At 37.5% G+C, this 43,215-nt stretch carries 34 protein-coding genes and 1 tRNA gene; 14 read left to right on the top strand and 21 right to left on the bottom strand.

What is annotated here, in order from left to right:
- Window positions 1–173: 173 nt before the first annotated feature.
- Window positions 174–812, bottom strand: a complete 639-nt coding sequence (locus CXF74_RS11880; RefSeq protein ID WP_269800771.1) for an immunoglobulin-like domain-containing protein — start codon at window positions 810–812, stop codon at window positions 174–176.
- 23 nt (window positions 813–835) lie between these two features.
- Window positions 836–970 carry a hypothetical protein gene (locus CXF74_RS22870; protein ID WP_269800770.1) on the bottom strand — a complete coding sequence of 45 codons (135 nt, stop codon included), beginning with the start codon at window positions 968–970 and terminating at the stop codon, window positions 836–838.
- A 1,040-nt stretch (window positions 971–2,010) separates the two neighbouring features.
- Here CXF74_RS22870 and CXF74_RS11875 point away from each other — a divergent pair.
- The gene (locus tag CXF74_RS11875) at window positions 2,011–2,679 is read left to right on the top strand and encodes a hypothetical protein (RefSeq protein ID WP_101082661.1); all 669 of its coding nucleotides are present in this window, start codon (window positions 2,011–2,013) and stop codon (window positions 2,677–2,679) included.
- A 311-nt stretch (window positions 2,680–2,990) separates the two neighbouring features.
- Here the strand turns inward: CXF74_RS11875 and CXF74_RS11870 are convergent, their stop codons facing one another.
- The 18 genes from CXF74_RS11870 to tagH form a co-directional block, all read right to left on the bottom strand.
- A complete protein-coding gene (locus CXF74_RS11870) occupies window positions 2,991–3,929 on the bottom strand; it encodes a hypothetical protein (protein WP_157822396.1) in 939 nt (312 codons plus the stop codon).
- Between the two features lie 67 nt (window positions 3,930–3,996).
- The gene (locus CXF74_RS11865; protein ID WP_101082659.1) at window positions 3,997–6,408 is read right to left on the bottom strand and encodes a hypothetical protein; all 2,412 of its coding nucleotides are present in this window, start codon (window positions 6,406–6,408) and stop codon (window positions 3,997–3,999) included.
- A gap of 21 nt (window positions 6,409–6,429) precedes the next feature.
- A complete protein-coding gene (locus CXF74_RS11860; RefSeq protein ID WP_157822395.1) occupies window positions 6,430–7,758 on the bottom strand; it encodes a DUF4123 domain-containing protein in 1,329 nt (442 codons plus the stop codon).
- Window positions 7,739–8,524: a hypothetical protein gene (locus tag CXF74_RS11855; RefSeq protein WP_101082657.1), complete on the bottom strand. Its 786-nt coding sequence runs from the start codon at window positions 8,522–8,524 to the stop codon at window positions 7,739–7,741. Before CXF74_RS11855 ends, CXF74_RS11860 begins: the two co-directional genes overlap by 20 nt.
- Before the next feature lie 174 nt (window positions 8,525–8,698).
- Window positions 8,699–9,250, bottom strand: a complete 552-nt coding sequence (locus CXF74_RS11850) for a YopT-type cysteine protease domain-containing protein (RefSeq protein WP_101082656.1) — start codon at window positions 9,248–9,250, stop codon at window positions 8,699–8,701.
- Window positions 9,251–9,623: 373 nt separating this feature from the next.
- Entirely contained in the window at window positions 9,624–10,649 is a 1,026-nt protein-coding gene (locus CXF74_RS11840; protein ID WP_101082654.1) for an AgmX/PglI C-terminal domain-containing protein, read from the bottom strand.
- Window positions 10,650–10,654: 5 nt separating this feature from the next.
- Window positions 10,655–11,161: an ExbD/TolR family protein gene (locus CXF74_RS11835; protein ID WP_101082653.1), complete on the bottom strand. Its 507-nt coding sequence runs from the start codon at window positions 11,159–11,161 to the stop codon at window positions 10,655–10,657.
- A gap of 2 nt (window positions 11,162–11,163) precedes the next feature.
- The gene (locus CXF74_RS11830; protein ID WP_101082652.1) at window positions 11,164–11,700 is read right to left on the bottom strand and encodes an ExbD/TolR family protein; all 537 of its coding nucleotides are present in this window, start codon (window positions 11,698–11,700) and stop codon (window positions 11,164–11,166) included.
- A gap of 3 nt (window positions 11,701–11,703) precedes the next feature.
- Window positions 11,704–12,321 carry a MotA/TolQ/ExbB proton channel family protein gene (locus CXF74_RS11825; protein ID WP_101082651.1) on the bottom strand — a complete coding sequence of 206 codons (618 nt, stop codon included), beginning with the start codon at window positions 12,319–12,321 and terminating at the stop codon, window positions 11,704–11,706.
- Window positions 12,322–12,365: 44 nt separating this feature from the next.
- The gene (locus CXF74_RS11820; RefSeq protein ID WP_101082650.1) at window positions 12,366–12,632 is read right to left on the bottom strand and encodes a hypothetical protein; all 267 of its coding nucleotides are present in this window, start codon (window positions 12,630–12,632) and stop codon (window positions 12,366–12,368) included.
- Between the two features lie 2 nt (window positions 12,633–12,634).
- Complete coding sequence (locus CXF74_RS11815) at window positions 12,635–15,451, bottom strand: bifunctional serine/threonine-protein kinase/formylglycine-generating enzyme family protein (RefSeq protein ID WP_101082649.1); 2,817 nt, start codon at window positions 15,449–15,451, stop codon at window positions 12,635–12,637.
- A gap of 24 nt (window positions 15,452–15,475) precedes the next feature.
- Window positions 15,476–16,231 (bottom strand): PP2C family protein-serine/threonine phosphatase, encoded by a 756-nt coding sequence (locus CXF74_RS11810; protein ID WP_198552843.1) that lies wholly within the window; start codon window positions 16,229–16,231, stop codon window positions 15,476–15,478.
- A 14-nt stretch (window positions 16,232–16,245) separates the two neighbouring features.
- Window positions 16,246–16,971, bottom strand: coding sequence for a type VI secretion system-associated protein TagF (gene tagF / locus CXF74_RS11805; protein ID WP_157822394.1), 726 nt, complete (start codon window positions 16,969–16,971; stop codon window positions 16,246–16,248).
- A complete protein-coding gene (gene tssM / locus CXF74_RS11800) occupies window positions 16,971–20,507 on the bottom strand; it encodes a type VI secretion system membrane subunit TssM (RefSeq protein WP_101082646.1) in 3,537 nt (1,178 codons plus the stop codon). The genes tagF and tssM overlap by 1 nt, the downstream gene beginning before the upstream one ends.
- A 23-nt stretch (window positions 20,508–20,530) precedes the next feature.
- The gene (icmH, locus tag CXF74_RS11795) at window positions 20,531–21,439 is read right to left on the bottom strand and encodes a type IVB secretion system protein IcmH/DotU (RefSeq protein ID WP_198552842.1); all 909 of its coding nucleotides are present in this window, start codon (window positions 21,437–21,439) and stop codon (window positions 20,531–20,533) included.
- A 27-nt stretch (window positions 21,440–21,466) separates the two neighbouring features.
- Window positions 21,467–22,801 carry a type VI secretion system baseplate subunit TssK gene (tssK, locus tag CXF74_RS11790; protein WP_101082645.1) on the bottom strand — a complete coding sequence of 445 codons (1,335 nt, stop codon included), beginning with the start codon at window positions 22,799–22,801 and terminating at the stop codon, window positions 21,467–21,469.
- A gap of 84 nt (window positions 22,802–22,885) precedes the next feature.
- Window positions 22,886–23,380 carry a type VI secretion system lipoprotein TssJ gene (tssJ, locus tag CXF74_RS11785; RefSeq protein WP_101082644.1) on the bottom strand — a complete coding sequence of 165 codons (495 nt, stop codon included), beginning with the start codon at window positions 23,378–23,380 and terminating at the stop codon, window positions 22,886–22,888.
- Between the two features lie 15 nt (window positions 23,381–23,395).
- Complete coding sequence (gene tagH, locus CXF74_RS11780; RefSeq protein ID WP_101082643.1) at window positions 23,396–25,333, bottom strand: type VI secretion system-associated FHA domain protein TagH; 1,938 nt, start codon at window positions 25,331–25,333, stop codon at window positions 23,396–23,398.
- Window positions 25,334–26,121: 788 nt separating this feature from the next.
- Between tagH and tssA the strand changes: the two genes are divergently transcribed.
- The 13 genes from tssA (at window position 26,122) to CXF74_RS11715 (ending at window position 42,756) form a co-directional block, all read left to right on the top strand.
- The gene (gene tssA, locus CXF74_RS11775) at window positions 26,122–27,240 is read left to right on the top strand and encodes a type VI secretion system protein TssA (RefSeq protein ID WP_101082642.1); all 1,119 of its coding nucleotides are present in this window, start codon (window positions 26,122–26,124) and stop codon (window positions 27,238–27,240) included.
- Window positions 27,241–27,305: 65 nt separating this feature from the next.
- Window positions 27,306–27,827, top strand: coding sequence for a type VI secretion system contractile sheath small subunit (gene tssB, locus CXF74_RS11770; RefSeq protein ID WP_101082641.1), 522 nt, complete (start codon window positions 27,306–27,308; stop codon window positions 27,825–27,827).
- Window positions 27,827–29,317 carry a type VI secretion system contractile sheath large subunit gene (tssC, locus tag CXF74_RS11765; protein WP_101082640.1) on the top strand — a complete coding sequence of 497 codons (1,491 nt, stop codon included), beginning with the start codon at window positions 27,827–27,829 and terminating at the stop codon, window positions 29,315–29,317. Before tssB ends, tssC (CXF74_RS11765) begins: the two co-directional genes overlap by 1 nt.
- 216 nt (window positions 29,318–29,533) lie before the next feature.
- On the top strand, window positions 29,534–31,018 hold the full coding sequence (gene tssC, locus CXF74_RS11760; protein WP_157822393.1) for a type VI secretion system contractile sheath large subunit: 1,485 nt from the start codon (window positions 29,534–29,536) through the stop codon (window positions 31,016–31,018).
- A 2-nt stretch (window positions 31,019–31,020) separates the two neighbouring features.
- Window positions 31,021–31,509, top strand: a complete 489-nt coding sequence (tssE, locus tag CXF74_RS11755; RefSeq protein ID WP_101082638.1) for a type VI secretion system baseplate subunit TssE — start codon at window positions 31,021–31,023, stop codon at window positions 31,507–31,509.
- 2 nt (window positions 31,510–31,511) lie between these two features.
- On the top strand, window positions 31,512–33,347 hold the full coding sequence (gene tssF / locus CXF74_RS11750; RefSeq protein ID WP_101082637.1) for a type VI secretion system baseplate subunit TssF: 1,836 nt from the start codon (window positions 31,512–31,514) through the stop codon (window positions 33,345–33,347).
- Complete coding sequence (tssG, locus tag CXF74_RS11745; RefSeq protein WP_101082636.1) at window positions 33,311–34,396, top strand: type VI secretion system baseplate subunit TssG; 1,086 nt, start codon at window positions 33,311–33,313, stop codon at window positions 34,394–34,396. Before tssF ends, tssG begins: the two co-directional genes overlap by 37 nt.
- A gap of 83 nt (window positions 34,397–34,479) precedes the next feature.
- The gene (locus CXF74_RS11740) at window positions 34,480–34,836 is read left to right on the top strand and encodes a hypothetical protein (protein WP_157822392.1); all 357 of its coding nucleotides are present in this window, start codon (window positions 34,480–34,482) and stop codon (window positions 34,834–34,836) included.
- 48 nt (window positions 34,837–34,884) lie between these two features.
- Window positions 34,885–37,584 (top strand): type VI secretion system ATPase TssH, encoded by a 2,700-nt coding sequence (gene tssH, locus CXF74_RS11735; RefSeq protein ID WP_101082634.1) that lies wholly within the window; start codon window positions 34,885–34,887, stop codon window positions 37,582–37,584.
- Between the two features lie 122 nt (window positions 37,585–37,706).
- Window positions 37,707–39,101: a tetratricopeptide repeat protein gene (locus CXF74_RS11730; RefSeq protein ID WP_101082633.1), complete on the top strand. Its 1,395-nt coding sequence runs from the start codon at window positions 37,707–37,709 to the stop codon at window positions 39,099–39,101.
- Window positions 39,098–41,917 carry a tetratricopeptide repeat protein gene (locus CXF74_RS11725; protein WP_101082632.1) on the top strand — a complete coding sequence of 940 codons (2,820 nt, stop codon included), beginning with the start codon at window positions 39,098–39,100 and terminating at the stop codon, window positions 41,915–41,917. Before CXF74_RS11730 ends, CXF74_RS11725 begins: the two co-directional genes overlap by 4 nt.
- Complete coding sequence (locus CXF74_RS11720; RefSeq protein ID WP_101082631.1) at window positions 41,904–42,500, top strand: tetratricopeptide repeat protein; 597 nt, start codon at window positions 41,904–41,906, stop codon at window positions 42,498–42,500. Before CXF74_RS11725 ends, CXF74_RS11720 begins: the two co-directional genes overlap by 14 nt.
- A gap of 1 nt (window position 42,501) precedes the next feature.
- The gene (locus tag CXF74_RS11715) at window positions 42,502–42,756 is read left to right on the top strand and encodes a hypothetical protein (protein WP_101082630.1); all 255 of its coding nucleotides are present in this window, start codon (window positions 42,502–42,504) and stop codon (window positions 42,754–42,756) included.
- Window positions 42,757–42,970: 214 nt separating this feature from the next.
- Here the strand turns inward: CXF74_RS11715 and CXF74_RS11710 are convergent.
- Window positions 42,971–43,047 (bottom strand) — tRNA-Met (locus CXF74_RS11710).
- Window positions 43,048–43,215 lie beyond the last annotated feature (168 nt).

Below are 43,215 nucleotides of genomic sequence, written 5' to 3'. Positions count from 1 at the left end.
ACCGATGAATTTTACCAATCGCGTACTTTCAACTTCATCGCTCTTTTCAGTCTCATTTGATTTGTTATGAATGCGTTCAAAAACAGAGGTATATTCCGATTTATCAACACTTGATGCCATCTTAGCAACAAACAAAAAGCAGGACACCCAAACCTTAAAACTAATGAAAACAATTAGTTACTAAGGTAAAGTCTTTGGGTGTCCCCGATTGGTGCCGCGGTTGTTTGGTTGCTATCAACACTGTCATCGCCCCAATCGACGCGGTAGTTATAACCCTCTGCTGTAAATGCTGGGTTAAGAGGCAACTGAATGGTTTTTTGTTCCGGTGTAATTAACCAAGTGATAATAAATGGTTTTTGCTCTGCCACATTCACCGTGCGTTGCGCCGTTGTTTCATGACCGGCGACATCGGTAACTGTATAAGTTAATAGATAACTGCCTGGCACAGTGGTGTCTACCAGCCCAGAGGGCGCATTTACTGTGATATCGCCATCGACGTTATCGGTTGCAATCGCGCCTAGTTCAATATACTCATCCGCCCATTGCGTTAGATTGATAGTGCTTTCACCATTTAACGTTATCACCGGCGCGGTTAAATCCACGACTGTTACTTCACGCGTTGATGTTGCTTCATTACCTGCTTTGTCTTTTGCACTGTAAGAAATAATGTAATCACCCAGTGCATTTTCATTAACAGAGCCATCCGTTAACACAGAAACCACACCATCAACCGCATCAAGTGCTGTGGCACCTGAATCAATGTAAGTTTCGCCATGAGCAAGCGTCAACGGATTCGCTCCTTTGAGGGTAATAACGGGCGCAGTGGCGTCTTCATCTACGACAGGAGGTGTGGTGTTGAGTCACCATCAGAGCCACCGCTAGAACCACCACAGGCGCTAAGCGCGGTTAAACTCACGAGCATGACTGCCAGTGGTGCATTAGGCATAAAAGAGAAAGGTAAGCGTTTCATAAAACATCCCTGTGAAAAATTAGAATTTAAAGCGTTATTTATATATTTTTGTTTAAACAACCCAAACAGCTCATAAACAAAAAGACAAAAATCAGTAGTTCAAATTTATCAGATATCAAGCGCAAATGACATTAAAATAACTTAAAATGCACAACATTTACACTACAGCCATTGATTCATCATAAAAAGCAAGAAACCAACCCCATTAATTTCAAAAACCTAAGGCTACAGTGCATTTTTAGTTGATAAATAACTACACTTAAATAACGTGACATATATTTATATGTCACAACAAAAAACATTCGGTTAGCAAAAAAAATCATCAAAAAAATAGGATTCAAAGGACTAAAAAACTAAGTAACAAAAACCTAAAAGCAATTAACAACGAAGGTACTAAGGACGCGAATAAAAGAAAGCGGAAAGTTCAAAAGCTTACTTAATTGGGGGGGGGGCTTGGTTGTTGAAGGGTTCTTCGTGAACTCGGTGTAACGAAGTGGCTTCGTGGTTGTATTGCTAGCTGTCAGCTGTTCGCTATCGGCCATCAGCAAGGTCAAAAACGATTAACCACGAAGGACACAAGAACAAAGTTCAAAAGCTTACTTAATTGGGGGGTTGATTGTTGAGGGTTTCTTCGTGACCTCTTTGTAACGAAGTAGCTTCATGGTTGTATTGCTAGTTGTCAGCTGTTCGATATCGGCTATCAGTAAGCCCCAAAACAAGTTCAAAAGTTTATTTAATTGGAAGTGGTTGATTGTTGAGGGTTTCTTCGTGACCTCTGTGTAACGAAGTGGCTTCGTGGTAATTTTGTTTAAGGATTTACGAGGGGATTTTTTTGGTGGTTTAGTTTTCAATAAACCAAACAACGTCAAAAGTGATTAAGTCATTATTTCCCCAAAAATCCGAAGCCATTAACACACACAACACCTATTGATGCGTAAGTGTTATTTTTGTGATAAATATGTAAAGAAAAACAATTTAAATGTTTATAATCCACTTTTAAATAACAAACACTAACACTACAAACTGGAGTTCAACAAACAATGATACAAATCCTCTACGAAAATGGACACGAAGAGCGTTGCCGAAATTTAGCAAGCGTAACAGCCAACGCTTCAGTTGGCGCAGCTAGTGGACCAGCGCTAGACAAAAAAATTCAAAAAATAACCACCCTTTGCTTTTGGGGTCACGGCACATCAGGTAAATTTTGTAGCATGGTGCCAGCCAATTTCATTGCTAAAGTAAAAGAGTGGAAAAAGTGGAATCCGAGCATTACGACAGTAGAAATTATTACTTGTAACTCAAGACATGGTGGCGTTGCAGTGAGCACTAAAAAGCCACCACCCGAAAGTGAAATGCCTTGGGTTCACTCTTATACAGACAGAATTAAACCTGAACTCAGGAAGCTTGGTATTACATTAAAGGCGCTGCCCATTGGCTTAGGGTCACGTGGTATTGAAAATCGCTGGTCGATCTTAAAATGGAGTCCATCGACTAAAACGTGGTTATATGTAACAGCTGGCGGTGGTAACGATACTGATGGAATGTGGGAAGGCGTATTCGACGTTGAACAGCATGATGTGTTTAAACGAACTAAGAGTTTTGTAAACGCAGGTAATGCCGTTAAAGCAAGTAATGGTTTGCGTAAATACACGCTTAACTTTGGCTCTGTCAGCCAGCTACGTAGCTCTTTAGTGACTCTGGCACGATAAGAATAGCCAGAGACTCTCAATTTAAAAATCCATAATATCAAACAATATTATGGATTTTTTGTTGGCATCCCAAAACAATGAAAACGAGCAAAAACTGATGTACGAGATGTAAGGAGATTCACCTCTTTATTCCACTGCTTACCTGCATCCTCAGCAACCCCTACTAACCATTAACTCGTACCGACAAATAATGATTTTCTGTGTATTTATCTTCATCGCCAAAAAGCACGACGAAGACAACGAGAGATGATAGTTAGCCTAATACCGATTTATCTCGGCGCACCGAGCATCCAGATTTTCTTTCCCAGGAATTAACGAGAAATTATCCATTTTCCATCTTTTTTGTAGAACCAGATTGGGTATTTTGAATAAAGAGAATGCTCCTCGTTAACAAACCTAATCATGGCAGAAGTGCCTAGACGTATTAACCCTTTATCATCACTGACTGTGGGTCTAGCATATTTTGATTCATTTAATTTTAGTTCCGAGGACTTATCATTAAAATCATCTTGTAATGACTTTTTCAGCATTTCATTATAGGTGCCTTCTGGATAATAAAGTGCGATATCATATTCACTATTACGTTCTTCAAACAGCGGTAATATTTTATTAAAATCTTGTGTTTTTAATGTAGCAATAACCTTTTCATGCTCTTGGTAAAGTGGTGTTAATAGATTCTTTTTATAGTATTCACCGTTTTTAACAAAATCCTCCCAAACATCAGGAAAATCTAACTTATCGGCTTTAAAAAAACCCCATACTGGGAATGGGGTATCAAGCTCAATATCTTGATATATCCAGAGAGCATCGTCTTCAACTTTTGAGGATTCCGCTACTGCAGCTTGAATTATTACATCCCCACTTTCACTGGCTATCAAGTCATTAGCAGAATCTAAACGTAATTTGGGCATGCTGGTTTGTATTGCATCAGAGACTTGTTTATTTTTAAAAAATTCAGCAGCGTTAAATGTGATTTGACCAACCATTTTTTTCTTACTTTCTGACGCGCCATCTTGATTAACATAGAGGGTAATTGTGACCCTACCAGTACCAAAATCACCTCTCTCATAGGGGTAAACCTGTATACCTATACGGTTAATACCCGTGCGCATGTATTGATTAACGGGTTGCTCAAAATTAAGCGCGTTACCTTCAAAATTATCTTCTAATAATATGCCATTGATTTTAGCCTCATAAAGAGCGCCACTTGCTTCGATACGGTAAGTGAAGTACGGTTTTTTAGTGAGCATAGAGTCCTCTGCTTGTGAATAAGTAGTCAATATAAGGGTTAAAATTATTGCGTTTATCAACGCAAATTTAGGAGTTAAAATAGTCATTTAAAGGTACCGGTTCAGGTGTTTTAGGTGTACGACCAGGTTCAATTAAGACCCATTGGTTTTTATAGTTTTTTTGTGAGTTGTTTTGTTGAGTTGTTGTGTCTCTATCTTGGCTAGATACAGGGCGCCTTCTACGACTATATTCAGTATCATTTTGCTCATCATTATCCTTACTACCGACACCAAATGATTTATAAGAAGCAGTTAAAATAGCTAAACCATTCCATTCAAAAGCACCTTCTACTTTGGGCACCCCATTTTCACCAGTGATGTTCAGCTTGTATTCGAGTTTGGCAGCACCAATATCTTTTGCACTACCCATCGCTATCATTAAACCGGCTTCAAAGGTGACAGCCCATGCTTTGCCTTTAACATAAACTTTGCCCTCAAGTTGCATTTCAAGGCTTGCCCCCGTCATGCCACTAAAGGCACTAACTTCAGGGTTTGTATCAGGTGATGCTGGTAATACTGCTGGATTATTACCTAAGTTAAGCGCATCGTTTGTATGCGTCCATTTACCTTCGGCAGAGATATTAGCGCCCACGTTTAATACTAACGCAATGCCCCCTTCTAAGTAATATTTTCTGTTTTCAATGTCTTCTCTTGTCACTTCGCTATTTTCAGGCAATAAGCCCTCTATAATCGGAGCAATATACTCGACAAAGGCAATGCCTGCTGCGCCAACACCTGGTATTAAAGCGTTAACACCTATTTTAATTAATGCGCTTAACATGTCTACTTTACCAAGCACCCCAATAAGTGGGTCAAGCTTTACCGTGACCGCGCTCGCATGACCAAGGGTATTAGTGCCAAGCTCTTCGCAGTTTTCATACGCTATAGCAAAGGCAATTTTAGGGTAGTTAATATCAATACTGCCCGTTGGACTAACACTGCGGTTGGCGGCGGCTATTTGACCTTGGGTATTTTCTGGTGGAGCATTATTTTCAAGTAGCCCATTTACATCGTAAGAATCTTCAAAGATGTTACTACCGATATTTCTACCACAGCAAATTTTAATAATGTCGAAAATAAACAAAAATAGGTTTAACGCTTTTCTAAGCTTAGGAACTAAATCGTTTGGCTGTAAAAATTCAAGCTGTTGTGACAGATTAATACTATCGACACTGCCTTTTAAGTCAAAGGCGAATACCCAGTTACCGTACTCTACCGTCCGATGCCCTTCATTGTAATTTGCTATTACATCAACGGCTTCAGGGTTATCTTCCCAACCCGGTAATGTAGTTATTTCTTTCGTTGGTTTATAGCTTATTGCCACACCTATTTCAGCTTTTATCTTAGGGTACGCAGCTACTTGACTTACAAGTGAGTAACTACCATCACATCCTTCAGATTCTATTGTATACATTGTCGATTCACGCTTTTCAGGCATAAAAATATTTTTAAATAAATAATCCCAATTGAAAAACGTTGTGGGTGGATCAGGGCAAAATGCTTGAAAATTCAGTGGGCTTCCAGATGTGCCTGGCATAGCAATATTAATAGGGCCTTGCTCAATTTTGAGCACCGGACAATATTGGTTGTTATTTGTTCGAACAAGTTTTTTTTCGTCCGCAGAGGCTGCCGCTTGTGATTCTTTTCCTTTTTCACATAGGCCAGTAATAGCAACTGAAATAACAGAGACAGGCGGTTCAATGAGTTTTTTATCAACAGCAGCTTTGCTTAAACTGATCACATGCAGAGTTTGAACGCTACCATTAAGCTCTGTTGCCATTTGATACTTTCGATTTCCGTTATTGCTCTTTATAGCTAGTTGTGTTGCTTTACATTTTAGTGGACAGGCTTCTTTTATATCATCAGCTACTTTAGCATCTCTGGTTTGAGCTGCCGATTTTGCATTTTCTGCCGACTCTTTCGCCTCAGCTAAGTCGTTTTCCCGTTTAGCTAATACGGCTTGCTCTTGTTCTATATTTTCAGCTTGTATGGCTACTTTTTCAGGATTTTGTTCGTCATAATCTTCTAAACGTTTAAGTCTATCTTCACTTCTATTCTTACTATCTTCTAGCGTATCAATATTTTGTTGGTGAAGCATTTGTTCATCAGAGTGAGCTACCTTGAGCTTTTCTTGTTCAGTATGAGTTTCTTCTTTTAGCTGATAGGTATCTTTCTTTAACTCTATAGTTTCTTCTCTAGCATCATTAACCGCTTGTTTTTTTTCTTCTTTTTCTACCTTCAAGCTGTCATCAAACGTTACTCGTTCTTTCCATGATGGTTTTTCAGCATCTAATACTGTTTTTTCCGCTAACAGATCTTCGTAGGCAAGCTCTTGCGTTTCAATGAGTCCTTCATTTGCTTGAATCTTCTGAATGTTACCAGTAATTTTCTGCTCATGAGCAACAATGCGCTCAGCAGGAGATAGGTTACTTAAAGTCATAGTAGATTCCAATAAATCCGTTTAAGCGCTTTGTTTATGCGGCTGTTGAGCTGATAGGTGAAACAATATAGCTGATGGTGACAATGCTTCCTTTTGCGTCTCAGATAATATTGCCCAGTTTTCTTTTGGGAAATTCTCCCCATAACGCATGGCAATATCTAACCATATATCTAACGCCATTTCGTCGGTTAAACCTACATTAATACATTGTTTTCCAACCCGAAACATCCAGCTTTTTAATGCCTTGTCGTCTTCAAATCTTAAGTCAAATAAAGGAACTCCAACACCTAGCACTTTCTTATGATGTTTCTGATAAAAACGTTCAAGATGTAACAGGTTAACTTTATCGAGTTCTTTAACGACAGCTTGGTGTTCTTGATCGAGTAATTCAAGTGACTTTTCTTCGATTAAGGTAGCTTTGGTACTCGGGAAAAGGCTTTCTGCCATAATAGCTTGCAACCAAGGTGCATCTTTTACTGACTCACCTTGTATTATGGCTACATTCAGATAACGGCATATATCAAGTTCAGTGATAAATCCAAAATCTTGCGCGTGTTTTACATTTGTATTCACCCAGCTATTAAGTAACTCTTGTTCAATAAGAGAGGTTGTTTGCGGGGCAAAATAAGTGCTTAGGTGTAATTCCATTTCAGTAATAAAGCGCTTAAAACGTACCGCTTTAAAAGCACTGATTTGTTGCTTGCTAATTTCTAATAAACCGGGCTTTACTGTTTGATTTTTTATTGCAGTGATATTCAGCAGATTAATATTTACATCAACAACACCTTGCTCTGTGCGTCTATAACGATGTATGACACCGTTATCTTGCCCCTCTAGAATAAAGTCAGTAATAGGCCCAAAGACTTTATTCGCTTCAGAAGTGTCACATGCAGAAAGATAAATACGTAAAACACGTGGATCATAATATCTAAAATAGAGATTTTTGCCTTCGGGGCTTTTCACCATGGCAATTTTTCGGCAGTTTTGTCGAACATTGATTAATGTTGCGGGTGAATAAGTAATGGCAAAGATACCCCAGTTGTTACCCCAACCTTTTTTTAATATCTCAATCGTTTGTGGATGATTAAACTCTAATCGAACAATATAGGGGGCAGCAATGCTCATTTGATAGGTAAGCTTACCATCAATAAGACAAGAAGACTTCAGTTCACCTTGGCGGATGATACGTTCAATTTGTTTATCACGTGCACCACCAAGAATGGCATAAACAGTAGGTGTTTTTCCTTGCTCATTTTTTTGCCAAAGTTGTTGCTGTAGTTCAGATACTTCAGCATCGCTTAATGTGTTTTTATTCATTTTCTCTATCTCGTTATGCTGCGCTTTTCGCATTTTCACACTCCTCACAGAATGGAGTACCATCTTCTGCAGCTTTCATTAATGCTTCAGCATCACCATTATCTGACCTATCGTTTGATACAGGGGCTGCTTTATCATGATTGGACGGCGCAACAGGAGCGGGTTCATTCAACGTCATTGCCTGTTCGACAAATTCCGTTTTTGAAACAGGCTTGCGCACAGGCGGTAAAACAGAAACAACAAGTTCACCATCAATCAATGCTGAAACAAGTGCTTCGGACGGTGGTTTAGGACTGTTGACATTGTTCGCTTTGAGCAATTGAGAAATGGCATCATCATCGAGGGATAGTTTTTGTATAAATAGTTCTGCTTCAGTCTTACTTCTAATCTGTTTTATGTCGTTACCATTACCCAGCAATAAACTCGCAGCTGGCTGTAGTTGATATCCACGACCAAAACTGTCTTTAACCCGTGTTTGATTTGATTGTTGCTGAAGTAACTGTACGTCTGCCGTCTTATAGACCTCGACAAAGCCCTGTACCAACACTTCTGCTACATAGTGTTCAATACTTAAACTTGGGTTTGTGTTTTGCCATCTTTGTAGGCTAAAAAATGAATTCGAAGAGGCGATATTTTGCCACAGACCCAAAGGGGCTTGCAGGCTTGTTACAAACTGATAACTGGCTTGGGTGTTATAAAAAGTCTCCGGCTGAATAGCTAGATTGTGACGTCCTTGATTGCGTAGGCAAATTATATAAAACTGCCCCGCTCTGTCTTTAACTACTTGAGAAGTAAACATCTATTTCGCCACAATCCTTTGCAAAAAAATCTTTGATTAGTATTTAATCATATCGAACAATTCATCTAAAATATACGTTTTCATTGTTATTTTGACATTTTAAATGGCACTTATTGACGTTTAACACTCAAGCAATCGAGTTCGGACTCGAACTATTTTTTAATATAATAGATGCTATCGGTAAAATTTTAAAAATGCGGCTGTTTGATTAGTAATAGTTAAATAATCTTGCATAAATAAAACAAATTTTAGTGTGTCAGGAAACTTAAACTGACCATAATTAGGGTCAAAAAAGTTGACTACTTTTCCTGATATTTCTGCTGCGACAGCATGACCGTTTACAGCAATAAATACGTATTTTGAAGGGCCTTTAACAATCCATTTAGGCATTCCAGTGTTGCTCACTGTCACTTTCGCACTGCCTTTATTAAGCCCCAATGTATTGGCTACATTGTCAATGCCTTGATGGCCGCCTAAACAGTTATTAGCTCCCAGCTGTGAGGCACGTTCAGCATACTTAAACAATGGCTCTGCATAGCGTTTTTCAAATACGTTTTGAGTTAACCCTGATTTACGAGAAGATAACCACATCAATGATAGACCACCGCAAACACCGCCTTGTGACTCAGGGATAAGGTGGCGCCAATTCTGGCTTAAGCCTTTGCTTTGATTAAATTTATTGGTTCTTTTTCCACCATGTTCTTCAGCTAAGGCTCTTATAGACATCACTCTATCCTTTATTTCATATTTTGATTAGTATCATTAATTTTTATTAACATCATTGATTTTGATTAACATCATTATTTTTTCATTTATACAGCGCTTAAATAATAATGAAACAGCACCTTTGAAAGCAAATTGTATGTTAATTTTTGATAAGTTACTACGGCTTTTATAAAAAACATATACTCTAAAAAAGTAACAGCAAAAAAAAACCAAAATATACTATTCAAGCCTTTATGATATGGAGCTTTAGTGAAGGGGAATATATCTACGATGATGTAACTGCACGACCGCCCTATAAAATCATTACTATGATTGAAATAAAAAAGGAGCATAGTGATATGCTCCTTTTAAATTAGCCATGGTTATAAAATAATTAAGAGGGTAAAAATTCTATCGGATAAGTCACCGTTACTGCTTTTACATTATCCACACCAAAATTAAATTTCTTAACACGTGAAACAATGCGTCTTTCAAGCTTATCGTCGTCAAGCTCACTGGATGCAATATGTACTTTCAACACTTTACCTGCAGGTGAAATGGTGATTTCCAATACAATTTTCCCCTTGATACTTGGGTTTGTGCGACGCGCTTTACGATATAAAGCATGTAACTTACTTTTGTTTTTATCCATTACGTAGGCAATATCTTCTTCTGGACGATAATTACCTGTTCGCTTAGCCTTTTTCTTGCTTGATTTATCCGCTTTATGAACACTGTTAACAATTTTTTCATCTGCACGTGATGCGAGCAGTGCTTGCTGTGCATTAGCGACTGCGCTTTTGTTCAGCTGTACAGTAGAAGATGTGCCACCCGAGCCAACATTACGCCCGCTAACGCCCCCGCTACCTTTAGTTGTTCCGACACTTAACACATCAGAGTTGTTATTTGATGCAAGTAACAGCGCATCCGTTCCCCCGTTGCCTTTCGCAAGTTTAGTGCCCACCATGCCATCGATATCAGAGGTATCCATTAAATCAGCAAGTTCACTGCTTAATGCTAATAGACCACTTTTACTTGCTGTATCACGTGCTTTGACCTGCTTTGCTGTTAATACGCGCTCTTTCTTAGGAGGTTGTTTTTTAACCTTAATTTTCTCTTTAGGTTTAACCACCTCTTTTTTAGGCTTAGGGATCTCTTTTTTAATCGGTTTTGGTTTAGGCTTTTGTTTAATAATCGGCTTTGGTTTAGGTTTGGGCTTATCTAAAATAAATTTAGCCACACGCTCAGGGATCACGATTTTTTGTCGTTTAGTTTCAGCAGGTACCTCAATGCTTGCCATTAACATAGCAAACCCCATGGTCAATACTAAAATGAAGGCAAGTAACAGAATGAATGAACGGTCTGTCTTACTTTTTGGGTGCCAATCCAGCGCTAACTGTTGATAAGTAGCATTTATCATTATTATTAACCTTTCTCCTGAGCAGTTTGCACTGCTGCAAATGCTATTTTGGTGTAATTAGCTGCGCGACAAGTTGCTAATATCTTCCTTAATAGTTCATAGGGAATATTTTCATCTCCCATGATAGTAACGGCAAGGCCACTATTATCATCTTTATCGGCATAAACACGGCTATCAGCACGAAAGTTAAGCTCTGTTTTTAATGCGTCTATTATGCTTTGTTCTGAATTCATCAGCGTAGCAACCTCAGCTACTTTTTTACCTTGCACTAATACCTCTGTTTCGGTAATGCTAATAACAAGCGTCTCTTCAGGCACCTTATCGGCTACCGATGCGGGTAAGGTAATGTCTTTACTGTTTGGTAACTGTTGCGAACCAGAGCTAACCAATAAGAAAAAAACCAAAATAGTAAAAATATCCATTAGTGAGACGAGGTTTAAGCCCGCATGACTATGAAGCTTGTTAAAGCTTGACTTGCGTTTTGAACGTCCTGAAAGTTTGCTATTTTTCATGGTTATTTCTCTTTCGCTATTTCATTACTATTTTCAGTAACAACGTCGGTTAATACTTTTGCATCACCAATAGATATATTGGGAAATAACACCACGGTTTCAAGATCAAAACCGGAAACCACTTTTGCAATACGTACTTTGTCCATCACTTTGATCATGGTTTTATATTCAATCGCAGGCTCAAGTAACAGTGTTATCCCCATTTCATCAGGAAAACGCACTTTTATCGCGACCATTGCATCGGTAAATTGTTTCCATTGGTTCTCACTACCAGAGCGCTCTATACGCTTGATAAGACCAAGATTGGCATCTTGGATATCAAAACTTTTGTCCCTAATCACTAACTCAAGCTGCAATTTAATTGGCTCAGATGCATCATTTTGAGCATCTAGTGCCGGTAAATTTAGCTCTAGTACGGTTAGGCGCGAGAACACGGCTGTGATTAATAAGAATGGTACTAAGATCACCATTAAGTTCAAAAAAGCGGTAATGTTAAGCTCTTCTGCCTGCTCTATGCCTTTCATCCCTCTTCTTTTCATGAGTTAATCTCTTACCATTAAGTTAAGGGCTTTGAGTGATGACTTTTCGATGCTGTCAACTAAATGTGCGGTTTTAGTAATGAGGTATGAATGCGTTAATAACAGCGGTATTGCCGCGATAAGACCAAATGCGGTCGTGTTCATTGCCACAGAGATACTCGCTGATAATAGATCCGCTTTTTCAGCAGGATCAGCTTGTGCGACTGCAGTAAAGGCTTGAATAAGACCGATGATAGTCCCTAATAAACCAAGTAATGTAGCGATATTGGCAAATGTTGCTAAGTAGTGCGTACGTTGTGTTAATTTTGGTAGCTCATCCATGATGCCCTCTTCCATAGCAGCTTCAATGACTTCTCGACTTTTTTCATCGCTATGGCGAGAAAAACCATAATTTAGTACATTCGCAATCGGGGTTTTCACTTCAGAAGTGAGCTTTATAGCCCGCTGAAAATCAAGTGCTTTGAGCATAGGTACTAGTTCAGACCAAACACTATTTGTTGCACGTTGTACTTTACTTAAGTAAATGAAACGTTCGATTGAAATCGCAAGCCCAATAGCTAGTACAAATAAAATCGGATACATAAATGTACCGCCCGCTTGAAATAATTTAACGATTTCCATAAAAATACCTTTTGTTATGTTTTAAAAATAAAATAAATATTGAATTAATTTTCGTTGTTTCTTTTTAAAAAACTAATACATCGCCCTATTTTTGATGCTAAATAAGGTTGAGTTTTGTCCTGCTGTGTTTCATTTTCTATAATAGGCTCAAGTAGAGTATCAATCTGCTCTGCGACAACCCCGTTATATTGTTGATCTAAGCTATCTAATAACACTTTTCTTTGTATACGATAGTCCTCAAAATTAAGCTGATAATTTGCATGATGTTCAGTGAGTTCACGCAGTTTTAAAGAGCATTCTGTGATATTCATTGTTATCTACCTATGATATTTCTTGCCAAGCGGAAACCCGTATATTGATCAGCACTTCCGTTATGCGCTTCAATTTTTTCGCTATTACACACATCCATTGATGTTTTGTAAAAACCACCTATCGCAACAAGTTTTCGCCCTGACGCGTAAACTAATTCTTGTGCATTACCAGCATGATTAACTAACCCCCAACTATTTTGTTTACCCGTTGTTGTTTTGATTAATTCCTTTCCTTTTTCAATACCACGAGAACTAATTTGGCAATTTCTGTTTGAATCAAGTTTATTATTTATTGCAAAAGCCGCATATGCCCATTCAGCCTGAGTCGGTAAGCGATATTTTTTTCCACTCTCTTTATTAAGCCATTTAATATATTTATTAACCTGAGAAATAGTTATATTCGTTTGGGGTAAGCGCTTATTAACATTAGTCGTTGATTTACAGGCTTTGCTTTTTCTACAATACAGATTGAAGTCTCCTACCGTCACTTCATACTTTCCGATTGCAAATGCTTTTATTTTTTTCCCTGCTGGTACGACAACCATGGTAGGTGCACTTCCACCGACCTTTAAAGTGTCTTTACAGGTCGCACGGCTGCCTTTGGCGCCGAGTCCTGCTATTGATAGTTGGCAACCATCAATATCTTTAATAATAATGCCTGCTATCGCTGCGTTATTAGTAAACAATAACTGTGCATAACGTTTGGCATCTCTTGCTGACTCAGGGTGAGTTTTACCAATAGTTGAAATACAAGTGACTAATTTACCCGTAATACTTGTTTCAGCCTTTTGGTAACGAGGCATATTGACCGAGCGAAGTTTTTCAATTGCAATTTTAAAGTCACGCATGTTCAATCGTTGTGTGCAAGTCAATTGTTGTTCTACATTACGCATTGCAACATTGTATGTTTCGAGATTTTCTTTGTTCTGCACTGAAACTGCTTTTCTAGCGTTTATTTTAGCTTGCCTTGCTTTCCTCGCTTTAGCTTCTTTTCGCTTTTTTTCTTCGGCCTGCAATTTATTAGCAGCATCAAGCTTTGTGTTTTTTGCTTGTTTTTCATTTAGTTGCTCTGAGAGTAATTGCTCAATCAAAAATTTCTGTTCGTCTAATAAAGATAAGTCATCAGTATAACGCGCAGCATTATTAATCAGTATATTCGCTGTACTTACTTTATTAACTTTCACTGCAATAATGATTTTTTCAATATATAGCTGATAAATTAGCGCTTTCTTTTCAAAGTACCAAGGAGTGGGCTTCTCGGGAAATAAATCCTTAACCGCTTGCATTTCATCCCAAAGAGAAGACTGCCAACGTTCAGAAAAGTTAGCCTCGGCTAACAATTCATCAATTTTTTCTTGCAAAAATTGATAACGAACCTTGAATTCTAATTGGTTCATTAACTCTTCTTGAGATATTTGTGGCGCTTCAATTTTTGTTATTTCAGTGTAAGCGTATCCCGTTGCTCCTAATGCTGATGCAAATAAAAGCCATGCTGCCATGTTGGCCTTTTTCTTTTCGGTAATTTGTTTGAAAAACACTTCAACTGAAGCAATACGATCTTCACGTTTAAAAGCAAGCGCGGCTTCGATAGCTTTCCAATGACGTTTTTTAATTCCTTGAATACGTTTAGGCTTAAGGTTTTTATTATAAGCTTCATCTGCAGGCAAGCGCGTAAAAGGGTGATCACCTGTCAGCATTTCATAGGCAATGCAGCCTAACGCGTAGATGTCATCACGTACATCAGGGACTTGACCTAATAACATTTCTCGGCTTGCGTAAGCAGGCGTTAATGCCCCTAGGTTACCCGCATCAAATACTGTTTTATCTTTTTCCCCTTGACTGCGGTCAATCGTTGCAACAGCACGCGCAATACCAAAATCAAATATTTTGGCGACACCTTGATCGGTAACAAATACATTGCCTGGCTTTAAATCAGAATGAACAATATTTTCACTGTGTGCATGAACAAGCGCTGCACACATGCCATGTAACAAATTCCAAGCTTCGTTACGTGGTAAACCAGTGGCATGATATTGCTTTACCATCTCATCTAATGGTTGCCCTATCATGTATTCCATGGTCATAAAAACAACGTCACCATCACGGTCAAAGTCATAAACTTTTACGGTGTTTTGGTTGGCAATGTGTTGTGCTTTTTTGGATTCACGCTGTAGTGATATAAAAGCTTCAGGATGTGTTTTGAACTCATCACTTAATACTTTAATAGCAACATAAGGGTCCCTATCTTGCGCTTCCACACGTAGGAGATCTTTCGCTTTATACACAATCCCCATACCACCAACACCTAAAACATCTTCTAAAACAAAGCGTCCTTTCAACATTTTTTTATTAGATGGGGCCTTTGACTTAACATCAGCTATTTGATGTTTATCATTATCTACATTGAGCAGTAAATCGACTGGGTTTGTATCATTTTCTAATGTTGGCCTAAACTGCGTTGCATCATTATTTTCAGGTAAAGGTTTTGCTCTAAACTGAGTCGCATCATTATTTTCAACAATATTTTTTGATGTAAATAATGATGCCTCGCTTTCAATACCAGTACTTACGGGTCTAAAACGAGTCGCATCATCAATAGTTGGCACTATGGACTGCGAGGCCAATTCTTCTGAAAGGGTTATTTTCGGAAGATCAGTTTTTTTAGCAAAAACCGTTTTATCTATTGCGCTAGATGCGAGATCTGCCTCTTGTATCAACTTACGAAAAACAGTTTTTGTGTCTTGAGAAGTAGCTAAATCATCAGAGTTAGGGATAAGGGGTGTTGTAGGCACCTTATTATTTTGATCGTTATTTTCCATGATTACTCAAGTACTCCATTACTCTTAATCTGCACTCTGATACATCCCTTTTACTAAAATAACCGATACATTATCCGATGCTTTATTACCTAAAGCAGACTCTATTAATTTGTTAACTGAGGTTAATAAGCTATTTTCATTTAGGCATGAAACCATGTCAAGCTCGCTGACTGAGTTATATAAGCCATCACTACAAAGTAAAAATTGGTCTCCCACATTAAGCTCAAAAACATCAATATCTACGTCTATTCTTTCCGATGTTCCAACAGCTCGTGTAATAATATTACGCTCAGGATGCGTTTCAGCTTCTTCAGCTGTTATCATTCCTTTCTTAATTAATTCAGCTACATGGCTATGATCTTCAGTGAGTGGTGTTAGTTTATTATGACGATAACGATATAAACGAGAGTCACCAGCCCATAAACAAACCCCCACGTTCCCCTTAATTAATAAGGAGATAAAAGTACTGCCTATAGTACGGCCATTCAGTTTTTCTTTTGAATAGGCTAACAGGCTCTGATTAACCTCGATAATCGTATTTTCTATCTCGCTTACGAAGTCATCCAGGTTATTTTTTTTCGTTAAACCTTGCAAATTATGCACAATCATTTGACTAGCGACACTTCCGCCATCATGCCCGCCCATTCCATCAGCAACGGTCCAAAGGCCAATTTCCGGTTGCATTATAAATGAATCTTCGTTGAGGGGTCTAACAGTACCAACATCCGTCGCACCTTCGCTAACCCAAGTTAGTGGACGTCTTATCGTTATATCATTCATTAAAATAATTCCATTTAATCATTAGCCGTATAGGGTTGTGTCCAACCCCAATGTGCCCAATTCCCATCCATCATTGCCGGTATTTGACTACTACTAGGAAGCCCTCTCGTATTAACTAAACATGGGGCTATATTCTCTGAACCACTGGTTGACCAAAGGCTATATGCGCCCATATTACTGGTTAATAAACTATCTAATAAATGCGCGTAAGCATTGCTTGGTAACTCTTCTGCAAACTGTAAATTAATTTGCTGACTGCTATTACCGCTTATCCTTTGTCCTGTTTTGCGATACGCCATTGGCAACATCGATTTTCGATGTTCAGTCATAACAACTAATTCATCTAAACTAATTTGACCATCTAAAGCACGTAATGCGAGCTCTTCTATTTGCTCGAACCAGTAACTATTAGCCGAAAGAAATTCAAATGGATTGATCGTCGACGATAATGGAATAACCATTGAAAAGGGGTAATACCGCCCCACTTGATCAACACTGGGTAAGACAATGCCTGCCCAATGATTTTCATCAATAATGCCGTCAGATAAAACGAATCGCCAAATGGGACTTGTTAAATAAACATCTAACCAGTGCTCCCCCATTTTTTCTTGAGACCCACTTACAAATTGTTGTAACCATTCATCCCAGGTGCTAATAAATTTAGTGGGAAGATTACGATGCACAAAATCACCATGACTTGGCAATTTCCCGTATACCCCTAATGTTTGTTCATTATTCATTAGATTCCCTCTGGACATCTAAAGGTACTTAGTAGTTTCTTTTCAAAAGGATTTCTAATGCTTTTTGCTTTTATTTTGTAAGAAATTTTATGTTCATTTTCGCTACCGTTTGACAAAGCATAAGTGACGATATAGGTACTCGACTCTGATGTTTTGGTCAACTTAGATTCTGATAACAGCCTAAACCAAGCCCATGGACCATCGAAGGTCTTGCTATGTTGTTGTTCATCTAAATCCTCGAAGACAATACGCACCCGATTCTGCTCTCCATCAGCGACCCATTTTAATGTTTTCCAAAATTTAGGACCATGGCTATACGTTAAACGGTTATCACCGACTTCTAACATAAAGCGGACATTGTTTTTTGGCATCACGTTTGGTTTAAGATTAAAAGTTAAACTCGGAGTTTCCGTATTTTGTCTAAAGAAGACACTTTTAATCTCCAAAGCACGTTTCACCTGACGTAACGTTTTTGACGATAAACCTAAACTATATTTATCAACACTTTTATTTTTCCAACCGCCGCGCGTGGTAATAAAGGGTTTGATGTATCCCATATAAAAAGCATCGACATGGCCATTAGGTTTAAAAAACTCTACAAAATCAAATAATGCAATGTCATTATCTGCATTTTTAGAAATTGGATAACGCCCAGCAATGCTCTCTAAATAGGGTTGATACACCATCGTCCGCCATTCGTTATTGATATGCTGATGAGCAGAACGAAGAATAATACGCCACGTTTCATCTGCTAATTTAGTTAACCAGCGCTTTACCGGTTTAGGGGTGTTTTTTGCGTACGAATTTAAAGCAGTAATGGCATTATCTGCACCACTTTGGTAGCGTGCTCTTACTAACTCAAATGCTTTTTTATTTGGATCTGGAGCAAGGTTTATCGAATTGACCATCTCCTGTACTTGAGCAATTTTTAACAGTGCGGTGTTAATTGGCGGAGGCTGTTTTTTCGACTCTCTCAACAAGGTGTTAATATCTCGATACTTTTTATCAACACTTGTCCATTTTACTTTTGAAGCCGCAAATTTAGCTGCTTTCCCTGTTACACCCGTTCCATTGTCATCTGCAACGTTAGCGGCAAGCTGACTCGATAGCTCTGTATTAGCGACAGTGACATTCAAGATAGCAACGATAGGCGAGTAAATTGGATCTGAGAAACTAGTTAATACATTATTTGTTTGCATCAAATTAGTAATTGTTTTTACATTCATGGCGTTATAAATTTGTTGCCACTGTTTATTGTAATCAGAAAGGTAAAGTCTTTTTACTTTTTTACTAATACTTTTCAGATCATTTTTAGCAAAACTAACTTCATTTTTAGCTTCATCGTGTAATAACCACTTTTCTTTTGCAATATTAACAATCATTTCAGAGTCTTCTGAAAAATCAATTTGGTCATAACTTACTTTGGTGTATAACGCCGGAATTATTAATGCTTGTTGCATTGCAGGTGTTACGATAAAAGTATCTCTGACAGCTCCCCCCATTTCATTCAGTACATTCACTTTTCGAGCATAATCAGGCGTTGATTTAATACGTTGGTATATACGTTGTTCGATTGGCATACGTAATAAGCGTTGACGCGTTGATGCAAGTACTTGTTTATTTAATTCTGCAGGTTCTAGCTCGGTGTTTAAGAAAGTAGATAAATGAGCAAGTAACTCTTGTTTTTCTTGCCCTGCATTTGCAAAATCTTCTTCCCATTTTTCAATAAACCATTCATTTACTAAAATTTTGTCCATATGATCAAGTTTATTAAACATCACATAAGTTCTAAAAGCATTGTAAAGATTTTCATCAATCTTATTTGTCTTTAAGTGTGATGCTATATAGGTGATAAGTTGCGGATAAAATACCGTACGTAAGTGATTCAAGTAAGCCTCATCAGCGGCTTCATTTACGCTATCATCATACATACCTAAACTTTTAATCCAGGGCTGTTGTTCTTGATCAAAAACAAGACTTGCTTTAGCTAATGCATTTAACGCAGGAAGCTCATCACGCAGATCGCTATTGTAACGATTAGATTTTTCAACATGTGTTTCATACTCGGCAAGGTAGTTTTGTACTTCCTGCATATTTGTTTCATGCTGTGCAAAAGCACCAGTCCAAAATGCAATTAACGTCACGGATACCCCAATCATCGCGGTATAAGCAATGCGCTGAGTCCATTTTAATAGTTTTTCATAGAAGGGGTTAGTACCCACTAACTCTGCTTCAGGAAAAATAACATCTTTAAACATTTTTCCTAAGAAATAGCTTTTTCCTTGCTGAAGCGGGCTATTCATATGTGCACTTGTAAAACCAAAATTAGATGATACTGAAGCCATTAAGCGGTCAATAGGCGTGCCATCTTGTGTCCCACTAGTGAAATACACACCACGTAAGTAAGGTTGTAGTTTAAAACGATTCTGAGCAAATGTTTGTTGTAAAAAGCTATCAATAGTTCCCTGTAGACTCTCCATTTGCTGCGGAAACCCCTGAATAGCACTACGTCGTTTAACATCACGTTCATTATGTACTCGCGATAAAACTCTTTCATATAAGCGTTTAACAATAAGCTTATATTCATCACTTATTACAGAGAAATCAGGCGCTTGGGATGCTTGTGGCGAATCTGGCAGAGACATGCCTAATATCTGCTCTCTTTCTTCCTTACCTAAATCTTCAAAAAACTCCGTAAAACCAGAAACTAAATCACACTTGGTAAACATTAAATAAACAGGAAAACGAACTTCAAGTTTTTCCATTAATTCATCAATACGTAAACGTATTGTTTTAGCGTGTTGTGCGCGCTCTTCTTCTGTCTGTGTCAGTAATTCTTGCAAGCTGATGGCAACTATTGCACCATTAATTGGTCTTCTACGGCGATGTTTTTTTAATAGTGCTAAAAAACCTTCCCATGCAGAGCTATCAATTACTTTATGGCTATCCTGCGTTGTATAACGCCCTGCAGTATCAATCAAGACGGCATTATTAGTAAACCACCAATCACAATTTCGTGTGCCACCAACGCCTTGTAATGAACCTTTCCCGAATTTATCGGCAAGCGGAAAATCTAAACTTGAATTAACTAACGCGGTTGTTTTTCCTGACCCAGGGGGGCCAATAATGATATACCAAGGTAGTTCATAGAGAGCAGATTTTGTTCCTTTACCGTTAAAATTTAATGTCTTTAACGTACTTAACGCTTGTGTAAAACGTTCCCCCATTTGTAACATCTCTTCCGATGTTTGATCGGAAATAATGCCATCTTTGGAATTATCTACCTGCTGCAAATCTTTCACTAAATTATTGTTATTGTTTTTTTCTTGAAGCTGAACACGCAAATAGTTCATTCCCCACAATAGTGACATAATTAATATAGTAATTAAGCGCGAACTTTCCGATGCAAGAAATGCGGTATTTTGATCTCCAAATTTAATACCTGGGCCAATAAACCAAACAAGCAATGATAATATAATCAATCCGATAAGAGAGATAACAATTCTATTTGTAAAAAAAGCAATGATATGTTTCATGGAATACTCTGATAATGTTTACATTATTTAACCACAGAAGTGTTTTTCTTCTCAGGCATAAGCTGGCTTTGCACATCAACAAACTGCTGACGGACTTCATTAGATGATTGATCTAACCAATATCTAAACCCAGAAAAAGTTAGCGCCATCATGCCGATTATGATGCTTGCGATTACCCACATCGGCACATAATTTGCGAGTGTACGATGGGAGTTTCCAATGCCTTTCCAGCTAGGTGATAAAGCCCGCTCATATTCTCCACGATAACTTCTAATAATATGAAAAATATCATCACGCAGCTGTTCCAAATGCTCACGTCCACGAGACACAACGCGATATTTTCCTTCATAACCCAAACTCAGGCAGATATAAGCAAGTTCAAGTACTTCGATATTCTCAGAAGGACTACTACGTAAGCGATCTAAAATTGCAAAAAATTTCTCTCCACCAGCGGTTTCATTATGAAAAATACTTAATAACGTTCGCTGATTCCAAGCACTTTCTGCTCCCCAAGGCGTATTTAAGACAGCCTCATCTAAGATCGTACAAAGTAAATAACGCGCAACGACGACATTGTTTTCTTTGATTCCTTCAGATTTTGCTTTTATCTCGAAATTTTTAATTTCTCTATCAAGCTGTTGATGTAAACCACCAACATTGGGATGATTAAGTGCGTCACGAGTCTTAGAGAATACAGCGAGTAAAGTAGAAGCTGCATTTACCAGAGGGTTCAAACCATTAAGCCCAGAAAGATCTCGAGGAACATTTTCACGAGGAATTTCAGTCGCTTGCGGTTGATAATTAGGCGTTATTTGAGGAGGCGATTGACCACCAGCCATTCTCCCACCCGGCATAGGGCGTACGACTGCACCATCACCACGATTTATAGGCTGTCTAAAGACTGTTTTATCAGCATTGTCAGGTGCAGACATGTTCATTCCTTTGATAATAATTAATAGTTATTGACGAATTGACCAGAATTCTAATTCTAATTCTGGGAAATCAGCACCGATATGAAAAGCAAAACCGCCTGAATTATTTAATTCTTTCCAAAATTCATTATTGCGTTCTAACTCAAAGTAACAATAACCTTGGTGGTAAGGAATTTGTCGAGGGGCAACAGGTAATACTTTTAATGGAATGCCTGGCATTGCCGCATTGACAAGTTGACGAATGCGTTCAACAGGACCCACTTTAACCGTTGCAGGAAACTGACTCCGTAATGTATTTTCGGGGATTTGGGCCCTAACGGCTAATACAAAAATACTTGAAGTTAATAGAGTTCGATCTGTTATTTGAGCAACACGAATGCCAAATTTTTTCTCAATCAATGGCAATGAAACAGCTGTTTGCTCATAAACCATTGTTAAACATTTCCTTAGTGAGCTAATCACTGGTGAAAATGTTTGTTGTAAATTGTGGTGTAAATAGCCAGAAAATGTAGGAGGCCTTTTAGTATCAGTAACAAAAGTAGAAAACTCACCGACCATTTGTACTATTTCAGTGTATAAGTCTAATGGATGTAAACTTTGTAATTTAGAAAGATGCCCGGCTAATGGCTCTAAGCGATTGATCATTTGCAACATCATATAGTCGGCAATTTCTGCAGTGCCTCCTCGCTGAGTATCAGCTAAACGTCCTGCTATTGATTGTCCTCGGTGGTGTAATAATCCGACCAGCTCAGTTAAAAAACCCGATAACTTAGGTGCAACAGCACAATCAGTACAAGTAGGAATAAAATTTTCGTCTAAAATTACGTTTTTATCTTCTCTTTTTTCAACAATACGTAATAAGCCGACAATCGCATAACCACTAAGATCATCAGACTCCAATAACAAACGTAAACGTGGTTTTCCAACGGAGATATCCAAAGATTCGCTGCCCTCAAGTGACACGTCACGCACCAGTTGCTTAGTTGAATAATAACGAGCGAGCCCTTGAGTCTCTTCAGCATCAAGTATTTCAAGTGCTCCAGGTCTTTTTACAGGAATAGCTAAATAAACAATTTGATTCGTTGTATTTTCTGGTACTTCGAAAACATCAGGACGATTATTATGTTCAGGAAAACTAAAAGGAGTCCCATCAGGAAAAACGCCAGATGCACTACTCAAAGATATTTTACCTAATTTTAACAGCTCCTTGTCAAACTCAAGTTTATCAAGGCCCCAAGCATATGCCCCTAAAACAGAACATTTACCTTGAATATAGCGTTCTAAATAACGCTCTTGTTGTTGAAAATGATGCGGATTTAAAAACATCCCTTCTGACCAAACCACTTTGCTATCTAATGACATATATTCCTGCTGTTGCTTTGTTAATTCATTTTATAAAAGTGAGTACACTAAAATTAGATATTAATAAGATATCTGCTTCAAAGGTTACTTTAAGATACTGATTGTATTGTCTAATAGTTGCACTTTAGCTGAACTACTTATTATATTTGTTTGCGCAATGGGAATGGTCACTTTATATTTCGCATTTTCAAATTGTAAAAATTCAACATATAAACCAATGTATTGAGTATCTTTACTCAATACAAAGTTTTCAGTGCGCTCTTCACCAGGCTTAATTGCTTTGAGTGCTTGTTGTGCAATCATACTTTTGCCTAGCACCTCTGCATCTCGCTCATACAGATCAATGAAATTTGCTTTTTCAAACAATTTCGTAGATTTAAGCTCGTACATTCTGACAATAACAGGGGATGGGACTTTACTGTCATCTGGATTAATATTATCTTCAACAATAAAACTCAACTGAAAGTCAGTATCTAAATCAAGAACACCTCCGACTTTAGTGTTCATTGCAGAGCAAGAAGTAAGCAGTAACATTGCAATTACAGCATAAAAAAACTTGCTTAAGTTAAAATTATTCATTGTATTTCCTATCAATTAATTAGTGTTTTCAGTGTCAATATCAGCAGTCAAACGCGAGCTAATGAGACTGTTCATTTGTTCTTCATAAGCTTGCACAAAATCATACCCAAATAAATGTTGAAACGAATCGTCTAAATTATCAACAAGTCCTTGATGGTACTCTTTATAGGCATTCCATCGTTTTGTTTTTTTTCCTAAGCTCAACAAACCCGTGCTTTTATATTTTTCAAATCGACTTTCAAGATGTTCAGGATCAAAACGTTCAATCATGCCTCTAAATGCAGCCTGCATTCCTGCGACAACAGCAACTTGATGTTCAGCAATACCTTGGAAACCTTCCCTTACTGCATCAACGGGTTTTTTATATGCGTTATTCTCTTTAATAAACATATTTTCTAACGCATCATCAATGTTTGCAGAGAATTTAAGAGGATTATTTTCAACAGATTGAATCGTCGTCACATTAATACGAAACTCTTCTTTAATCTTTTTACGAAACTTTAACACCTGCATCATACCTTGCATCGTTTCTCTTATTAACAACCCAACGGTTTCATTTATTTCAATTTTCTTACTATCCGATAAATTCCATTTTGATAAACCCATTGCGTCTACTACCATATTTAATATATTGGCTTTATCAACATTCACACTGGGTGATGCAGTTATTTTTGAAGCATTAGCGAGCTGTAACTTTAATTCTGCAACTTGATGCGCTAACTGCTGATTTTGTTGTTCAAGCGTTATGTATTCAGCCTCAGTGCGCTTATTGCCAATAGCAACCTCAGGTGAGGATTCAGTTGTCTTAACAGAAGACACTGCTGATAAGTTTTCATCTACAGAAAAAAAAGCATCAACGTTATCTGTGCTTTTTTTCTCCGGAAGACCCTGCGGGGCCTCAAAAGGCGAAATATCACTACTTGTTAAAGAACTACCAAAAAGATCGTCGAGTGTCGAATGGTCGCTTGTAGGGGAAATATTATCGTTATAATCTCCTGGTAGTACTTGTTGTGGAAAGAGATTATCTACAGGTACACCGTCGCGAGGTTTAAAGGCATTCTTTTCTTGCTCTAACGGAAAGTTAGAGCGGGTATCTTGATACGAGGTATTTTTTGCAATAGGCGTATTATTGTCAAAACCTAAGTCATTGTCCCAGTCGTCCCAATCATCAGGAATGAGACTGCTTTCAGGGCTTGCCACTGGCCAATTTATTGCGTCATTCATTAAACCATTATTTTCAGTGGCTATAGACTCACTAAAATCGTTGTTTGCAAAATTATTGGAACTAAAAGTATCAGAAATATTATTAGCAGTCGCAAAAGAATCAAAGGGAGCCCCACCTACTTCATTAAGTAATGCAAGTGGATCGGTCTGAGCTTCAGCTTGTACAGAAGGCATGCCGTTATCTGTCTTCAGACTTTTTACTGCAGGCGCAAAAGGGTCACTATTATTTATCATCGCAGGGAAATCAGAGAAAGGGTCTTCTCCAATATTGTCAGAAAACATATTACTTTTGCCGAATACATCATTAGTATCATTGGCGATATCCGCAAATGGATCACTATTATTCGTTAAACTCGCAAAAGAAGCATTGTCACTTGTCGTAGAAAATGGAGAAGAAGACGCTGATGCTTTGTTTAAATTGGCAACAAATTCATAATCACTAATGGTGAAATGATCACCATCATTCAGTAACACTTGGTTACCATTTCCAACAGGCTCAGAAGCGCCATTAATAAAAGTACCATTGGTGCTAGTATCTGTTAAAAAATACTGACCTGACTGACATTCAATTTTAGCGTGTACCGATGACATGTATTTGTTTGGATCTTCTAGAACCCAAAAATTATTATTTGCACGGCCTAGCGTGCCACCATCATCCGGGAAAGTATAAGTGTGTTGAGTGATTTGAACACTTTCAGGAGAATAGATTATTGTTATTTCGATGGACATAACATTATTCCTTAAAAAAGGAACCTCATAATATTTATTAACAGAACATCATGTTCTAATAAAACTTAAATTTTATGAATAATGACTTACTTTCTATTGATAAGTAAGAAATCAAACATCCCTATTACTAATGCCTTTATAACGTAGAGAACTCTACGTTATAATTATTCAAGATATTATCATTTATTCGTCGTTACCGGAATAACAATGACGTTAATTGAATCTCTAACCGGTCTTAAAACCACCTCTGTCATTCAGGAAATATAGACACCTTATAAACATCAAAATAAAACTATGTTATCAGATAGTTAATAGTGAAAGCTATCAAAACCCTCCATTATGATCGGCCGTACATTTTAATTAACACCTTATTAAAGATCTCGGAATAATAAATGCTTCCGATCTAAAATCATCATCCTATTTACCCCAAACACTTGATACCAGTGAACTCCCATAAGCCTCCTGTATTATATAGCTTTTCAGTTGTTGCTATGTAACTAAAGTTAATACCCAGGCCTCACCATTAAATCTAACCTATATGCGCTCAAGCTAGCTAATGTCATCATCACAGAAAAAGCATAACATATGCTTTTAACTTTCATTAATCCTGATTTAGTACAATCAAAAAAACAAAATAGGCTGTATGATCATTCAATTATTTACACTTTATTTGAGCAATCAGGAATAATTTTGATTTTTTTTAGCATCATAATTGCAATACACTCCGTTACATAATAATCTTGCGTCTCTTAAGGATTTTAAATATTACAAAGGAGCTTATACATTCAATGCCATCACCCTCATTAATTGATATTTCAGCTTTAATCTCGCCTATCGAAGGCGAACTTAGCGTCGGTAACGATCTTCGTGATGACCCTTCATACACTTCTGATTACTCACAAATAAAAGATGCTCGTCGCGCAGCACGTGATGCAGAACGCAATAATATGTTCGATGGAGATAACAGCGAAGCATTAGAGCACTGGCAAAAAATATTTCAATTAGCCCCTAAAGTCATTGCAACTCAATCTAAAGATTTAGAAATTGCTTGTTGGTTGACAGAAGCGTTAGTAAGAAAATCAGGCTTTCAAGGGCTTAAAGATGGCTTCACGCTAATTCGTCAGCTTGTGGAAAATTTTTGGGAGCAAGGCCTTTACCCTATAGAAGATGAAGATGGCGTTGAAACACGAGTAGCCCCTATTGCCGGTTTAAATGGCGAAGGCGCTGATGGGGTGCTTTTAAGCCCTATCCGTAATTCAGGTATAACTGAAGATATGTCTTATGAACCATTTAGTTTATGGCAATACAGCCAAGCTGTAGATGTAAGTCGTATTGAAGACGATCGTAAAAGAAATAGCTTAATAGATAAAAATGGCTTTTCAATGGAAGATATTGAGAAAGCAGTTAACCAATCATCCTCTGAATATTACATTGCTCTATTTGATGATATCGAGACTTGTTTAACACAATACCGAGCTGTTAACACACTATTAACAGATTTTTGTGGTAGTTATGATGCACCTTCTACGAGCAAGATAATTGAATTAGTTGAAGAAGCGAAAAGTGCACTTAATCATATTGCTAAAAACAAACTACCTGTAATGGTTGAAGTTACTCCTATTGAAGAGGAACAACTAACCAACGGAAATGCAGAAAAAATCAATAGTGTTGCACCTGTTAATACCATTCAAGCAGCGCTAAATTCGCGCGATGATGCTTTTAAACAGCTTAATACCATTGCAGAATATTTTTTAAAAACAGAACCTCATTCACCCATTTCTTACATTTTAAGTAAAGCTATAAAATGGGGCAATATGCCACTTGAACAGTTAATGCAGGAATTAATTCCTGATTCATCTTCAAGAGAAACATACAGTTCATTAACCGGTGTTAAGGTTGACGAATAATGATAATTTTTAAAGCAGTCTAATCGTTTAAAAGAAACGAACATTTATATACATGGAGAAAAAGTATGTCTGACAGTATTCATAACAAATTAAAACGAGTAAGGAAACCCCGCGTTCATATCACTTATGATGTTGAAACAAATGGCGCAGTAGCGAAAAAGGATATTCCTTTTGTTATGGGCGTAATGGGCGATTACTCTGGTGATAACACTGAAGATAAAAAAGCACTTAAAGATCGTAAGTTTTCACAAATTGATCGTGATAACTTTAACGACATCATGGCTAAAACAGCACCAAAATTAAATTTAAAAGTTAAAAACACATTATCTGATGATGGCAGTGAAATGGGTGTTTCTCTTAACTTCAATCATATTGAAGATTTTGAACCGCATAAAATTGTTGACCAAGTAGAGCCTTTGAAGAAGCTACTTGAGACTCGCGATAAATTAAGAGATTTACTAAGTAAAGCGGATCGCTCAGAAGAGCTAGAGGATATTCTAGAAAATATCCTAAACAATACTGAAGCACTTGCTTCTATTTCTGGCGAGTTAGGCGTTAAAGCTAGCGATTCAGAAGGAGATAAATAATGTCAGTACAAGAAAGCACAGTAACACAAGCTGAAGAGAGTGAAGTATTAGAAACTAGCTTTTTAGAGCAAGCGATTGGTGCAACACGTCAAACACCTCGTAACGAGACTGAAGAGTTACTAAAAACATTAACTCAAGAAGCAATGAATGGCACGGTTACTTGGGATAAGAGCTTAACAGTTACTATCAATTCTGCTATTGATGCAATTGATGCAGCATTATCTAAGCAGTTATCTGCAATCATGCAAGACCAGAAGTTTAATAAACTTGAAGGTTCTTGGCGTGGTCTTCATCATACTGTGATGAATTCTGAAACAAGCTCCCAGTTAAAAATTCGAGTATTAAACGTCAGTAAAAAAGAGATTCAAAAAGATCTTGAAAAAGCGGTTGAATTTGACCAAAGCCAAACGTTCAAAAAAGTTTATGAAAGTGAATTTGGAACAGCCGGTGGTGAACCTTACGCTGCGTTAATAGGGGATTATGAATTCTCTTCTCATCCAAATGATGTTGATATGTTAGCGAATATTTCTAATATTGCAGCTGCTGGATTTTGTCCTTTCATTTCTGCGACAGCACCACAAATGTTTGGTTTTGATTCTTTTCAAGAGCTTTCTAAGCCACGTGATTTAGAAAAGATATTTGATTCTTCTGAATACACTAAATGGCGTAGTTTCCGTGATACTGAAGATTCACGATTTGTCACATTAACAATGCCACGAGTTTTAGCTCGCCTCCCGTACGGTGAATCAACAAAACCAATTGAAGCGTTTAACTTTGAAGAAGGAACAATTGGTGAAGATGGTAAGCAACGTCAAAGTGATCATGATCACTACTGTTGGATGAATGCTGCCTATGCAATGGGAACGACACTAACTAAATCGTTTGCAACATATGGTTGGTGTACAAGTATTCGTGGTGCTGAGGGAGGGGGTAAGGTTGAAGGTTTACCAAGTCATACTTTCATTAGTGACGACGGAGACTTAGATGCACAATGCCCTACTGAGATAGCTATTACCGATCGCCGTGAATCAGAATTAAGTAAACTAGGTTTCTTGCCATTATGTCATTATAAAAACACTGATTATGCAGTGTTCTTTGGCGGACAAACAACACAAAAACCTAAGAAGTTTGATGATCCAGATACAACAGCGAACTACGAAATATCTGCTCGCTTACCTTATATTATGGCAACGGCACGTATTGCTCACTTCTTAAAAGTAATGGGCCGTGACAAAATCGGGTCTTTTGTAGAAGCAGCTGAAGCCGAAGAATGGTTAAACAAATGGATCAATGGTTATGTAAATAACAGCTCTGATGCAAGTGCTGAAATGAAAGCTCAATACCCACTTCGCGAAGCAAATGTTGAAGTAAAAGAAGTGCCGGGCCAACCAGGTGTTTATAGTGCAATAGCACACTTACAACCTTGGTTACAAATGGAAGAGTTAACAACGTCATTACGACTTGTTGCTAAGATTCCAAAAACGAGCTAATTACTCAATTAAGATTTAGGGATAAATAATGCACCAACGTCAGATTTCTCTTTGCCATGCGGCTCAATTTTTAACGCTGAACCCTCGCTTTAAAATGCATGTAAAGATGTCTCAATTAGGTGTGTTTTTTGTTCCCTTATTTCTTAAAAATGAGAATAACAATCAGCACATAGTTTTATCTTAAGCTAAGAAAACATGCCCTACTCAGCCAGACTCATGACGCAATCTGAAACTCCACTCTTAGACTCTGTTTTAGAGCCGCCTGCACACATCACTAGTTTAACAGATCTTCTGCATGAAAAAGACGATACGAAAGCATTACAATATTGCCTTGAAAACTTCGTTGATAAAAGTAAATTACATTCAGCCAAATTAGCTAAAAATGCATTACTGCTTTTGATTGCTGAAATTGATGAACAAATTAACCATCAAATAAATGAAATAATCCATCATCCAGCCTTGCAAAAACTTGAGGCATCATGGCGTGGGGTTTGGTTACTGGTAAAACAAGCAGATGGTTGTCGTAGCATTAAAATAAAAATGCTTGATATAAAGTGGGCAGAAGTCGTTAAAGATATTAATAAAGCCATGGAGTTTGACCAAAGCCAACTTTTTCAAAAAATTTACAGTGATGAATACGGTACTCCAGGTGGCGAGCCTTACGGCGCCTTAATCGGGGATTATGACATTAGCCACCGTATTAGTAAAAATCATCCATATGACGACCTTTCGACACTAGCAGGTATGGCACAAATAGCAGCAGCTTCTTTTTCTCCCTTTATAACAGCGGCTTCCAGCGAATTATTTGGGATGGATGATTTCTCAGGTATTGGCTTACCTGTACCTCTTGAAGACGTTTTTTCGCAAAATGAATACTCCAAATGGCATGCTTTAAGAAAAACAACTGATACTCGATTTATCGGTTTAACCCTGCCTAAAATACTTATGCGACGCCCTTACCAAAAAACAATGGCAAGCTATAAAGGTATCAATTTTTTTGAAAAGAAAGATAGCCAGGGTGAAAATAATCTCTGGGGCAACGCAAGTTATGCTTTCGGTTGCATATTAATTCGAGAATTTACTGATATTGGTTGGTTTGGCCATATTCGAGGAGCCCCTCGTAATCATTTGTCGGGGGGTATTTTTAAAGAGTTAGCACTTGATAGCCACGACACAGATGCAAACGATATCGCCTATAAGCCACTAACTAATGTGATTCTGACCGACGCCACGGAAAGGAAAATAAGCGAACTTGGTTTTATTCCACTTTGCCAAGGTTATTTATCTCCTTATAGCACTTTTTATAATAACCAATCTATCCATAAGCCTAAACGCTATGCTGCATTAGATGTCGATACCAACTCGAAGATATCCTCTATGTTACAACACGTTTTGTGCGGGGCACGTATCTCTCATTACATTAAATTGATGGTTCGCGATAAAATAGGGTCATTCACTAGCCCTGAAAGTTGTGAAGATTATATTAGAAAATGGTTAATGCAATATACCACTGGCAGTGAAGATTTAGACTGGGAAGAACAAGCTAAATACCCATTAAAAGATGGTTATGTTCGTGTTAAAGAGCATCCTAATCGACCAGGAAGTTATTTATGTGTTATTCATATTCAGCCACATTATCAATTAGACCAAATGGTCTCTGAGTTAGAGTTGGTAACTGAACTTGCAAGTTTTAGGAAGTAATTATGACACGCCTTGATAAAGACAAAAAATTACGTCCTTCTATTTTAGATCGCTTATTTGATGATGAACCTCAATATCAATCTGAACAAAAAGTACAACATCATCAGCAGGTAAAGGAATTAAAGGCCGGTATTAGCCGAGACTTGGAGTCGCTATTAAATACACGTTATCACATGATAAAACCCAGTAGTGATTTCCCAGAAGTTGATAAATCTATTTTCAATTATGGTTTGCCAGACTTAGCAACGGTCAATATTCGTGATGTAGAACACCGCAAAAAATTCATTAGCCATTTAGAAACAATACTAAAAAGTTATGAGCCTCGTTTTAAATCAGTCAAAGTTGCTTTTGTCGATAATAGTGACAATGCAGACCGTACATTACGCTTCCGTATTGATACGGTCATTTATGCAGACCCAATTCCTGAAGTGGTTATATTTGATTCCACTCTCGACTCGGTAACACGCTCAGTCAGCGTTAAGGAAATATAGCCATGTCAGATGAGTTACTCCCATTCTACGAAAAAGAACTCGTATACATGCGTCAACTTGGTGCTGAATTTTCTAAAGAACACCCTAAAATTGCAGCTCGTTTAGGTATCAATAACGACACGATTGAAGACCCACATGCCTCTCGATTAGTAGAAAGTTTTGCTTTTCTAAATGCACGTATTCAGCACAAATTGAATGATGATTTCCCTGAAATAAGTGATGCACTGCTAGGTAGTCTTTACCCTCATTACCAGCGTCCACTTCCTTCAATGTCTATCGTGCAATTTGTGGCAGATAAAGAGCAATTAGATTCCAATTACCCCATCAATAGTGGGACGCTATTAGAAACAACACAACTTCAAGGAGAGAATTGTCGTTTTACTACTGGCTACGATGTTCCTTTATTACCCATTGAAGTCAGTGACGTGAGCCTGCTCGGCAAACCTTTCTTTACACCAGGTTCAAACTCTGTTCGTGGCGCTGAAAGTGTTTTAAAGTTATCACTAAAGACATTTTCCAGTGATATCAATTTTTCCGATTTAAATATTGATGTCTTACGCTTTTACCTAAAAGGGCAATCTCAACATATTAATCCGCTTTATCAAATGCTATTAAATAACTGTAATCGTAGTTTCATGGCGGTATCAGAAACAGATACGTCACCCATTGATTTAGGATTAAATATAGTTCAGCCCGTTGGCTTTAAAGAAAATGAAGGCTTGTTACCCTATCCAGATAATTCATTTATTGGATATCGTTTATTAACTGAATATTTTGCTTTTCCTGAAAAATTTATGTTTATTGATATCACAGGGCTTTCAGAGAAATTAAAATCGCATGACGCAAACTCTCTCGATTTATACATCTATTTAAATGATGCAAATATCGAGCTTGAACACAATATATCAGCACAAACATTTAACCTCGGCTGTACTCCAGTGGTTAACTTGTTCAGTCATACAGCAGACCCGATAAAACTTGAACATACTCAGCACGAATATAAAATAACCCCAGACTCTCGTCGCTCATTAGGCTACGAGGTTTATAGTATAAATAAAGTTAGTGCATCTTCTTATGTTGGGGAAGATATGGATTTTCTTCCTTTCTACGGCATTAATCATGCGCAACAAGAGGATGACTCTCACGCATTTTGGTTTGCAAAGCGTCGTCAGGCAAAACTTGATAATTACGATAGAGATGAAGGCAGTGATATATTTTTGTCCTTAGTCGATTTGAATTTCAATCCTAATATCCCAGAAGATCGAACATTAACGATAGAAACTCTGTGTAGTAACCGAGACTTACCACAAAAGCTTCCCTTCTCTGTTGGTGAGTCACAATTACAGTGTGTCGATAGCGCTCCCCCTTGCTCTGCAATTCGCTATCTTGTGCAACCGACTCACGTAATTAGACCACCGCTCAGAGATCATGCGCGCTGGCGTTTAATCTCGCACTTGAATTTGAATTTCTTGTCATTAACAGGTGGTAATGATGCATGCTTAGCCTTAAAAGAAATATTACGTTTGTATGACTTTAAAGGTTCGGCGGTATCACGCGCATTAATTGAATCAATTATGCAAGTAAACGCAAAACCGATAAGTTCACCGCTTACAATTGATGGATTCACAGCCATGTGTCGTGGCATTGAGATAACGGTAAAAATTGATGACTCTCTGTTAAGTGGCAGTAGCATTTTTCTATTTTCGACCGTATTAGAGCATTTCTTTGGCTTGTACTGCTCAATTAATTCATTTACTCGATTACTCATTCAAACTAAAAATAAAGAAGGTTACTTAAAAAAATGTCCTCCCCGAGCTGGCGAAAAAATACTTCTATAATTGATAAATTATCAGATCACCCTTACCAGTTTTCTTTCAAACAGGCGGTTAGGGTATTAGAGCGAAGTAATCGGTATAGTGAACCAACAGGTACGACAGCGATGCATGCTGTGGGTAAATTTATGCCCCCGCAGTCTGAGTGTATTCGTTTTTCGAGTAATCAGTCTTTGTCTTTCCCCTCTGCTGAAATCGCCTCTATTAAGCACAGCACACAACAAAAAAATCAGCATAAGCAATGGGTAATGGATGTAAATTTCATCGGTTTAACGGGCAGTAATGGCGTGTTACCGTATCACTATACTGAAACGGTACTAAAGCGCTTAAAGCTTAAAGATGATTCAATGAAAGCTTTTTTTAACATATTTAATCACCGTACTACTTCGTTATTTTTTCAAGCATCAACAAAATACGATGCACCATTACAATATGAACGAAGCCGTTTACACAACAAAAAAATAAAAGATGATTTTACTCAAATGCTGTTATCTCTTGTAGGCTTGAATACTAAGCATCTACAAGAGCGTCTATACACTAAAGACGAATCGTTATTGTATTACGCGGGGTTATTAAGCAGTAATGTAAAAAGTGCTTCAGGCCTAAAACAAATATTAGAAAGCCACTTCTCTTTCCCTGTAGAAATAAAGGAGTTTGTAGGGCAATGGCAAGACTTAATTGATGATGTACGAACTCGTTTCCCGAGTAGCTCATCTGTTGGGCAAAATAATCAATTAGGAAAAACAGTCATGCTAGGTAAAAAAGGCTGGTTTGCTCAAGGGAAAATAAATATCATTTTAGGCCCTTTAAACAAACAACAATTAACACAATTTACACCACAGACTCCTCACCTGAAAGCATTAGACGAGATGGTTCGTCTTTACCTTGGTTTTGAGCATGACTATAGCTTCACATTACGCATACTAAAAAAAGATATCCCTCAATCTTCTCTCAACAATAATGCTATTCTCGGCTGGACAAGTTGGTTATCAAGCCAACGCAAGCACACAGATGATCCTAATGAAATAATTGATATATCAATTTCAGCGAGATAACGCATGAAAAACATTCAAAAAACATACATTTTCAAACGTTCATGAAGATCACTTATATAACTATGCTAATTGGCTTTATTTTAATGCTGTCTGCATGTTCCTCGATCTTTCCTTGGGGGGACTCAGAGCAATTCACAATCATAGAGCAGGGTAAAAATATTGATAACCGCCCTAATATGGAAGAAGTATGTAAAGGTTTTTATATTTCACCTTCCATATTTGATGCCTTTTTTGAGTACGCAAGTATTACGCATGAAGAAACACTCAATGAACGATACAAGTCATTACCTTGTTACTCTTCAGGCATTACTTACATAGAAGAAGAAAAATTTAATTGGATCATTCGCGCTGGCGGTGTTGGAGAGTTTTATAACGAGACACAGAGCTTTACCAAAGTATGTGGTATTGCTTGTTGCGCTAAAGTTGACGGCGTTTGCTAAAAATATTAAATACACATTAAAATGACGTAATAATCTTAAGGAATAGATATGGTAACAATTGATTTAAAATCGCTGGTTGGCAGATTAAATGAAACCTCACGTAACGCTATGGAAGGTGCCGCAGGGATCTGCCTAGCACGTACTCATTACAATGTTGAAATTGAACATTGGTTACTAAAGCTGTTAGAAGTACGCGATAGTGATATCGTCGCGATTCTAGAAAAATTTGACGTAGATTTAGGACGTTTAACTCAAGATTTAAATCGTGAGTTGGACCGCATCAAAGGGGGCAATACTCGTGCTCCGGCCCTTTCTCCTACTCTTGTTGATATTAGTAAAAATGCGTGGATGCTTGCATCAGTTGAATATGGTCAGCCGGTCGCAACATCTGCTCATATTCTAACGGCGTTATTATTAGATGATACCTTACGACAGACTATCGGCGCATTGTCAGGTGAATTGAAAAAAATAAAACCAGAATCATTACGTGAAGTGACTCGTGCGATTGTGGGTACTACTGCAGAGTCTGCTGGTAATATGATGGGTGATACTTCATCTAACAATAACCAAGCATCAGCAACCCCCAGCAACACACCCTCTCTTGATAAATTTACAGTGAACCTTACCGATGATGCCAAAAAGGGGAAAATAGACCCTATTTTAGGTCGTGATGAAGAGATTCGCCAAATCATCGATATCTTGATTCGTCGCCGTCAAAACAATCCTATTTTAACCGGTGAAGCGGGTGTTGGTAAAACAGCAGTAGTAGAAGGTTTTGCGTTGCGTATCGCATCAGGTGATGTACCAGAAGCATTAAAAGATGTGTCGGTTCGCTCGCTCGATTTAGGCTTATTACAAGCGGGAGCAAGCGTTAAAGGTGAGTTTGAAAATCGTCTAAAATCAGTAATTTCCGAAGTAAAAGCATCCCCACAACCTATTATTATGTTCATTGATGAGGCACATACCCTTATTGGAGCAGGTGGTAAAGAAGGTCAAGGAGATGCAGCTAATTTATTAAAGCCTGCTTTAGCACGTGGTGAATTGCGTACGATTGCAGCGACTACGTGGGCTGAATACAAAAAATACTTCGAACGCGATCCAGCACTAACACGTCGTTTCCAAGTTGTAAAAATTGAAGAACCAAGTGAAGAGAAAGCAATTAATATGATGCGCGCAATGGCGGGCATGTTACAAAATCATCACGGTGTTAACATCATGGATGAGGCGATTATTGATTCTGTTAAGCTGTCTAGTCGTTACATTACATCTCGTCAACTACCCGATAAGTCAGTTAGTTTACTAGATACGGCCTGCGCCCGTGTTTCATTAAGTCAAAGTGCAACGCCTGAAAGTGTTGAAAATACACGTCGAAATATTACTCAAACAACGACGACGATTAAATCACTCGAACGTGAGCATGCGGCACATGGCAACCACCAAGAAAAAATCGATGAATTAACGGCAATGAACGTTACATTAGCAGAAAAATTAGCCAAACAGGAGGCGCAGTGGAAGAAGGAACTGGCATTAGTTTCAACTATTCACGGCTTACAAAAACAGATTGAAGATAGCTTTACCGCTAAAGAAAAAAATGACCTGGTAAGCACTCAAGAAAAAACAGCAGAAACAGATCAAGCATTATTAACTGATGATGTATTAATCGCTATCAAACAAGAGTTACAAGCACAGATGACAGCATTAACTGAATTACAGGGTGATGAGCCAATGATTCAAGTTAATGTTGGCGCGCAAGCGATTGCTGAAGTGGTTGCTAACTGGACAGGTATACCAGTTGGTAAAATGGTTTCAAACGAGATCCAAGCCATTATGAATCTAAAAGATACGTTACAAAAACGTATTATTGGTCAAGATCATGCCTTAGAAGCAATAGCAGAATGTATCAAAACATCACGCGCAGGCTTAACTGATCCACGTAAACCGATTGGTGTTTTCTTCATGGTTGGCTCAAGTGGTATCGGTAAAACAGAAACCGCATTAGCACTTGCAGACGAGTTATACGGTGGAGAACAAAACATTACCTGTATCAATATGTCAGAGTTTAAAGAGGAACATAAAGTATCCATGCTACTAGGTTCACCTCCAGGCTATGTTGGTTACGGTGAAGGTGGCGTATTAACAGAAGCTGCACGTCGTAAACCACACAGTATTATTTTATTAGACGAAATGGAAAAAGCACACCCAGGGGTGCAAGATATTTTCTATAACTTGTTCGATAAAGGTACCATTAAAGATGGCGAAGGACGTGATATTGACTTCAGAAATACCGTGATTATCATGACCTCGAATGCAGCAGAAGAGCATATTCGAGCAATTTGTGAACAAAGCGAAACGTTGCCGGACCCAGACGTATTATTAGATAACTTCAGGCCACAACTTTTGAATTACTTCAAGCCGGCATTTCTAGGTCGTACAACGGTAATTCCATATTACCCACTAGGTGATGAGAACTTACTGAAGATTTGTAAGATCAATATGAACCGTATTGCTAAACGCGTAAAAGAACATTACAACGCAAGCTTTAGTTACGACGAAGACGTTATGTTACATATTCTTGCGCGTAGCCAAGAGGTAGATACAGGAGCGCGTAATATTGAAAATATATTAACACGTACTTTACTACCAGAAATGGCTGTTGAGTGTTTAACTAAAATGTCTAAGGATGAAGAAATCACGCATATTAATGTAAATGTTTGCGATCAAGGATTATTCAGCTACGACATTTCATAAAATAGCGACTTTGACTGTTAAGTAGCAGCCAAAAAAAGGAATAAAAGCTTCCTCTTTCTGGCTGCTACTGTTGATAATAACGGCTAATAGTACGATCTATACTTGCACTGAATGGAAATCAAATGCACGCCTATATACAAAAAATATTTACCGTACTCATTCTGACGAGTAGCTTTTTCAGCATTACGTGTTGGGCTAATGAGCAATCAGATACTCAAGAAATGCTCGATCGTGTAGATAAAGTGCACCAAGATTTCACACAAAAATTTTATCGCGACTTATTAAAAGATCCTATTTATAAAACTAAAAAATACTCTTCAATCTCCGCGCTACTAAAGCAATTAAATGACACTCAAGAAATAAAAAATACGGCACTAATTATTAACAACATGAACATGATTAAGCGTTATTACGACGACCCTGCTATTTTTATACTTATCAAAAAATTATTAAAAGTGAATGCTTACCACGCAGCGAAAACATTAATAAATGAAGTAACAGAGCAAGGAGACACAAGCTTAGCAACGCATGCAAACTTTTTATTAGCCGATTTTTACTTTCAACGCAGACAGTGGAAAAAGGTACTTAAAAATCTCACTACAGAAATAAATTTCTTAGAAAACCAAAAATATCATTCTGCTTTATTGATGAGAGGTATTTCATTTCAGAAAATGAATGAACACTATTTAGCCATAAAAGAATACGAAAAAGTACCAAACGATTCTACTTATTACACGAGCTCACAACTGAACCTTGCAATAGCAAATCTAAGACAAGGTTGGTGGACAGATGCTCATATCATTATTCAGAAACAACTTAACGTGCAGAAAAAATCACCGCATGAAGCGACGCTAAACCGTTTATACGTAACCCTTGCTTATTCATTACTCAACCAAGGGTATTACCGTACCGCGCGTACTACTTTTCATCAAGTGGGTAGTAATAGTAAATATGCGAATCAAGCCATTTTAGGTATTGCATTAACAGCGGCACAGCAAGGCGATGATATTGGTGCACTTAACGCAACTCGTTATTTAAAAAAGCAATTACATGACGAATTACCGGTACATGAGTCGTATTTGTTAATGCCTTTTTTCTATGAAAAATCCAATCAATTAGTGGCCGCCTCGACGGGTTACACGCAAGCAGAAACATACTACAAAAAGAAAATAAACGATTTAAAAAAGAGACTTAATGCCCCATTAGATTTATCGTTATCGCTTATAACTGCAGATACAAACTTTACTGCCTCCTTAGCTGAAAATACGCTTTCTTTTACCCCCTACTACCCTAATTATTATTTTAAAAACCGTTCGTTAATAGGTAAATATCAATCTTATATAGAAAAAAACACATTACAAAAACAATATAAAGACCTCAGCGATACTTACCAACAAACTACGAATGAAATGGGGAAAGTGCTTTTACAGCACAAAATCGATAACCTCACAAGTTACCTTGACCAATCTCGCTATGGCTTAGCGCGTCTTTTTGATAACAATACGGCTGAACAATGATACTTTTTAAATCACCTTACCTTTATCTCACACTACTCTGTAGTGTGTTGATCACCGCTTGTAACGACCAAGAAAGTTTTGAGGCTCGTCAAACGCTAGAAAGCATTGATGACACATCGCAACTTGATAAATTAGCAGATAAAAAAGTAAATTTAAATAAATCTGACAGTGATATTCGTGAAGCATATATAAATTATATTGAGCACTCTTCCAAGCAAGATTTATCTCGCTCAGATGCATTAAATAGACTCGCTAATATTGAATTTAAACTATCAGAGCAATTACTCAATGAAACTGAAGATGAAAAAGCAACCAATCAACTTGCGGATCAAAAATTAAATCGGGTTATGGAGTTACTGGAAACATCGATCAAGGATTACCCTGATGCTAAGAATAACGATATCTCACTTTATCAATTAGCTAAAGCCTACGACCAAAAAGGGTTATATGAGCAGACCCACGTCGTATTACAACAACTCACGGATAATCATCCTAAATCAAAATTTTATGTTGAAGCACAATTTCGACTTGCAGAATATGCATTCACCAAGCGCCAATACTTAATTGCAGAAGATAAATACACAGAAATTATTACAACAAAAAAGAACAATTTATTCTACGAAAAATCATTATATAAAAGGGGATGGTCTCGCTTTAAACAAGAATTTTACATTGAAGCGGCTGATGATTTTGTGCGTGTTATCAATATTAATGAATTTTCAGACTATGAGCAGTTAACTATCAGCAAGCAAAGTCTTTTTGATGAATATTTCCGTGCATTGGCGCTTTCATTCTCTTACTTAGGAGGTGCTGAACCACTTAGTATCTATTTAGAAAACTCAGAATATGCAGATAATGATTATTATATTTATCGTAGCTTAAGCGCTGTATTTTTTAAACAACAGCAATATAATGATGCTGCGAGTACCTTAGAAAACTTTATCGCATATAATCATGACTCTCAATTTGCGCCACTAGCGACATTAAAAATCATTAATATATGGAAAGAAGCTGGTTTTATTGAAAAGCGTAGTGCCACATTTGAAAAATTTTATAATATTTATCAACCTAATAGTCAATATTGGAAAAACCAAAAGAACATTAATAAAAAAATATATGATGATATCAATAGCGCGCTAAAAAAACATATTCTGACTGAGACAGCGACCTATCATAAGCGTTATCAACAGAACAAAAAACAACAAGATTTCATCCATTCAGAGCGATGGTATAAAAACTATTTAACACACTTTACGCTCTATGCACGTCAAGATAACATCCATTTTCTATTAGCTTCTCTCTATAACACTCATGGTGACTCACTCGACGCAGTAAAGCATTACCAGTTAGCCGCTTTTGACGAGCAAACCATCATTAACAAAGAAGCCGCCTATCAATCTATTTTATTAGTTTCATCACTTTATGACAGTACGCGACAGGCAACGCAAAAAAATGAATGGCTAACAAAACTAATTAACTACTCAAGCTTATATGCTGAGCAATATCCAACCGATAAAAACACATTAAAAGTAATTGCTTACGCTTCAAATATTGCCTACAACAACAAACGATACAGTGCGACAGCAGCCTTAGCCGAGCTTGCTGTTAGTAATAAAAAATCTAACTTAATCAATCAAATAAACACCATCAAAGCCAATGCCTATTTTCATAACCAGCAGTATGAAATAGCAGAATCAACTTATCTAGCATTAACAAGCAGCAAAAACTTAGCCCGCAAAGCACGTAGTGATATCGAAGAAGGATTATCTTTATCTATCTTTTATCAAGGCGAAGAGGCGGTAAAAAACAAGAAAATTGACCAAGCAATTACCCATTATGCAAGAATTGTGACTATCGCACCAAATACAGAAGCAGCTCCTGCGGGCTTATACGATGCAATTACACTGTCTATTACGCATCAACAATGGTTACCTGCAATAGTACATATTAAGACCTTTAGAAAGTATTTCCCAAAGCATAAATTTTCAACAGATGTAACTAAAAAGTTATCGATTGCTTACTTAAATTCCCAGCAAAACGTAGCTGCAGCGCAGGAGCTTGAAAAATTATCAAGTAAAGATAATAGTGTAACCTACCAAATGGCTTCATTATTAAAAGCGGCACAGCTCTATCAAAATAATAACGAAGCAAGTGCGGCTATTCGTTCTTATGAAAAATACGTAAATAATTATAAAAAACCATTTCCCGCCTACCAAGAGTCTCTATACCAATTAACTCTATTAAATGATAAAGCAAAAGCCTATAAAAAGAGCTTAATATGGCAAAAAAGAATAATCGAGGCAGATAAACGTCACCCAACCAATGTTAAAAATACACGAACCAATTTTATTGCTTCTATTGCAGCAATATCGTTAGCACGTGATCAACATAAAACATTTAGTAGCATTAACTTGGTGCAGCCACTGAAGAAACACCTAAAACGTAAAAAACTGTCGATGCGATTGGCTGTTAATTATTATGCGAAAGCAGCCTCTTTTGGCATAGAAGAAACAGCAACCGAAGCGACCCACGCAATTGCCGCGATTTATAATGGTTTTAGCCAAGCATTATTAAGCTCTGAAATCCCGAAACACCTTGATCAAGATGAGCAAGAAGAATATATGTTTTTACTTGAAGATCAGGCCTTTCCATTTGAAGAGAAAAGCATTGAGTTTTATGAGACCAATTTACGCTACAGCGCAGAAGGCATTAACGATCAATGGCTACAAAAAAGTTTACAGCAATTACAGATACTATTTCCACTGCGTTACCAACGCGAACCTAAATTAGAGGATGTTATCAATGTATTACACTAAATTAGCCATCTCTGGTTTGCTATTACTATTCAGCGCAGGCTGTACAACAACGCAACCAACGATACAAGAGCCTGACAATAAGCGCGATGAGCTAAGTGCCAAATCAACTAAAATAGAGCTCTCTGTATATACAAAGGCGCTGATTGCCCTTAACAATAATGAATTAGATAAAGCACATAAATTATTTACAAAAATGAGTCAGTTACAACCTGATATAGCGGGGTCATGGGCAAATTTAGCATTAATCAGTGTTAAAAAAGCACAATACCAAGAAGCACAAAATTTTGTGAAAATGGCATTACAAAAAAACCCTAAAATGGTACAAGCATTAAACCTCATGGCTTCATTAGAGCAACGTAAAGGTAACATCATAGCCGCCAAGTCTTTGTATCAGGAGGCATTAACTTACAACCCTAACTATTCATTAGCACACTATAACCTAGCGCTTATTTACGATATCTATTTACAAGATATCCCTAACGCCATCAGCCATTATCAACTTTATTTAGAGAACACCAAAAACAAAGATAAACAAACACGTGAATGGTTAGCTGGATTACAAGCAACAATGGAGAATCAATAATATGAGGTTATTAGCGTTATTTTTACTTATCATCAGTATCAATCTTTATGCCAATACCGATAATAAGAGCGAGGACAAACTAGAACTAACGACGACCTTCATCAAAGGTAATAAAGAATTACCACAAATGCTTTACATTGTGCCTTGGAAAAACATTAAAAAGACAAAAAAAACACCTAAAGACATAGTATTACATAGTTTATATGGTGATATTTTTCAGCCGATCATAAAGCATAATATAGAAGAGCAAAGATAACTTAGGTTCAATAGTAGGTACATAACTTGGATAGGTAGAAAAGTGGTCAGCTGAATATATGCTATATCGCTTTTTCTCCAATAAGGGAAACTTATAGAATAGATAAATATATTTAGTTTAAATAGCTTTTTGATTTTATTTTAAATTATGTTTAGGGTTTTTTAACAGGATATATCTAGTGGGAGTGTTACTTGAAGGTTTCTTTTAAATCAATTGGTTGCGAGAGCAGGATTCGAACCTACGACCTTCGGGTTATGAGCCCGACGAGCTACCAGACTGCTCCATCTCGCGTCCGTAATTGGTGTTTCTTTTTCTAATTCTTTTACAACTGTATTCTTTTAATAAATAAAAGAATTGGTTTCGATAGAAGGATTTAAACCTACGACCTTTGCCAGTGTTTACTAAGAGTTGAACCCGATGAGCTTTTCTCAAGTAAAATTGGTTGCGAGAGCAGGATTC

It is taken from the genome of Psychromonas sp. Urea-02u-13 (assembly GCF_002835995.1).
Taxonomy (GTDB): Bacteria; Pseudomonadota; Gammaproteobacteria; order Enterobacterales; family Psychromonadaceae; genus Psychromonas.
Note: the sequence above shows the minus strand (reverse complement) of the source record. Positions and strands in the feature narration are given on the sequence as shown.

Coding starts and splice junctions, on each gene's coding strand:
- CXF74_RS11810 (WP_198552843.1), bottom strand. CDS start 16,231: ATGAATGATATAACGATAAGACGTCCACTAACTTGGGTTAGCGAAGGT.
- tssH (WP_101082634.1), top strand. CDS start 34,885: ATGGTAACAATTGATTTAAAATCGCTGGTTGGCAGATTAAATGAAACC.
- tssF (WP_101082637.1), top strand. CDS start 31,512: ATGTCAGATGAGTTACTCCCATTCTACGAAAAAGAACTCGTATACATG.
- tssC (WP_157822393.1), top strand. CDS start 29,534: ATGACGCAATCTGAAACTCCACTCTTAGACTCTGTTTTAGAGCCGCCT.
- icmH (WP_198552842.1), bottom strand. CDS start 21,439: ATGTCTGCACCTGACAATGCTGATAAAACAGTCTTTAGACAGCCTATA.
- CXF74_RS22870 (WP_269800770.1), bottom strand. CDS start 970: ATGAAACGCTTACCTTTCTCTTTTATGCCTAATGCACCACTGGCAGTC.
- tssM (WP_101082646.1), bottom strand. CDS start 20,507: ATGAAACATATCATTGCTTTTTTTACAAATAGAATTGTTATCTCTCTT.
- tssB (WP_101082641.1), top strand. CDS start 27,306: ATGTCTGACAGTATTCATAACAAATTAAAACGAGTAAGGAAACCCCGC.
- tssA (WP_101082642.1), top strand. CDS start 26,122: ATGCCATCACCCTCATTAATTGATATTTCAGCTTTAATCTCGCCTATC.
- CXF74_RS11720 (WP_101082631.1), top strand. CDS start 41,904: ATGTATTACACTAAATTAGCCATCTCTGGTTTGCTATTACTATTCAGC.
- tagH (WP_101082643.1), bottom strand. CDS start 25,333: ATGTCCATCGAAATAACAATAATCTATTCTCCTGAAAGTGTTCAAATC.
- CXF74_RS11840 (WP_101082654.1), bottom strand. CDS start 10,649: ATGATAAATGCTACTTATCAACAGTTAGCGCTGGATTGGCACCCAAAA.
- CXF74_RS11865 (WP_101082659.1), bottom strand. CDS start 6,408: ATGACTTTAAGTAACCTATCTCCTGCTGAGCGCATTGTTGCTCATGAG.
- CXF74_RS11815 (WP_101082649.1), bottom strand. CDS start 15,451: ATGGAAAATAACGATCAAAATAATAAGGTGCCTACAACACCCCTTATC.
- CXF74_RS11715 (WP_101082630.1), top strand. CDS start 42,502: ATGAGGTTATTAGCGTTATTTTTACTTATCATCAGTATCAATCTTTAT.
- tagF (WP_157822394.1), bottom strand. CDS start 16,971: ATGAATAATGAACAAACATTAGGGGTATACGGGAAATTGCCAAGTCAT.
- CXF74_RS11825 (WP_101082651.1), bottom strand. CDS start 12,321: ATGGAAATCGTTAAATTATTTCAAGCGGGCGGTACATTTATGTATCCG.
- CXF74_RS11860 (WP_157822395.1), bottom strand. CDS start 7,758: ATGCGAAAAGCGCAGCATAACGAGATAGAGAAAATGAATAAAAACACA.
- CXF74_RS11875 (WP_101082661.1), top strand. CDS start 2,011: ATGATACAAATCCTCTACGAAAATGGACACGAAGAGCGTTGCCGAAAT.
- CXF74_RS11870 (WP_157822396.1), bottom strand. CDS start 3,929: ATGCTCACTAAAAAACCGTACTTCACTTACCGTATCGAAGCAAGTGGC.
- CXF74_RS11850 (WP_101082656.1), bottom strand. CDS start 9,250: ATGTCTATAAGAGCCTTAGCTGAAGAACATGGTGGAAAAAGAACCAAT.
- CXF74_RS11740 (WP_157822392.1), top strand. CDS start 34,480: ATGCTGTCTGCATGTTCCTCGATCTTTCCTTGGGGGGACTCAGAGCAA.
- tssJ (WP_101082644.1), bottom strand. CDS start 23,380: ATGAATAATTTTAACTTAAGCAAGTTTTTTTATGCTGTAATTGCAATG.
- CXF74_RS11830 (WP_101082652.1), bottom strand. CDS start 11,700: ATGAAAAGAAGAGGGATGAAAGGCATAGAGCAGGCAGAAGAGCTTAAC.
- CXF74_RS11730 (WP_101082633.1), top strand. CDS start 37,707: ATGCACGCCTATATACAAAAAATATTTACCGTACTCATTCTGACGAGT.
- CXF74_RS11835 (WP_101082653.1), bottom strand. CDS start 11,161: ATGAAAAATAGCAAACTTTCAGGACGTTCAAAACGCAAGTCAAGCTTT.
- CXF74_RS11820 (WP_101082650.1), bottom strand. CDS start 12,632: ATGAATATCACAGAATGCTCTTTAAAACTGCGTGAACTCACTGAACAT.
- tssC (WP_101082640.1), top strand. CDS start 27,827: ATGTCAGTACAAGAAAGCACAGTAACACAAGCTGAAGAGAGTGAAGTA.
- CXF74_RS11855 (WP_101082657.1), bottom strand. CDS start 8,524: ATGTTTACTTCTCAAGTAGTTAAAGACAGAGCGGGGCAGTTTTATATA.
- CXF74_RS11725 (WP_101082632.1), top strand. CDS start 39,098: ATGATACTTTTTAAATCACCTTACCTTTATCTCACACTACTCTGTAGT.
- tssK (WP_101082645.1), bottom strand. CDS start 22,801: ATGTCATTAGATAGCAAAGTGGTTTGGTCAGAAGGGATGTTTTTAAAT.
- tssE (WP_101082638.1), top strand. CDS start 31,021: ATGACACGCCTTGATAAAGACAAAAAATTACGTCCTTCTATTTTAGAT.
- tssG (WP_101082636.1), top strand. CDS start 33,311: ATGTCCTCCCCGAGCTGGCGAAAAAATACTTCTATAATTGATAAATTA.